49 protein-coding genes (2 of these 49 only partly in view) are annotated in these 57,269 nt (G+C 65.8%); 8 read left to right on the top strand and 41 right to left on the bottom strand.

The genetic code is table 11. The features are described from left to right. Positions 1–369, top strand: partial view of a murein biosynthesis integral membrane protein MurJ gene (gene murJ / locus D0T21_RS23785; RefSeq protein ID WP_116992987.1) — the 3' portion only. The gene continues 1,182 nt to the left of window position 1, outside the view; 369 of the gene's 1,551 nt are visible here — the last part of the coding sequence; its start codon lies off the left edge, out of view; it ends in the stop codon at positions 367–369. Positions 370–427: 58 nt separating this feature from the next. Here murJ and D0T21_RS23780 read toward each other — a convergent pair whose 3' ends face one another. From D0T21_RS23780 to gspG, 12 genes are all read right to left on the bottom strand, one after another. Beyond that, entirely contained in the window at positions 428–910 is a 483-nt protein-coding gene (locus D0T21_RS23780) for an FxDxF family PEP-CTERM protein (RefSeq protein WP_116992986.1), read from the bottom strand. A gap of 314 nt (positions 911–1,224) precedes the next feature. Beyond that, complete coding sequence (locus tag D0T21_RS23775) at positions 1,225–1,914, bottom strand: type II secretion system protein (protein ID WP_116992983.1); 690 nt, start codon at positions 1,912–1,914, stop codon at positions 1,225–1,227. Further along, positions 1,914–2,294, bottom strand: a complete 381-nt coding sequence (locus tag D0T21_RS23770; RefSeq protein WP_116992982.1) for a type II secretion system protein — start codon at positions 2,292–2,294, stop codon at positions 1,914–1,916. Before D0T21_RS23770 ends, D0T21_RS23775 begins: the two co-directional genes overlap by 1 nt. Beyond that, entirely contained in the window at positions 2,288–2,764 is a 477-nt protein-coding gene (locus D0T21_RS23765) for a type II secretion system protein (protein ID WP_116992981.1), read from the bottom strand. Before D0T21_RS23765 ends, D0T21_RS23770 begins: the two co-directional genes overlap by 7 nt. 4 nt (positions 2,765–2,768) lie before the next feature. Beyond that, positions 2,769–4,754, bottom strand: coding sequence for a secretin N-terminal domain-containing protein (locus D0T21_RS23760; protein ID WP_116992980.1), 1,986 nt, complete (start codon positions 4,752–4,754; stop codon positions 2,769–2,771). Next, positions 4,754–5,317 (bottom strand): hypothetical protein, encoded by a 564-nt coding sequence (locus D0T21_RS23755; protein ID WP_116992979.1) that lies wholly within the window; start codon positions 5,315–5,317, stop codon positions 4,754–4,756. Before D0T21_RS23755 ends, D0T21_RS23760 begins: the two co-directional genes overlap by 1 nt. Continuing rightward, on the bottom strand, positions 5,314–5,877 hold the full coding sequence (locus tag D0T21_RS23750; protein WP_229211617.1) for a hypothetical protein: 564 nt from the start codon (positions 5,875–5,877) through the stop codon (positions 5,314–5,316). Before D0T21_RS23750 ends, D0T21_RS23755 begins: the two co-directional genes overlap by 4 nt. Beyond that, positions 5,874–6,419: a PilN domain-containing protein gene (locus D0T21_RS23745; RefSeq protein WP_116992977.1), complete on the bottom strand. Its 546-nt coding sequence runs from the start codon at positions 6,417–6,419 to the stop codon at positions 5,874–5,876. The genes D0T21_RS23750 and D0T21_RS23745 overlap by 4 nt, the downstream gene beginning before the upstream one ends. Beyond that, positions 6,416–7,270, bottom strand: coding sequence for a hypothetical protein (locus D0T21_RS23740; protein ID WP_116992975.1), 855 nt, complete (start codon positions 7,268–7,270; stop codon positions 6,416–6,418). Before D0T21_RS23740 ends, D0T21_RS23745 begins: the two co-directional genes overlap by 4 nt. Next, the gene (locus tag D0T21_RS23735; protein WP_116992974.1) at positions 7,263–8,987 is read right to left on the bottom strand and encodes a GspE/PulE family protein; all 1,725 of its coding nucleotides are present in this window, start codon (positions 8,985–8,987) and stop codon (positions 7,263–7,265) included. Before D0T21_RS23735 ends, D0T21_RS23740 begins: the two co-directional genes overlap by 8 nt. Further along, entirely contained in the window at positions 8,984–10,180 is a 1,197-nt protein-coding gene (locus tag D0T21_RS23730; protein ID WP_116992973.1) for a type II secretion system F family protein, read from the bottom strand. Before D0T21_RS23730 ends, D0T21_RS23735 begins: the two co-directional genes overlap by 4 nt. 30 nt (positions 10,181–10,210) lie before the next feature. After that, complete coding sequence (gene gspG / locus D0T21_RS23725; RefSeq protein ID WP_116992972.1) at positions 10,211–10,654, bottom strand: type II secretion system major pseudopilin GspG; 444 nt, start codon at positions 10,652–10,654, stop codon at positions 10,211–10,213. A 372-nt stretch (positions 10,655–11,026) separates the two neighbouring features. Here gspG and D0T21_RS32300 point away from each other — a divergent pair, with 372 nt between their 5' ends. Continuing rightward, positions 11,027–11,797, top strand: a complete 771-nt coding sequence (locus tag D0T21_RS32300) for an NF038120 family PEP-CTERM protein (protein ID WP_199538592.1) — start codon at positions 11,027–11,029, stop codon at positions 11,795–11,797. 28 nt (positions 11,798–11,825) lie between these two features. Next, positions 11,826–15,011, top strand: a complete 3,186-nt coding sequence (locus D0T21_RS23715) for a S8 family serine peptidase (protein WP_116992971.1) — start codon at positions 11,826–11,828, stop codon at positions 15,009–15,011. 53 nt (positions 15,012–15,064) lie between these two features. Here the strand turns inward: D0T21_RS23715 and D0T21_RS23710 are convergent, their stop codons facing one another. From D0T21_RS23710 to D0T21_RS23695, 4 genes are all read right to left on the bottom strand, one after another. Beyond that, a complete protein-coding gene (locus D0T21_RS23710; RefSeq protein ID WP_116992970.1) occupies positions 15,065–15,871 on the bottom strand; it encodes a LuxR C-terminal-related transcriptional regulator in 807 nt (268 codons plus the stop codon). Positions 15,872–15,873: 2 nt separating this feature from the next. Continuing rightward, positions 15,874–16,611 carry a phosphate regulon transcriptional regulator PhoB gene (phoB, locus tag D0T21_RS23705; RefSeq protein WP_116992969.1) on the bottom strand — a complete coding sequence of 246 codons (738 nt, stop codon included), beginning with the start codon at positions 16,609–16,611 and terminating at the stop codon, positions 15,874–15,876. 227 nt (positions 16,612–16,838) lie between these two features. Continuing rightward, positions 16,839–17,465, bottom strand: coding sequence for an NF038129 family PEP-CTERM protein (locus D0T21_RS23700; protein ID WP_116992968.1), 627 nt, complete (start codon positions 17,463–17,465; stop codon positions 16,839–16,841). Between the two features lie 10 nt (positions 17,466–17,475). Next, positions 17,476–20,502: an ExeM/NucH family extracellular endonuclease gene (locus D0T21_RS23695; RefSeq protein WP_116994549.1), complete on the bottom strand. Its 3,027-nt coding sequence runs from the start codon at positions 20,500–20,502 to the stop codon at positions 17,476–17,478. Between the two features lie 228 nt (positions 20,503–20,730). On the opposite strand from D0T21_RS23695, the gene D0T21_RS32295 reads away from it, so the two are divergent. Further along, the gene (locus D0T21_RS32295; protein ID WP_199538591.1) at positions 20,731–21,234 is read left to right on the top strand and encodes a PEP-CTERM sorting domain-containing protein; all 504 of its coding nucleotides are present in this window, start codon (positions 20,731–20,733) and stop codon (positions 21,232–21,234) included. Here the strand turns inward: D0T21_RS32295 and D0T21_RS23685 are convergent. The 8 genes from D0T21_RS23685 to D0T21_RS23650 form a co-directional block, all read right to left on the bottom strand. Continuing rightward, positions 21,222–22,241, bottom strand: a complete 1,020-nt coding sequence (locus D0T21_RS23685; protein ID WP_307720729.1) for a TIGR03790 family protein — start codon at positions 22,239–22,241, stop codon at positions 21,222–21,224. The genes D0T21_RS32295 and D0T21_RS23685 overlap by 13 nt on opposite strands. A 73-nt stretch (positions 22,242–22,314) precedes the next feature. Next, positions 22,315–22,848 carry an FxDxF family PEP-CTERM protein gene (locus tag D0T21_RS23680; RefSeq protein WP_116994548.1) on the bottom strand — a complete coding sequence of 178 codons (534 nt, stop codon included), beginning with the start codon at positions 22,846–22,848 and terminating at the stop codon, positions 22,315–22,317. Positions 22,849–23,123: 275 nt separating this feature from the next. Next, on the bottom strand, positions 23,124–24,539 hold the full coding sequence (locus tag D0T21_RS23675) for a mannose-1-phosphate guanylyltransferase/mannose-6-phosphate isomerase (protein ID WP_116992964.1): 1,416 nt from the start codon (positions 24,537–24,539) through the stop codon (positions 23,124–23,126). Then, entirely contained in the window at positions 24,536–25,696 is a 1,161-nt protein-coding gene (locus D0T21_RS23670) for a sugar phosphate nucleotidyltransferase (protein ID WP_116992963.1), read from the bottom strand. The genes D0T21_RS23675 and D0T21_RS23670 overlap by 4 nt, the downstream gene beginning before the upstream one ends. Before the next feature lie 9 nt (positions 25,697–25,705). Continuing rightward, positions 25,706–26,707, bottom strand: a complete 1,002-nt coding sequence (gene galE / locus D0T21_RS23665; RefSeq protein WP_116992962.1) for a UDP-glucose 4-epimerase GalE — start codon at positions 26,705–26,707, stop codon at positions 25,706–25,708. After that, entirely contained in the window at positions 26,704–27,951 is a 1,248-nt protein-coding gene (locus tag D0T21_RS23660) for a glycosyltransferase family 4 protein (protein ID WP_116992961.1), read from the bottom strand. Before D0T21_RS23660 ends, galE begins: the two co-directional genes overlap by 4 nt. Continuing rightward, positions 27,935–29,245 (bottom strand): nucleotide sugar dehydrogenase, encoded by a 1,311-nt coding sequence (locus D0T21_RS23655; RefSeq protein ID WP_116992960.1) that lies wholly within the window; start codon positions 29,243–29,245, stop codon positions 27,935–27,937. The genes D0T21_RS23660 and D0T21_RS23655 overlap by 17 nt, the downstream gene beginning before the upstream one ends. 33 nt (positions 29,246–29,278) lie before the next feature. After that, the gene (locus D0T21_RS23650) at positions 29,279–31,288 is read right to left on the bottom strand and encodes an alginate lyase family protein (RefSeq protein ID WP_116992959.1); all 2,010 of its coding nucleotides are present in this window, start codon (positions 31,286–31,288) and stop codon (positions 29,279–29,281) included. Positions 31,289–31,569: 281 nt separating this feature from the next. On the opposite strand from D0T21_RS23650, the gene D0T21_RS32105 reads away from it, so the two are divergent. The 3 genes from D0T21_RS32105 to D0T21_RS23640 are packed head-to-tail and all read left to right on the top strand — an operon-like array spanning position 31,570 to position 35,086. Then, positions 31,570–32,931, top strand: a complete 1,362-nt coding sequence (locus tag D0T21_RS32105; RefSeq protein ID WP_158568048.1) for a phenylacetate--CoA ligase family protein — start codon at positions 31,570–31,572, stop codon at positions 32,929–32,931. Beyond that, positions 32,892–34,010 (top strand): glycosyltransferase family 4 protein, encoded by a 1,119-nt coding sequence (locus D0T21_RS32100; protein WP_158568047.1) that lies wholly within the window; start codon positions 32,892–32,894, stop codon positions 34,008–34,010. Before D0T21_RS32105 ends, D0T21_RS32100 begins: the two co-directional genes overlap by 40 nt. Then, positions 34,007–35,086, top strand: a complete 1,080-nt coding sequence (locus D0T21_RS23640; protein WP_116992958.1) for a CapA family protein — start codon at positions 34,007–34,009, stop codon at positions 35,084–35,086. The genes D0T21_RS32100 and D0T21_RS23640 overlap by 4 nt, the downstream gene beginning before the upstream one ends. An 8-nt stretch (positions 35,087–35,094) precedes the next feature. On the opposite strand, the gene D0T21_RS23635 is transcribed toward D0T21_RS23640, so the two are convergent. Then, entirely contained in the window at positions 35,095–36,282 is a 1,188-nt protein-coding gene (locus D0T21_RS23635; RefSeq protein WP_158568046.1) for a glycosyltransferase, read from the bottom strand. 188 nt (positions 36,283–36,470) lie between these two features. Between D0T21_RS23635 and D0T21_RS23630 the strand changes: the two genes are divergently transcribed. Beyond that, a complete protein-coding gene (locus tag D0T21_RS23630) occupies positions 36,471–37,442 on the top strand; it encodes a glycosyltransferase (protein ID WP_158568045.1) in 972 nt (323 codons plus the stop codon). Positions 37,443–37,502: 60 nt separating this feature from the next. On the opposite strand, the gene D0T21_RS23625 is transcribed toward D0T21_RS23630, so the two are convergent. The 16 genes from D0T21_RS23625 to D0T21_RS23555 all read right to left on the bottom strand — a co-directional run. Next, positions 37,503–39,782, bottom strand: coding sequence for a heparinase II/III family protein (locus tag D0T21_RS23625; RefSeq protein WP_116992955.1), 2,280 nt, complete (start codon positions 39,780–39,782; stop codon positions 37,503–37,505). Between the two features lie 355 nt (positions 39,783–40,137). Next, positions 40,138–41,310 carry an acyltransferase gene (locus tag D0T21_RS23620; RefSeq protein WP_116992954.1) on the bottom strand — a complete coding sequence of 391 codons (1,173 nt, stop codon included), beginning with the start codon at positions 41,308–41,310 and terminating at the stop codon, positions 40,138–40,140. 36 nt (positions 41,311–41,346) lie between these two features. After that, positions 41,347–42,540 carry an acyltransferase gene (locus D0T21_RS23615; protein WP_116992953.1) on the bottom strand — a complete coding sequence of 398 codons (1,194 nt, stop codon included), beginning with the start codon at positions 42,538–42,540 and terminating at the stop codon, positions 41,347–41,349. 37 nt (positions 42,541–42,577) lie between these two features. After that, complete coding sequence (locus tag D0T21_RS32095) at positions 42,578–43,312, bottom strand: glycosyltransferase family 32 protein (RefSeq protein ID WP_158568044.1); 735 nt, start codon at positions 43,310–43,312, stop codon at positions 42,578–42,580. Continuing rightward, positions 43,309–44,577, bottom strand: coding sequence for a lipopolysaccharide biosynthesis protein (locus tag D0T21_RS32090; protein WP_158568043.1), 1,269 nt, complete (start codon positions 44,575–44,577; stop codon positions 43,309–43,311). The genes D0T21_RS32095 and D0T21_RS32090 overlap by 4 nt, the downstream gene beginning before the upstream one ends. Next, on the bottom strand, positions 44,574–46,178 hold the full coding sequence (locus D0T21_RS23605; RefSeq protein WP_147328163.1) for a hypothetical protein: 1,605 nt from the start codon (positions 46,176–46,178) through the stop codon (positions 44,574–44,576). The genes D0T21_RS32090 and D0T21_RS23605 overlap by 4 nt, the downstream gene beginning before the upstream one ends. Before the next feature lie 95 nt (positions 46,179–46,273). Next, positions 46,274–46,957: an exosortase-associated protein EpsI, B-type gene (epsI, locus tag D0T21_RS23600; RefSeq protein ID WP_116992951.1), complete on the bottom strand. Its 684-nt coding sequence runs from the start codon at positions 46,955–46,957 to the stop codon at positions 46,274–46,276. Further along, positions 46,954–47,838 carry an exosortase B gene (gene xrtB, locus D0T21_RS23595; RefSeq protein WP_199538590.1) on the bottom strand — a complete coding sequence of 295 codons (885 nt, stop codon included), beginning with the start codon at positions 47,836–47,838 and terminating at the stop codon, positions 46,954–46,956. The genes epsI and xrtB overlap by 4 nt, the downstream gene beginning before the upstream one ends. Next, positions 47,838–48,710 carry a chain length determinant protein tyrosine kinase EpsG gene (gene epsG, locus D0T21_RS23590; RefSeq protein WP_116993072.1) on the bottom strand — a complete coding sequence of 291 codons (873 nt, stop codon included), beginning with the start codon at positions 48,708–48,710 and terminating at the stop codon, positions 47,838–47,840. Before epsG ends, xrtB begins: the two co-directional genes overlap by 1 nt. A 14-nt stretch (positions 48,711–48,724) precedes the next feature. Then, positions 48,725–50,134, bottom strand: coding sequence for a chain length determinant protein EpsF (gene epsF / locus D0T21_RS23585; RefSeq protein ID WP_116992950.1), 1,410 nt, complete (start codon positions 50,132–50,134; stop codon positions 48,725–48,727). Positions 50,135–50,196: 62 nt separating this feature from the next. Then, entirely contained in the window at positions 50,197–50,985 is a 789-nt protein-coding gene (gene epsE, locus D0T21_RS23580; protein ID WP_116992949.1) for a polysaccharide export protein EpsE, read from the bottom strand. Positions 50,986–51,030: 45 nt separating this feature from the next. After that, positions 51,031–51,999, bottom strand: a complete 969-nt coding sequence (locus D0T21_RS23575; protein WP_116992948.1) for an EpsD family peptidyl-prolyl cis-trans isomerase — start codon at positions 51,997–51,999, stop codon at positions 51,031–51,033. A 254-nt stretch (positions 52,000–52,253) separates the two neighbouring features. Beyond that, positions 52,254–53,636, bottom strand: coding sequence for an undecaprenyl-phosphate glucose phosphotransferase (locus D0T21_RS23570; protein WP_116992947.1), 1,383 nt, complete (start codon positions 53,634–53,636; stop codon positions 52,254–52,256). 8 nt (positions 53,637–53,644) lie between these two features. Further along, on the bottom strand, positions 53,645–54,901 hold the full coding sequence (gene epsL, locus D0T21_RS23565; protein ID WP_229211616.1) for an XrtB/PEP-CTERM-associated polysaccharide biosynthesis outer membrane protein EpsL: 1,257 nt from the start codon (positions 54,899–54,901) through the stop codon (positions 53,645–53,647). A 46-nt stretch (positions 54,902–54,947) separates the two neighbouring features. Further along, on the bottom strand, positions 54,948–55,610 hold the full coding sequence (locus D0T21_RS23560; RefSeq protein WP_116992945.1) for a CAAX prenyl protease-related protein: 663 nt from the start codon (positions 55,608–55,610) through the stop codon (positions 54,948–54,950). A gap of 152 nt (positions 55,611–55,762) precedes the next feature. Continuing rightward, positions 55,763–57,269, bottom strand: partial view of an ATP-binding cassette domain-containing protein gene (locus tag D0T21_RS23555; protein WP_116992944.1) — the 3' portion only. It continues 401 nt past the right edge of the window; only the last 1,507 of its 1,908 coding nucleotides appear in the window; its start codon lies beyond the right edge, outside the window — the gene reads right to left on this strand; the stop codon is at positions 55,763–55,765.

Here is a 57,269-nt window from a genome sequence, read left to right as displayed (position 1 = left end):
CTGATCGCGACGCAGTTGATGAACTGGATTTTCGTGCCATACCTGAAAGTATCCGGCCTGGCGCTGTCGATCGGCCTGGGTGCCTGCATCAACGCCAGCTTCCTGTATGCCGGCCTGCGCAAGCGCGGCATTTACAACCCCAAGCCGGGCTGGGTGATGTTCTGCGCCAAGCTGGCCGTGGCGTGCGTGCTGATGGGCGCTGCCGCGTGGTTCGGCGGACAGCAGGTGGACTGGCTGGGCATGCAGCACCACACGCTGCTGCGGATCGGCGCGCTGATGCTGTTGATCGGGCTGTGCGGCGCGGTGTACTTCGCGGCGTTGTTCGCGATGGGCTTCCGCCTGCGCGACATCAAGCGCACGGCACGCTAAACGAAAACGAAAACGAAAAAAAACCCGCCGAGGCGGGTTCTTAATTAGCAGCTAAAACTTAGGCTGCTTTTTTTGCTTTGCGACGAGCGACAACACCCATCAGTGCCAGGCCGCCCAGCAGCATGCCGTAGGTTTCTGGTTCTGGTACGGCGGCGGTGATGCGGTAGGTACCGGAGTAGTTAGCTTCGGTGCCGGCGGTGCCGTTCAGGGTCAGGTGGAAAGGCGACAGGCCGGTGTACTTGTCCGACAGGAAGGTGAACTCGGAATCGCCGCTCACGGTGCCCAGGGCGCCGTTCAGGTTCGAAGTACCCAGCAGCGTCAGGTCCTGAGCGCTGACGGTTACACTGATCTTGTAGTAGCCTGGGGTGAAACCGGTGAAGTCCACCAGATCGGTACCGCCCGACAGGATGCCGTCGCCGTACGAAGCGATCCACGAGTGGGTTTTGCCATCAGCAATAGCGGAGATGACTTTATCACCAGCGAATGCGCTAACCGAAGCGGCGGCCAGCAGCGCGCCAGCAACGAAAGATTTCAATTTCATGTGATTTTCCTTAATCAAACGAATTGTGGCTGCGCTTTCGCCAACCACCGTAGTGTTAATAGGAGTGTAGAAGTGCTACGGGACAAATAATAGCATAACAACACGGTTTATCATTGTAAATTTTCCATTTTAGTTTTCCTTATAACAACTTATTTCATAGCGCAAAAAGAATGTTGCGGCGCAGTATAATTTGCGCTTACTTTATGCAAGCTACGCAACTTTCCATCGCATCTCTTGCTCCTGCGGCACATATTGGTGTTGTTCGGGGCGGGCGCAACAATATTTTGTTGTGTGTTTGATACAGTTGCAAAACCCTATTCTTGCGGCACAGGAGGCGGCTCGGACGTATCCGGCTCTTTCGGAACTTGCGGCTCTTCCGGCGCCGGTGGTGGCGCAGGCGGCATTTCGACAGGCGGCTCTGGCGGCACGGCAGGGCTAGGCGCAGCCGGCGCCGGCGGACTGGCCGTTGGTGGTTCAGCCACCCTCGCGGCGACTTGCGGCGGTGGCCCGGTCATCAGGGTCGGTTCCGGCCCTGCCAGCGCCATCGCAAACTTCCAGTCGGAAATATGACTCTTGTTTTCAAATCCAGAATAGCGCGTGGGAAAGTTCCCTATCTTCACCGGCTTATCCGAGGACAGGCTGTACACCGCCAACACGCCGACCTTGTCGCCAAGATAGACGATGCCCCACTCCGCCTTGCCCGTCATGGGATCGACGAACAATTTACGCAAATGCCGGCGGGTGCCGGGAAAGCGTGGATCCTTCAGTAAATCCTTCAGCGAAGGCGGCTGCGGCGGTTGCCCGGCGGGTGTGGCGTCGGCGTAGCTTTTCAGGGCGTCGCTGAAGGCGGCGCCGATATCCAGCAACTCCTGCTCCGCCCGGCTGCGTTGTATCACCGAGCCCAGCTTCAGCGCCGACGCTGTCACCAGTCCGACGATCGCCAGCAGGATGATCAGGCTCAGGTAGGTAAAGCCGCCGCTGCGGCTCCGGCGTCGCGCACTCATCACCAGTCGGAGTAGGGTTTGCCGCTGCGGTCGTTGCCGGGGGCGCCGCTCTTGATGTTGTAGACGCCGCCCTTGCCGGTGTCTTCCGGCGGCACCACGATCCAGGTGGTATCGCTGTCGGTGATCGGATCGACCGGCATGGCGCGCAAGTACTTCTTTTCCACCAGCTGTTCCAGCGAGTCGGGATAGCGGCCGGTGTCGCCGTAGTATTGGTCCAGCACCTGCCGCACATTGCGCAGGTTATCGGCCAGCACCACCTCCTTCGACTTGTCGATGCTGGGGAAATAACGCGGCACGGCCAGCGTCAGCATCAGCGCCACGATGCCCAGCACCACCAGCAGCTCGATCAGCGTGAATCCTTTGGTTTTCATGGTCACCATTTTTTATAGGGTACGCCGTTCAGGCCCGTCTTGTCGCTCAAGCTGTAGACGTCGTAGACATCCTCGCCGTCCTTCGGCTGGTCGGCGTCGCTGGCGTAGCTGCGCTTGCCCCAGGTTTGCGACTCGCTCAGCGTGGCGTCCAGGTTGAACGGATCGCGCGGCACCCGGCGCAGGAAATACATCTTGATGTGCTTGGGGTTCTGCAAATCCGGCACGCCCTCCACCAGCAGGTCCAGCGTCTTCGGATAGCCGGTCGCGGCCAGCGTCTTGGCGACCCGCCCCTGGTCGTAGGCCAGCTTGTAGGCGTCCAGCGCGGCGCGGATCTGGTGCAGCGCCTCGCGCAGCTCCTGCTCCTGGCGACGCTGCACCACCACTTGCGCAGTCGGTATCACCAGAGCGCTGAGCAGGCCGAGGATGGCCAGCGTCACCAGCAACTCGATCAGCGTGAACCCAAGGCCGCGTTTCATCATGCGCTTACTGCTGCACCGGTTGCTGCTGCACCGGTTCCGGTTCAGGCGGCGGCAGCACCGGCTGCGGCTGTTGTCCCTGGCTAGGCGGCAGCGGCGCCGGCTGCCCCTGCGAGATCGGCATGGCCTGCACTGGCAGCGGCGGACGCACCGGCGCCGTAACCGTGCCCGCCGGCGGCGGCAAGGCGCCCGGCGACGGCGGCATCGCCACGTTGGGGCGCGCGCTCAGGTCCGGACGGCGGCGGAAGCTCGCCTCTGTGCCGGCCGAGAATTCCGAAGCGGCGGCTTCCGGCCGCTGCACGTTGCGGATCAGGTGCGGCGTGATCGACAGCACGATCTCGGTCTTCTGGCTGTCGTCACGCTTGCTGCCGAACAGGCGGCCGACGATGGGCAGGTCGCCCGCGCCCGGCACATGATTGGCGGTGCCGCGTTCTTCGTTATTGATCAGGCCCGCCAGCACCTGGTTCTCGCCGTCCTTCAACTGCAGCATGGTGGAGGCCTGGCGCGTGCCGATCTGGTAGGCGGTGCCGCCGTTCTTGGTGGTGATGGTGTTGGTCAGGTTGCTGACTTCCAGCTGCACGCGGATCGCCACTTCGTTGTTCAGGTAGACGGTCGGTTCGACGTTCAGCGTCAGGCCGACATCGACGTAGGTGATCGAATCGCTGGCGAAGCCGCCGACGCCGGACGACACCGTGGTGGTCACCACCGGCAGCTTGTCGCCGATGACGATCTTGGCCTTTTCCTTGTTGCGCACGCGGATGCGCGGATTGGCCAGCAGGTTGGAATCCTGGTCGTTCTTGTTGGCGTTGATGCCGGCGGAAATGCCGGTCACGCCGATGGTGCGCTGGTTCAGGTTATTCAGGTCGCGGATGGTGATGCCGGTGCCGCCCGAGGTCGACAAGGGCGTCAAGCCGATCCCGGTCGGCCACACCACGCCCAGGTCCATCACGCTGCTCTTCTTCACTTCCAGGATCTCCACCTCCAGCATCACTTCCGCTTCCGGCGCATCCTGCAGGGCCACCAGCTTTTCGGCCAGGCGGATCGCTTCCGGGCTGTCGCGCACGATCAGCAGGTTGAGCTTTTCATCGACCACCACGTCGCGCGATTTGAGGATGGTCTTGAGCGTGTTGGCCACCAGCTTGGCCTCGGCGTTGGCCAGGAAGAAGGTCTTGACCGTCATCTCCTGGTATTCCTTCAGCTTGGCCGCCACGTTCGGGTAGATCAGGATGGTGTTCGCATCCATCACCTGCTGCTCGAGCTGATTGGTCAGCAGCAGGAAGTAGATCGCCGATTCAACGGTGCTGTTCTTCAGCAGCACGGTGGTGCGCTGGTCGGTCTTGACGTCCTTGTCGAACACGAAGTTCAGGCCGGAGCGGCGCGAGATCACCTCGAACACCTGCTTCAGCGGCGCGTCGCGGAACTCGATCGAGATCGGCTGCTTGTAGGTTTTCGCCAGGCCGGCTTCCGCCACCGGCGGCGCGATCTTGTCGCTGACCTCGCGCAGCATCAGGCGCGCTTTCTCATTGGCCGGCGTTTCGGTCAGCAGCGCGTTGAGCTTCTGCCTGGCCAGTTCGTACTCGCCCTTGTTGACATGTTCGGCGGCGGCGGCCATCAGCCTGGTCTGGCGGTCGTCGCGCTCCAGCGCGCGCAGGCCGGCGCGGGCGCGTTCGTTGAGCGGGTCCAGCGCCTGCACGCGGCGGTAGCCCTGCTCCGCCAGATCCAGCTTGCCTTCCGACTGCTGGCGCTCGGCCTGGTCGAGGAAGCGCAGCGTGGCGCGGTCGCGCGCTTGCAGATAGGCGGCGCGGTATTCGGCGTTGCCCGGTTCGGCCTTCACGGCCTCCTGATACTTGAGCAGGCCCGCTTCCAGCTGGTCCTTGGCGATCAGGTCGCGGCCATCGCGATAGGCCATTTGTCCGGCGCAACCGCTCAAGACGATCGCCAGCATGGCAGGCAGCGCGGCGCGGCGGCCCAAATTCTTCAGATGACTAGCCATCAGTCGAGGACTCCAATATTGATCTGTTGTACCTGATTCAAAGGCAGATAGGTCACGGACATCAGCGGCGGCGCGATCTTGTCGACGCGGTAGGTGCCGTCGATGACGGTTTGATTTTTAACGACGTAAGTCTTGTCGCCGCGCGCCAGGTAGACTTCCCAGGCGCCGTCGGCGACGGCCTTGCCGATCACCGTGAACGGCATCGGCGGCGCCACCGGCGCTGGCGGCGGCGCATTCGATACTGGTGGCGGCGGTGGCGGCGGCGGATTCCAGTTCTGGCCCTGGAACACGCCCTCGCCCGACGCAAAGGTGGCCTCGCCGGATTCGCCGACCAGCATGGCGCGCGGCGTCAGGCGCAGGATCGCCACCTCGGCCTGCGGCTTGGCGTCCTTGTCGGCGCGCGGCGCGGGCGCGGCGGCAACGGCGGCCGGCGCAGTGGACGCCGCAGAACGGCTGCGCGCCACCGGCTCGGCGATGTCGCCCGCCGGCGAGTTATCGCCGAACACCACCAGGCCACCGGCGACGGCCAGTGCGATACCCATCGCGATTTGATAAGGCTTCATGGCTCGCCGTCCTTCAGGTACAGGGTGAAGCGCAAACGCGCCTCCACCGTGGATTCGGCGATGGCTTCGCGGCGGAAGCCCACTTCGTCCAGCGACGCAAACGGCATGTCGCGCAGGCCCTGCATGGCGAACTGCCAGATCGATTGATACGGCCCCTTCACCGGCAGCAGGATCTGGTAGGTGCTGACGCGACTGGCCTTGTCGTAGGCGGCCTTGTACTCGCCCTGGCTCAATGACAGGTTGTTCTTGGCCGCCAGGTCGAACAGCACCTTGACCTGCTGCTCGGCGTAGCGCTTCTCGCCCAGCACTTCATAGAAGCCGGCCAGGTTCTGGTTGGCCGACGGCGGCGGAGGCGCCGTCACCAGCGAGGCCGGCGTCGGCAAGGGACGCGCCATCAATTGCGCCTGCGCCGCGCGTTGCGGCAGCAGCCACGCCCACGCAGCGGCGCCGGCCACGCACAGCGCAATGGCGATGCAGGCCGGCGCGCCCAGGCGCGTCAACGCCAGCCGCACGCGCAGCACGATGGCGGCCACGTTCACCTTGTCTTTCACATTCGTCATCGGGCTATCCATGTCGCCTCCAGCTGGAAGCGCAAGGGCCGGTTGGGATCCTGCTCATTGATTTCATGACGGGTCAGCATCACGCCGCTGAACAGCTCCTGCTGCTTCAGCTCCGCCACGTAGGCCACCATGTCGTCGCTGTTCTTGGTTTCGGCGGTGATCTTCAGCACCTGCTTGCGCGGGTCCGGCTCCATCGCCACCAGCGCGACGCTGCGCGGCGTGGCTGCGGCCACGGCGTCTTGCAGTTCACGCCATGGCAGGTTCAGTTGCAGGATGGCGCCGTTGACGAAGGCGGCCTGCCCTTCCGGTATCGCCACCTGCGCCACTTCCACCGGCCGCGCCGAGATGGCCGCCGCGCGTTCCTGCACGTGGCGCAGCTCATGCTCGCGCAGGCGCTTCTGCTCCACCAGCTTCCAGCCACTAAATGCGGCGGCGGCGCACAACAGCAGCCCTGCGCCGGCCAGCGCCAGCGCCGCCGGATGCGTGTGGAACAAGGTGCGGCGCAGGCTGCGCGGCGCGAAATCGATATTCATATTCTTCATGCCACGCTCCCGCCGCGCGCCAGCAGCGCCATCGTCGACAGGCCGCCGCTGGAGGCCTGCTGCACCTGGTCCAACACGGCGCAGGCGATATGCGCTGGATTGTTCACCGGCTTGCTCCATGCGGCCGGCGCGGCGCCGCACACTTGCAGCAGTTCCGGCTCGGGCATGTCCAGCAGCAGCGCTTCGCGCTTCAGCGTCTGGCCCAGCCAGTATTGATCGGCGCCCTGCCCGGCCGGCATTGGCAAGGCGCGGATCGCGCGGATGCTCTGGCCGTCGGCTTCAATGGCGGCCAGCGTCAGCAGGTGGTCGTGCACCAGGCCGAACCACGCGCCCGGCTTCACGCCGCGCCGCCAGCGGTTGTAGGCGCTGATGAAATGCGGTTCGATGCCGACCACGTGCAGCTTGAATTCCTGCGCCACCAGCCGCAGCACGGCCAGCAAGGCGCGCGGCACGGCGGCGGCGAAAAACGGCTGCGTGGCGTTCCAGTCGCCGGAGATCTGCCAGGCCGCCGGCGCTTCGCCGTACAGCGCCTGGAAGCGGAAGCCCGCCGCCGCTTCGATGTCGGCCAGGCGCGCCGCTTCCGGCGGCGGCGCGACACGCCACAAGCGCGTCAGGTCGTCGGCCAGCACGATGCTGACCGGCCAGCCCGCCACGCTTTTATCGCCGAGCTGTTCGCCCAGCAGCGCGCGCAGGGCGTTGGCGATGGCGTCGAACGGATGCTCGCCCGACGGCGCGAACGCGTGTTCGGCCAGCACCGTCACCGGCTCGCCGCGCCAGCGGCTGGTGCGCAGCAGACTGACGGCAAAGCCGGAGACGCCGATGCGCAGGGATTGTCCAATTGCTCTACGCATGCAAGGTTACTCGTTTGATTTCGGACAGCGTGGTGCCGCCCCGTTTGACCAGTTCCAGCGCCGCCAGGCGCAGGCTGCGCGTGCCGTTCTCATAGGCCGCCTGCTTGATCTGGCGGATCGGCCGCTTGTCGACGATCAGCTCGCGGATTTCGTCGTTCAGTGTCAGGATCTCGGCGATCGAGCGGCGGCCCTTGTAGCCGGTGCCGCGGCAATCGCCGCAACCCTTGCCCTGCATGAAGCGGTAGTCGTAGACGTCGGCGCGGGCCAGGCCCACGCTGGCCAGTTCGTGATCGTCCGGCGTGTACTGCGCCGCGCAGTGCGGGCAGTTGATGCGCACCAGGCGCTGCGCCCAGATGCCGTTCAAGGCCGATACAAACGCATACGGATCGATGCCCATGTGGGTGAAGCGGCCGAACACGTCGAACACGTTGTTGGCGTGGACGGTGGTCAGCACCAGGTGGCCCGTCAGCGCGGACTGCACGGCGATTTCCGCCGTCTCGCGGTCGCGGATCTCGCCGACCATGATCTTGTCCGGGTCGTGCCGCAGGATGGAGCGCAGGCCCTTGGCGAAAGTCAGGCCCTTCTTCTCGTTGACCGGGATCTGCAGGATGCCCGGCAGCTGGTACTCGACCGGGTCCTCGATGGTGATGATCTTCTCGCGGCCGTTGTGGATCTCGGTCAGCGCGGCGTACAGCGTGGTGGTCTTGCCGGAGCCGGTGGGCCCGGTCACCAGCAGCATGCCGTAGGCTTCCTGCGCCAGCACGCGCAGCGTGGCCAGCGACGGCGCGTCGAAGCCCAGCGCTTCCAGCGTCAGCGAGCCGTAGGCTTCGATCATGGCGCGCTTGTCGAGAATACGGATCACCGCGTCCTCGCCGTGGATACTCGGCATGATGGAGACACGCAGGTCGATCTCGCGCGAGTTGGCCTCCACGCGGAAGCTGCCGTCCTGCGGCACGCGGCGTTCGGCGATGTCCAGCTCCGCCAGCACCTTCAGGCGCGAGATGATCTGCTCGGCGACGTCGATGCCGTTGACCGAGGTGGCGTGATCGAGCACGCCGTCCACGCGGTATTTGACGGACAGGCCGCCGGCGGTGCTTTCCAGGTGGATGTCGGAGGCGCCGGCTTTCAAGGCGTCGTACAGGGTCGAGTTGACCAGGCGGACGGCGGGACTGGCCGCTTCCGACACCGACGCGAACGACAGCACGGCGGCTGTCTTGCCGTCGCGCCGGCCTTCGCTGGCGCCGGGCAGCAGCGTGTCGGTGGCGCGCGCCGATTCCTCCTGCTTCGACAGGTAGGCCTGGATGTCGGCCTGCAGCGCAAGACGGGTGTGCAGCGGCGCGTGCGGCGTGGCGCGCGCCTGCGTGCCCAGCCAGGTTTGCAGATCGAGGTCGAAGGGATCGGCGATCACGCCGACCACCGTGCCGTCGTGGGCGCGCAGCAGCACGCAATGACGGGCCAGGGCCTGCGACAGCGGCAGCAGCTCGAAGGCCGGCGTGTAGCCCAGCATGTCGATGGTCTCCAGCACGGCCATGCCGAACGGCTGCGCCAGCGCCTGCACCACCAGGCGCGGCTCCATATCGGTCAGCGCGACCAGTTCCTCGACCAGCGTGCGCTTCGATTGCTGGCGCAGGTGGCGCGCGCGCGCGACCAGCGCCATATCCAGAACAGGCGCCAGCGCCGGCACGGGCGCGATGTGTGGGGTGGCCTGGGCCGTCATGACATGTCTCCGGCCAGATCGAAAATCGGCATATACAGCAGCACCACGATGGCGCCGACCACCAGGCCGATCGCGGCCATCAGCAGCGGTTCAAAGGTTCGTGTGAAGCGTTCTATCCAGCGGCTGATTTCGCCGTCGTAGAAGGCCGCGGATTGGGTCAGCATCGGGCCCATGTCGCCGGTGCGCTCGCCCACGCGCAGCATGCGCAGCGAGATCGGCGTGGTCAGCTGGCTGGCCTCGAAGGCGGTCGACAGCGGCAGGCCCGATTCGATGTCGGCGCGCGCCGTCTGCAGGTTCTGGCGGATGCCGGCCGAGACCATGCCCTGCACGGTCTCGATCGCGTGCACGATGGTGATGCCGCCTTCGCTGAGCATGCCCAAGGTCAGGTACAGCCGCGACAATTCGTAGATGCGCACCCGCTCGCCGATGCCGGGCAGGCGCCCCATCAGGCGGGCGAAGCCGCCGTTGCCCATCAGCTGGCGCACGCCCAGCACCAGCGCAGCCAGCACGGCGGCGATGCCGCCCAGCAGCAGCGTGGTATGCGCGCCGGCGAACTGGCCCCAGTTCAGCATCTGCTGCGACAGCCACGGCAGGTTGCGGCCGGCGCCCTGGTAAACCTCGGCAAAGCGCGGCACGACGTAGCCGATCAGGAACAGGCTGACGCCGCCGCCGACCAGCAGCAGGATGCACGGATAGATCGCGGCCGACACCAGCTTGCCGCGCACCAGGTCGATGCGCTGCTGGTAGTCGATGAAACGGGACAGGGAGCGCGGCAGGTCCGAGGTGCCCTCGGCGGCCTTGACGATGCCGATGTACAGCGGCGGGAACAGTTCGGGCTGCTCGGCCAGCACGGCGGAAAAGCGCTGGCCTTCGCGCAGGCCGGCCAGCAGGCGCTCCAGCACGCTGCGCGTGACGGGGCTGGTTTCCTTTTCCAGCAGCGCCTCCAGGCCTTCGACGATGCCGAGGCCGGCGGTCAGCAGCGCCAGCAGCTCCTGGCTGAACAGCACCAGCGAGAGGCCCTTGGCGCGCGCCTTGCCGCCGCGCAGGCCGAGCCCGCCCCGCACCGGGGCGATGGCGCTGACGTACAGGCCGCGCGCCTCCACCTGACGGCGCGCGTCGGCCTCATCACGGCCATCGATCACCAGATGGGAGATGGCCATATCGGCCGACAAGGTGCGGACATCGAACTGCATGGCGAAAACTACTTTCCGTGACGGCGAGGCTTATTGTGAAGTGATGTCGGCGTCTTCGCCGGTACCGCCGGGCTGACCGTCGCGGCCCAGCGAAGTGATTTCAAACTCGGACTTGCTGCCCGGCGCCTTGTACTGGTAAGGGTGGCCCCACGGATCGGGCGGCACGCCCTTCTTCAGGTAGGGGCCGTTCCACTTGGCGCCCGCCGTGGCCGGCGCGACCAGCAACGCGGCCAGGCCCTCGTCGGTGGTCGGGTAGCGGCCGACGTCCAGGCGGTAGGTGTCGAGCGATTTTTCAAACGCTTCGATCTGCGCCTTGGCGATGGTCACTTCCGACTTGCCCAGCTGGGCGAAATATTTTGGACCGACATAGGCCGCCAGCAAACCGATGATCACGATGACAACCAGCAATTCCAGCAGGGTAAAACCGCCAGCCTTGTGAGCTGCGGCTTGACGGTATTTCTTTGCAACTTCCATCCGAACGACTCCTTAATTCGCCACGCCTACCGGCACGAAGTCAGAGGCTACCATGCGGTTTGCATACCGGACAATCTTTTCTTGAAAGTCGACACGACGGCGCGAAAATAGCAAGTCTTTCATCTTTTACTTTCTGGCAATCTGTGGTTCTTTCATCACGTTTCCAAAATAAAACTATAAGAATCCCGTCATCAAACTGTCATTGTCAAAACAAAACTAAGCGCGGAAAAACGGCCTTTAAGAAATATAAAAATCGTTAACCAATTGCCTACTCAAATTGTAATTATGCCTATACTCGACAGCAACCTGATCAATGAGCAATCAGGGGTTGTAGGTGTTGTCAACAAATTAAAACATCAAAGGGGTTTTTCTATGCAAGATGATTTCGTCTCTACCGCCGTGCAGTCACCGCTGCATCGCGCACTGTCCCGCTGTATCAAAGCGGCACTGGCCGGCTCGCTGGCGCTGGCTATCCTGCCAGCCGCCCATGCCACCACCACCATCGACTTCAACAACCTCACCGGCGCGGCGATGTACAACGGTGAAACGTCGTACGTGAACAATGGCTTTTACATTGAAAACTTCTCCAACTCCGCCTCTGCCCAGGTCGGCGACTACGTCGGCATGATCGTCGACGACGGCGCCAACCAGTGCGCGCTGAGCCTGCAGTGCCCGATCACCAACAGCCCCTACCTGGCCGCCGTCAACGACAGCGTGATGTACGCCACCCGCGACCAGGACCATCAGAGCTTCCTGATCAAGTCGTTCCAGGCCGCCTTCCTGGGACCGGTCGACCCGACCAATCCCAGCGTGACCGGCTTGCTGAAGATTCAGGCCAGCGGCGCCTCCGGCACCCAGATCGCCACCTTCAACCTCGGCGCCCCCGGCCCCAACGGCTTCGAGTTCGCCAACTACACCACCAGCGGCGCCTTCAGCACCACGCTGTTCTCGAATTTCTATGTCTACGGCTACGCCTGCAACGCCGGCGGCTCCTGCACCGCGTTCAACAGCGACCGCGGCCAGTTCGCGATCGACAATATCGTCACCTCGGCCGTGAGCGCCGTGCCCGAGCCGTCGAGCTGGATGATGCTCGGCGCCGGCCTGCTGGGCCTGGCAGCCGCCGCCCGCCGCCGCAAAGCCTGAAGCCCCCTCACGTTCAAGGATAAAAACAATGATGAAACTCAATCCCGTCGCCGCAGCCGTCGCGCTGTTGCTGGCCGGCGCCGCGTCGCTGGCCCACGCCGACGACACCCGCCGCTCCTACATCGTGCAGCTGGCCGACAAGCCGGTCGCCGCCTACAACGGCGAAGTGGCCGGCCTGGCCGCCACCCAGCCGGCGCCCGGCTCGCGCCTGCAGATGGGCGCGCAAACGGTGCAGCTGTACATGGACTACCTGGACCAGAAGCAGGCCGACGTCAAGGCGCTGGTGCCGAACGCGCCGATCAACCACGACTACAAGGTGGTGCTGAACGGCTTCTCGGCCATGCTGACCGACACTGAAGTGCGCACCCTGCAAGCGAACAGCGCCGTGTCGACCATCACCGCCAACACGGAAAACCACCTGCTGACCAACTACACCCCGACCTTCCTCGGCCTGGACGGCCCGAACGGCCTGTGGGCGCAGCTCGGCGGCAAGGAACACGCGGGCGAGAACATCGTCATCGGCGTGGTCGACGGCGGCATCTGGCCGGAAAACCCCTCCTACGCGGACCGCGTCGACAGCAACGGCGTGCCGACCTTCGACCAGGGCGGCAGCATCGCCTACGGCGCGCCGGCCAACTGGAACGGCACCTGCCAGACCGGCGAGGGCTTCACCGTGGCCTCCTGCAACAACAAGCTGATCGGCGCGCGCTACTTCAAGAGCGGCTTCGACGCCTCCGGCAAATCGCTGCACTGGACCGAATTCGTCTCGCCGCGCGACTCGATCGGCGGCACCGTCGGCCACGGCGGCCACGGCACCCACACGTCGAGCACAGCAGGCGGCAACAACGGCGTGCCCTCGATCCTGAACGGCATCCCGATGGGCGCCGTGTCGGGCATGGCGCCGCGCGCCCGCATCGCCATGTACAAGGTGTGCTGGAGCTACAACGACGCCACCGACGCCACCGGCGGCAAGAACAGCTGCTGGACCGACGACAGCGTGGCAGCGATCGACCGCGCCGTGCAGGATGGCGTCCACGTCATCAACTATTCGATCAGCGGCGGCACCACGCCGAACGACGCGGTCGAGCAGGCCTTCCTGCGCGCCACCAACGCCGGCGTGTTCGTTTCGGCCTCGGCCGGCAACGACGGCCCGGCGCAAACGGTCAACCACATCGGACCGTGGCTGTCGACCATCGCCGCCGCCAGCCACAACCGCTTCCTCAAGGCTGACGTCAAGCTGGGCAGCGGCGCCACCTACAGTGGCGCCTCGCTCAACATCGACGCGCTGCCGGCCGGCACCCCGATCATCCGCTCGGAAGACGCCGCCGTGGCCGGCGCCGACGCCAACCTCGCCAAGCTGTGCTACAGCGCCGGCTCGAACGGCGGCGTGGCCGTGCTCGACCATGCGAAGGTGGCCGGCAAGATCGTCACCTGCGTGCGCGGCACCAACGCCCGCGTCGACAAGAGCCTGGCCGTCAAGGAAGCCGGCGGCGTCGGCATGGTGATGGTCGACAACGGCGCCGGCCTGGTGGCCGAAGTGCACTCGGTGCCGACGGTCCACCTGTCGGCCGCCGATGGCGCGCTGGTCCAGACCTACGCCCAGCTGGCCAACAGCACCGCCGCGCTGACCCACTTCGTCAACGCGGTCGGCTCGTCGCCGGCGCCGGTGATCGCCAACTTCTCCTCGCGTGGCCCCAACCTCAGCGACGGCAACGTGCTCAAGCCTGACATGGCGGCGCCCGGCGTCGACATCCTGGCCGGCGTGACGCCGGAACTGACGCCAGCGCAGCAAGCTTCGCTCAACACCGGCACCCTGCCACCGCAGGCCGCCTGGGCGCTGTACCAGGGCACCTCGATGGCCGCGCCGCACGTGGCCGGCGTGGCCGCGCTGTTGCGCCAGCAGCATCCGGGCTGGTCGCCAGCGGCGATCAAGTCGGCGCTGATGACCACCGCCACGCCGACCTTCAGCGACGGCCTGGCTGGCGCCCAGCAGGGCATCCTGCCATGGGCACAGGGCGCGGGCCACATCAATCCGTTCGGCACCATGCTGCACCCGGCCGACGGCAACGCCTATAACCCGAGCGGCGCCACCGATCCGGGCCTGGTGTACGACGCCGGCGCGATCGACTACAAGAAATACCTGTGCGGCGCCGGCGTCACCACCCAGTGCAGCAACGGCACCCTGGCCGGCTACAACCTGAACCTGCCGTCGATCACGCTGGGCAATGTGCTGGGCAGCGTCACCGTCAGCCGCAGCGTCACCAACGTCGGCACGGCGCAGGCGACCTACAACGCCAGCGCCAGCATCAGCGGCTACACGGCGGTGGTAGCGCCGTCGTCGCTGAGCCTGGCGCCGGGCGCGACCGGCAGCTTCACCGTCAAGCTGACCCGCACCAACGCCGCCGACAACGTCTGGCAGTACGGTTCGCTGACCTGGACCGATGGCAGCCACATCGTGCGCATCCCGGTCACGGCCCGCAGCGGCAAGCCGGTCACCGCGCCGGCGCTGCTGACCAGCACCAAGGTCACCGGCAACGCCTCGCTGACCGTCGGCACCGGCTTCGCGGGCCGCATGAACGCCGCCAGCGGCGGCATGAAGGCAGTCACCAAGAGCGCCACCATGACGGTGGCCGAGGCGGCCACCGGTTCAGTCGACACGCTCGATCAGGTGAAGGCCGCCTGCAACAGCGGCGCCGCCGGCACCAGCGTGGCGCCGGTCAGCATCGCCGCCAACACGGTGGTGGCGGCGTTCGAACTGTTCAATGCCGACACCAGCTCCGGCAACGGCAACGACGATCTCGACCTGGCAGTGCTGAGCGGCGGAAACATCATCGGCTACAGCGGACACGGCGGCTCCAACGAGTCGGTGATCCTGACCTCGCCGGACGCCGGCAGCTACAGCGTGTGCGTGATCGGCTACGCCGCCGCCAACGGCAGCGCGACCGACTTCAAGCTGTCGTCGGCCGTGGTGACCCGCAGCGACACCGGTGGCGCGCTGCGTGTCGCCGTGCCGAGCCAGGTGTACGCGGCCAGCACGGCGTCGGTCAGCGCCAGCTGGTCCGGCCTGGCGGCAGGCACCCGCTACTACGGCGGCATCCAGTACCTCGGTCTCGACGGTGGCGTCGCCGCCACCACGGTGCTGAAAGTGGAAACCAATAATCCGGTGCCATTGGCGCAGCCAGACCGGATCGCACGCGGCGTCGGCGCCCAGTAAGCTGTCGACGCGGTGAATGGCGCCGGGCCGCGAGGCCCGGCGCTTTTTTTTGCTCAGGCGGCGCGCGCCAGCGGCGCCGGCGGCTGTTCGAACAAGTGCAAGGCCATGCCGCGCGCGATCGCATGCGCCCGGTTGGACACGCCCAGCAGGCGATACGTCCGTTGCAGGTGGTTCTTCACCGTCAGGCCGCTGATGCCGAGGATCAGGCCGATTTCCTCGTTGCTTTTGCCCTCGCGCACCCAGTGCAGGATTTCCATCTCGCGCGCGCTGACCGGCCGCGCCAGCGCGCCGGCGCGGGCCTGGCGCTGCTGCTGGCCGGCCCGCTGCAACGCCAGGTGCAGGTGCGGCAGCAGCAGTTCGAAGAAGTAGGCGTGGCGCGGGCGCGGCCGGTGCGGCAGGCCAAACAGCACGAAGAAGGTCGAGCCGCCCGGCAGGCGCTCGGTGCCGTGCAGCAGCAGGTTGTCCAGGCCCAGCGCGCGCAGCTCGTCCAGGAACGGCGCCAGCGGCTGGCGCGGCGCGTCCGCCAGCCCAGTGGCGGCGCCGGTGGCGTCCAGCATGGCCGGCAGCCGCAGGCCGTCGCGACAGTGGCGCGCCAGCCGCAGCGCCAGGCCGTCGGTCTTGTCGCCCAGGCGGGCCAGCAGGCCGGTGTCCAGCACCGTGCTGTGCATGCACTCGACGTGCTGTAGTTCGTCCTGCGCGCCGAATTGCAGGCAGACCATGATGCGGTGCGGCAGCAGCGCCTGGAACTGGCCCTGGGTCCACAGGCACAGCTGGCGCGCCTGCCGCACCGGCAACACCGCCTCGATCGCGTGCAGCAGGTATTCCTGCTCCAGCTTGCTCAAGATGACCAGTTGTTCCATCGTCAGGCCCTGGCCGGCTCACGCACCGTCCTGGCGCCCTGCTCCCAGGCGACGAAGCGGTAGCCGCTGCCGCGCACGGTTTCGATGTGTTCCTGGTGGCCGCTGGGCTGCAGCGCGCTGCGCAGGCGGCCGACATGGGCGTCCACGGTGCGCTCGTCGAGGTAGACGGCGTTGCCCCACACCTGGTCGAGCAGCTGGGCGCGGGTATGCACCCGCTCCGGGTGGTTCATCAGGAAGCTCAGCAGCTTGAATTCGACCCGGCCCATGGCCAGCTCGCGGGCGCCGGCCGTCACGCGCAGCGTGTGCGGATCGAGCCGCAGGCCGGCCATCTGCACCGCGTCCGCCGGTTGCGGCTGGGCCGGCTGCTGCAGGCGGCGCAGCAGCGCGTGCACGCGGGCCACCATCTCGCGCGGGCTGAAGGGTTTGGTCATGTAGTCGTCGGCGCCGCTTTCCAGCGCCATGATCTTGTCCGACTCGCCGCAGCGGGCGGTCACCATGATGATGGGCAGGTCGCGCGTGCGCGGCTGCGCGCGCAGCCGGCGTATCAGCGACAGGCCGGACTGGCCGGGCAGGTTCCAGTCCAGCATGACCATCGCCGGCAGGCTGTCTTCCAGCATCAGCAGCGCGCTTTCGGCGTCGCGCGCGCGCTGGACGGCATAGCCGGCCATGCTCAGGTTGAGGGCGATGAGTTCCTGGATCGCAGGCTCGTTTTCAATGACAAGGATATGGGCGGGTCGCATGGCAAATCCGTGTAAAGGAAGCACTATGCAACAAGCAATCTGGCATTACTAATATGATTTCCAAGCGTGATTTAGAGCTTCGCCATATATATCCAACGGCGATCCAATGCCGGCCTGCGTGGCTTGCCATTTAGAAGACACTGCCTAAACGAAAAAACAACATGTGGCATTGCGACGATCTTGAGCGTCGCAAGCGCACATGTCGTTTTTTTGCAGTCCTGAAAAACTCAGGCGGCGAGCTTGCGGCGGCGTGCAAAACCGACCAGCGCCAGGCCGGCGCCCAGCATGGCCCAGGCCGACGGTTCCGGCACCGCGCTGATGCTGCCAACCGCGTGGTCGGTGATGTCCGACGACAGCGCGCCGGCGCCGGCGGTCGGCTGCCAGGTGATCGACATCAGGCTGCCGTCCGGATTGGCGTTGCCCAGTACCGTGGTGCGGTCGGCGCCGTAGAAGGACACCGCGAACTTGCTCTGGATCGCAGCCGGCGACGGATCGGACAGGCCGCCGAAGGTGACGTCGAAGCCGACCTTGCCGCCGAAGGACATCGCCTGGAACAGGTCGTTGTAGTCGGTGGTGTTGCCGAACGAGAAACCGCTGGCGTGCTGCTGCACGTCGCCCAGCAAGGCGACGCCGGACAGGTCACCGAAGCCGGTCAGATGGCTGATGGTGGCGCTGGCGAAGATGGCCGGAGTGTTCGCCGGATTGAACTGCAGGTCCAGGAAGCCGCTGCTGCCCAGCGAGGCGGTGTTCAGTTCCACATGCAGGGTCTGGGCCGAGGCCAGGCCAGCGCAGGCGCTCAGCGCCAGCGCCAGCGCGGCATGGCGCAGGGTGAGGGAGAAGTTTGGTTTGAACATGGTCGTATCCTTAGAAAGTGCCGCTGTAGACTTTGGTGGTGTAGCTGATATTGGCCGTGCCGGTCTTGCTGAAGCTCAGCGCGAACGAGACGGTGGCGCCCGGCGCCAGGGTGGCGGCGTTGACGGTGATGTAAGGCGCGCCGGCATGGCTGCCGCTGGCGTTGCTCAGCGTGATGCCGGCCGGCAGGCCGTCAAACTCGACCTGGAACGGGCCGCTCAGCGCGGCTGCGCCGGTGTTGGTGACCGAGAACGTCGAGCTGTACTTGCCGGTGGCGCGGTTCAGCACCAGGCCGGTGCCGGCCGCCTTGACGCTGGCGCTGACGTCGCTGTACGGCGCGGCCAGGTTCAGGCTGATGACGACCGGGTCGTGGTCGGAAGCGCGGTATGGTGCGGCGGTGTACTTGTCTTCCGGCTTGCCGTCGGTGTTGTAGTCGACCACGGTCGGCTCGTCGGCGTTGTTATGCCATTCGGCGGCGTCCACCACCGAGGCGCTCATCGCCGCGTTGGCCAGCGCGTGATCCAGGTAGCCCGCTTCGCCGTTGAAGACGAAGGAGTAAGGCATGCCGCCGCCACCGCGCACGTAGCGCTCCAGCTGGTTGACGAAGCCTTTGTCGGTGATGACCTTGATCGGATCTTCCATGCCGTAGGAATTGAAGTCGCCGATCATCAGCACCTTGGCGTCGCCGGCGGCGGCTGCCACCTGCGGCGCGAACACGTTGACCAGGCGGGTGGCCTGGTTGATGCGGCTGGCGTTCCAGCAGCTCTGGCCGTCGCCGTTGTCGGCGTCGGCGCCGGAACCGGTCGGGCAGCTGCCCTTCGATTTCAGGTGGTTGACGATCAGCGAGAACTTGGCGCCGTTGGCGGCGACGAAGGTCTGCGCCATCGGCGGACGGTTGTTGACGCCGTCGGCGTCGGACAGCGCGCCGCCCACCATGGTCAGCGAGGCCGGCTTGTAGATCATGGCGACGCGGATGGCGTCGGTGCCGGTGGCGGCCGGCTTGGGCACGACCGCGTAGGTCTGGAAGCCGGTGCCCGGCGAGATCGCCTCGTTGAGTGCGTTGACCAGGTAGCCGACCGTGTATTCGCCGCTGTTCTGGATTTCCATCAGGCCGAAGACGTCGGCGTTGATGGCCTTCAGTTCGCCGACGATCTTGGCGGTCTGGCGGTTGAACTCGTTCAGGTTGTCGGCGCCGCGGCAGTTGGACTTGCTGACGCTGGAGCCCAGCGAGCAACCCTGGCCGCTGCGGCCTTCCACGTCGGTGCCGTTGGTGAAGGTGGTGAAGTAGTTCAGCACGTTGGCGCTGGCGACCTTGATGTTGCCGGCCACCAGGACTGGCGGCGCGGTGCGCGGATTGTCCTGCGAGAACACTGGCGCCACGGTCGGCTGCAGCTTGAAGCCGGCGCCGCCACCGCCCTTGGCGCCGAAGTCGACCACGCCGGTCAGGCCGGAGACGGTGTCGCCGGCGCGCAGCGAGCCGTCCGCGCCCAGGTAAGGGATGGTGGTCGGGGTGACGAAGATGCCGTCGTCCAGCACGATCTGGTTGCCGGCGTTGGCGATCGCCAGGGCCTTGGCCTCGTCCGAGCCGGCGCGGTAGTGGTTGGTCGGCGCTTCCAGGCGGCCGGACGACAACGTCACTTCGCCGCGGTCGCCCAGGAACTCCAGCTGCGACACGGTCAGCGCGTTGGTGAAGCGCACCAGCATGCCTTCGACCTGGCCCAGGTTGGCGTATGGCAGCTGGATGTTGGTCGGGGTGATGGCGATGCCGCTGCCGGTCTTGACGATGGCGGTGATGGTTTGCAGCTCGGTGTAGGCGTGGCCGCCGGCCACCGGCGCGTAGTCGCTGACGGTGCCGGTGATGCGCACCTGGTCGCCGACCTGCACGGTGCCGGTGTTGGCGGCGGTGGTGTAGACGAAGATGCCGTCCGAGGTCTGCGGATTGCCGTCGCCGACCGCGTCCTGGATGAAGAAGCCGGAGCCGACCTTGGCCGTGACCACGCCTTCGGTGGTCTGCACGGTGCCGGCGTAAGGGCTGGTCTCGCCAGGGCCCTGGATTTGCGGAATGGTGTGGCTGACGGCGGTCGGCAAGGCGACGCTGACGTTGATGGTGCAGCTGGCCTGCTGCGCCTGGTCGTTATCGAAGCGCACCACCACCGGGTAGCTGCCCTGCGGCACGCTGGCGGCCACGTTCAGGCTGACCGTGGCGTTGGCGCCGGCGGCCGAGGCGGCCAGGAAGTTCACCAGGCTGATGCCCGGCACGGTGGTCGAGGTGATGACGGCGTTGTTGACGATGCCGTCGGCATCGGTCGCGCTCAGGTCGGCGACGCCGGCAAAGCCGACCGCCATCGCCAGATTGGCCGGGCAGCTGGCGACGATAGGCGGCGCCGGCGGCGCGCTGCACGAATGCAGCGGGCTGGCGGTGTTGCGCGGGGCCGGCGTGCCGGCGGCGAAGTCGCTGCCGTTGTTGTCGGTGTCGGTGCAGCCGCCGTTGGCGCGCAGCGCGGCGGTGGTGTTGCTCAGGCCGGGGCCGTTGCTGCCTTCGAAGTAGCCGGCGTTAAAGCCCAGCAAGTCCACCAGGGTGGCGCCGGACGGCGCGGCGCCCGACAAGGCGTTGCTGTCGTTCACCAGCGCGACCTTGCCGGCGGTGCCGCTCATCGGGATGGTGCCTGTGCTGTCCGGGGTCAGCAGGGAGCCGGCGCCAGTGCCGGCCGCTTCCTGCACCAGGTAGTACTGGCCCGGTTGCAGCACCGGCGTGCCGCTGATCTTGGTCACTTGCCACGAGGCGCCGGCGGCGCTGGCGTATTGCACGCTCCAGCCGGTCAGGTTGACCGGTTGCGTGCCGCGGTTGAACAGTTCGATGAAATCGTTCTTGATGGTGGCGCCGGAGTTGCCGCCGCCGCCGTACACCTGGCTGATCACGACCGGCGAATCGGCGTGGGCCGATGCCGACAAGCCCGCCATCAGGGCTGCGGCGATGATGGTGCGCCGGCCCGGCGTGGAGGCAGCCTGGGCGTTCGGCGTGTGGGAAGTTTTTTTCATGAGTAGATCCTGGTGGAGAGAAAAGGTCGGCGCGGCGGTCTTAACAAAATGTTTTCAAACATTGCATTTTGCATATTAGACGGCCGGATTGACGCCTTGATGACATGCCTTTAGTCCGTTTGGACTAAGCTTTTTCTCGCCAGTTGCGCCGGTGCGTGCTACGATTACTTAAACGCAATATAAGTTATATTTAAGAAACTTTTGGCGATCCACGTTACTGGGGCCATCATGAAGACCTTATTCCGCACCGCCGTCGTCCTGTGGGCGCTGCTGCCGCCGTGTGCGGCCGTGGCAGCCGACCTGCCGGCGCCGCCCCCGTCCCCGCCGCCGCAGTACGGCGGCTGCTTGCTGGCGCAAGCCGCCCAGGTCGAACCGGCCGAACCGGCCGACCAGCCGCCCGCCCGGCCGCCGCGAAAAATCAATATTGAAGAAGTGTCCGACCCGTGCCACATGGTCGATGCCGAGCACGCTGTCGACGAAGCGCCCAACAGCGGCCCGTCATCGGCGCAGCGGCTGGAGCTGTACGACGATGTGATGATGTTGAACCACCGCCCGGGCGAGGCCGCCCAGCTTGAAACGTGGTGGCGCTGGTCGCCGCCGTCACCGTCCCGCTCGCCGGCCGCGCAGGCATATGCCCTGCCCCCGGTGCCGGAACCGCAAGGCTATCTGCTGTGGCTGGCCGGGCTGGCGCTGCTGGCGCTGGCGGCCCGCCGCCGGGCTCAGCGCCGGTAAGGGGCGGCCAGCGGCTCGCCGACAAACACGCCCTGGGCCGGCCAGGCCACGCTTTTCCAGTACGCCTCGATCGCGCTATTGCCGCGCAGGTAATGCGACAGCAGCACCGTCGAATTGGGGAATTTTTGCCAGTGGTTGCAGGGTTCGCTGACCGTGCCGTAGCTGGCCGTGGCGCCGGCGTCCAGCCAGCGCAGGCTGCTCATCTGCCCGCCCTCGGCCAGCAGGTCGCCGCCGTACGAGGTCAGGTGATCGGCCAGCGCGCCCGGCACGAACTTCAAGGTATTCAGCTTGGGCACATGGGCAAGCCCGGTCTCGTAGACGACGATGTCGCTGACCTGCTCGATGCTGTCGGCCTGCAAGGTCTTGATGGTCAGCTTCCTCGACGGCACGCTCATCGAGCGCGGGAAGAAGCGCGCCCGGCTGCTGCGCGCGACGTCGCTGGTGTTGAGGAAATACGCGGTGGCGGTCGGCATGGCGAAGCCGGCCAGCACGCCGCGGTCGATCAGCGCCTTCGACGCTTCCACCGATTCGGTCGGCAGCAACATGGACAGGCGCATCTGGTGGTCGGTGTAGGGCCGGGCCGAGGGCGAATTGTAGTAGCTGCTGGGCTTGCTTGGGGCGCAGCTCTTGGCGCACAGGCCGCTGTCCAGGCCCAGCGTGTAGGCCGCCGTCAGCGCGTTGCATTCGACCGCATACGGCGCGCTCCACACCATCAGCACGGCCTGGATCTCGGGGCCCAGCCGGGCGTCGATCTGCGCCTTCAGCGCCTCGAACTGCTCGGCGTCGAGCTTGTGCGGCCGGTGCGGAATGCGCACATGCACCATGTTGGCGGCCGGGATGGCGCGCGCCTTGCGGTAGTACTCGCCGATTTCAACACTGTTGGGTTCGTCATCGTTGACGACCACCGCCAGCTGGGCGGCGCCGAGGCCGGCGAGCGGGACATTTTGCGCGCCGGCGGCGCCGCACAGGGCCAGCATGGCGGCAAAGATAAGTAAGGAAAGTCGCAAGTGAGTCGATCGCTGTTGGAAGTGGCAAAAAAAAACGGAAGCGGCGGCTTCCGTTGGAATTATAGCGCCATTGTCAGGCTTTGCGACGCCGTGCCAGCCAGCCGACGAGGCCGGCGCCGCCCAGCAGCATGCCGTAGGTGGCCGGCTCGGGCACCGGACTGATGGCCAACGAGCCCACATAATTGCCGGCGGCGCCGTTGCGCACCATGCCGCTGACCAGCAGGTAGTAGTTGCCGGCCGCCAGGTTGTGGGCGTTCAAGGTCCACACTTCGGCCGTCGCGCCCGGCGCCGACTGTTTGGTGCCGTCCAGCGAGAAACCGGTCGAGTTGACCAGCTTGAAGCTGTCGAAGCTGGCGCCGCCCAGGCCAGGCAGGTCCAGGCTGCTCACCAGCGCCCCCAGCAACTGGCCGCCGCTGGCGCTAAAGTTGTAGCGGTCGCTGAAGGTGTTGCCGGCGTTGCCGGCGCTAAATTCATGCTTGAGCACGGCGCTGCCGTTGCTCAGGTTCAGGGTTTGCACGCCCTGGCTGATATCGGCCGCCCGTGCCAGCGGCAGCCCGGCGGCGGTGGCCAGCACCAGCGCCGCCACCACTGTTTGTGTACGCTTCATAGATCACCTCCCTCAAGAAAGGCGGCCGCGGCCCGCGCGGCCGCCGATGGATAAATGAATACTGCGGATTTATCCTAGCATTGGCGCCTGCGGCGGCAAGGGGGCGGCGGCAATCGCGCGCAGCCGGGCCCGCCAGGCGGGCACGGCTGCCCGGCGCCGGCGCCGAGAGGGAAAAACGGGGATGGAGGACGGTGTTGCGGACGACGTAGGCCAGCACCTACGCCAAGACGGGAAAACGGCGGCCGCGCTTTGTCAGCCGCGGCCGCCGTCGGGCATCAGGCGCGCTGGTAGACGTCTTCCAGGCGCACGATGTCGTCCTCGCCCAGGTAGCTGCCGGACTGGACTTCAATCAGGTGCAGCGGCAGCTTGCCCGGATTTTCCAGCCGGTGCGTGGTGCCGATCGGGATGTAGGTCGATTCGTTCTCGGTCAGCAGGGTCACCTGGTCGCCGCAGGTCACGCGGGCGGTGCCGCTGACCACGATCCAGTGTTCGGCGCGGTGGTGGTGCATCTGCAGCGACAGCTTGCCGCCCGGGTTGACGGTGATGCGCTTGACCTGGAAGCGCTCGCCGATGTCGATGCCCTCGTAGCAGCCCCAAGGACGATAGACCTTGGTGTGGTGCAGGTGTTCGGTGCGCTGCTTGGTCTTCAGGTGCTCGACGATGTTCTTGACGCGCTGCACCTGGTCCTTGTGGCAGACCAGCACGGCGTCGTTGGTTTCCACCACGACCACGTCCTTGACGCCGACCACGGCCACGATGCGGCTCTCGGCGCGCACCAGCGAACCGCTGACGTCGTCCAGGTAGACGTCGCCGCGGCTGGCGTTGCCCTGGGCGTCGCGCTGCTGCACTTCCCACAGCGCCGACCACGAGCCGACGTCGTTCCAGCCGATGTCGGCCGGCACCACGATGGCGTGGCGGGTGTGCTCCATCACCGCGTAGTCGATCGAGTCGGACGGGCAATCGGTGAACGAGGCTTCGTCCAGGCGGCAGAAGTCGAGGTCGCGGTAGTCCTTGCCGACCGCGGCCGCGGTGGCGCTGGCGATGGCCGGCGCGTATTCCTGCAATTCCTTCAGGTAGCTGTCGGCGCGGAACAGGAACATGCCGCTGTTCCAGTAGTAGTTGCCGGCGGCGACGAAGCCTTCGGCGGTGGCGCGGTCCGGCTTCTCGACGAAGCGGTCGACGCTGTAGCACTGCGCGGCGGCGGCCGGCTTGCCGCTCTGGATGTAGCCGTAGCCGGTTTCCGGCGCGGTCGGCACGATGCCGAAGGTGGCCAGCGCGCCGCCGTCCACCATGGCACCGGCGTGTTCGATGGCGGCGTAGAAGGCGTCGACGTTGTCGATCACGTGGTCGGCCGGCAGCACCAGCATGACGGCGTCGGCGTCGATGGCGCGCAGGTAGTGGGCTGCGGCGGCCACGGCCGGCGCGGTGTTGCGGCCGACCGGCTCGAGCAGGATGCCCAGCGGCGCGATGCCGATCTCGCGCATCTGCTCGGCGACCAGGAAGCGGTGCTCGTTGCCGCACACCACCAGCGGCGCCATCATCTGCGGCCGGCCGTGCAGGCGCAACGCGGTGTCCTGCAACATGGTGCGGTCCGAGACCAGCGGCAGCAGCTGCTTGGGCAGCACGGCGCGCGACAACGGCCACAAACGGGTGCCGGAACCGCCCGACAGGATCACTGGGTAAATTTTCATGCTCGAATTCTCTTATCTGTTAGTTCATTGCTGTGTTCAGTCCGGCGCTTGCTGCGGCGGTCGCGGGCGTTGGCCCACGAGTCGGGGTCGGTCTCGGACACGTGCTTCATCTCGCCGGCGCGGTCGACACTATAGTCCTTAAACACGATCATTTCATTTAATGAAACATTCGGTAACACGCGAGTATACTCGAACAGCACGCTGCGCACGACCTTGGCGCCGGCGCAGACATGGCTGCCGTGGCCGATCCAGGTCGGGCCGACGATGTGCACGCCGGCCTCGATGCGGGTGCCGGAGCCGATGTAGACCGGGCCCTCGATGGTGGTGCCCTCCCAGTCGATGCTGGTGTTCAGGCCGACCCACAGGCCGTCGTTGATCTGGATGCCGGGCATGTGCAGGTGGGCCACTTCGCCCATCAGCACGCTCTGGCAGGTTTCCCAGTAGTCGGTCACGCTGCCGATGTCGATCCAGTTGTAGTTGCGGGTCTGGGCGTAGAACGGCATGCCCTTCTCGGCCAGCAGCGGGAACAGCTGGGAGCCGATGTCGAAGGTCTGGCCGGACGGGATCAGGTCGATCACCTCGGGTTCGAAGATGTAGATGCCGGTGCTGACGAAGTTGGACTTGGCTTGCTGCTGGCTGGGCTTTTCCTGGAACTCGGTGATGCGGCCGTCGGCGTCGGCCACCACCACGCCATAGCTGGAGACCTTATCCCACGGCACTTCCTTGGTGATGACCGAGGCCAGCGCGCCCTTGCGGCGGTGCTCGAACAAGGCCGACTTGATGTCGAGGTCGATCAGCGCGTCGCCGCACAGCACGATGGTGGTGTCGTCGAAGAAGCCGCCGAACTCCTGGATCTTCTTCATGCCGCCGGCCGAGCCCAGCGGCTGCGGCACGACTTCGCCATCGTCGGTGGTATAGCCTTCGAAGGAATAGCCGATCTGCACGTCGTACTGGTGGCCCTCGCCGAAATACTCTTCGATCTTCTCGTGCAGATAGCTGACGTTGACCATGATCTCGGTCACGCCATACTTGTGCAGATGCTCGATCAGGTACGCCATCACCGGCTTGCCGAGGATGGGGATCATGGGCTTGGGCAAATCGTAAGTCAGGGGACGCACGCGCGTGCCCTTGCCTGCTGCAAGTATCATTGCTTTCATGGGAGCTTCCTATTCAGTTGCCGTGGTCTGCCAGCGCCAGGAATCGACGCACATCTGTTCGACGTCGCGCTGCGCCTTCCAGCCCAGTTCGCGCTCGGCCAGGCCGGCGTCGGCATAGCAGGCGGCGATGTCGCCGGCGCGGCGCGCCACTACCTGGTAGGGCACGGCGCGGCCGCTGGCCGCCTCAAACGCGCGCACCATCTCCAGCACGCTGTTGCCGCGGCCGGTGCCCAGATTGTACGTGTAGATGCCGGCCTCGGTCGCCAGCTTGGACAGCGTGGCCAGATGGCCCAGCGCCAGGTCGACCACGTGGATGTAGTCGCGCAGGCCGGTGCCGTCCGGGGTCGGATAGTCGCCGCCGTACACCGACAGGCGCTCGCGGCGGCCGTCCGCCACCTGGGCGATGTAGGGCAGCAGGTTGTTGGGGATGCCGTTCGGCTCTTCGCCGATCAGGCCGCTCGCGTGCGCGCCCACCGGGTTGAAGTAGCGCAGCAGCGCGACGCGCCAGCTCGGATCGGCCTTGTGCAGGTCGCGCAGCATCTCTTCGATCATCAGCTTGCTGCGGCCATAGGGATTGGTGGCCGACAGCGGGAAGTGCTCCAGGATGGGCACCGAGGCCGGATCGCCGTACACCGTGGCCGACGAGCTGAACACCAGCGACTTGACGCCGGCCTTGGCCATGCTCTCGAACAGCACCAGGCTGCCGGCGACGTTGTTGTCGTAGTAGCGCAGCGGCTGCTCGACCGATTCGCCCACCGCCTTCAGGCCGGCGAAGTGGATCACCGAGTCGATCCGGTGGGCGGCGAACACCGCCTCCACCGCGGCGCGGTCGCGCACGTCGGCCTCGACCAGGGTGAACGGCTTGCCGGCGATGCGCTCGACGCGCTGCTGCACCGAGGCCCTGGCGTTGGACAGATTGTCCAGCGCCACCACCTCGTGGCCGGCCGCCAGCAATTCCACCACGGTATGCGAGCCGATGTAGCCCATACCGCCAGTCACTAGTATCTTCATTTGCCCTCTTTCCGTAACGACGAGACCGCTCCCGGCAAGGGCGCGTTGGCCGAGTACAGGCGCTCGTAGGCGGCCAGCAGTTTCGGCGCCTCGTATTCCCATTCCAGTTCGTTGACCACGCGGTTGCGGCCGTAGGCGCCCATGCGTTCGCGCTGGGCCGGATCGTCCAGCAGCTCGACGATCTTGCGCGCCATGTCGACCGGGTCGTTCTTCAGCGCGTACAGCGAGGCCTCCTGCGCCGAGACCTTGCCTTCGACCAGGTCGAACTGCACGATCGGCTTGCCCAGCGCCATGTACTCCATGATCTTGTTCATGGTCGACTTGTCGTTCATGTCGTTGGCCACGTCGGGGTTGACGCAGACGTCGGCGGTGTTGAGCATTTCCAGCAGCTGCTGGTCCGGCACGCGGCCGGTGAAGGTGACGTAGTCGGCGATGCCCATGTCGGCCGCCATCTGCTTCATCTGCTCGAGCGAGGTGCCGCCGCCGACCAGGCCGAACTGCACATCGCTGCGGCCCATGGTCTGGATCAGGTATTGCGCCGCCTGCAACAGCAGGTCGATGCCTTCCTGCGCGCCCATCACGCCGACGTAGCCGACCAGGAACCGGCGGCCGCGCTTGAGCTCGGGCACCGGCGGCAGCACGCGCAAGCGGTCCAGCTTGGGTCCGCTGCGCACCACGTAGCACTTGTCGGCCGGCATGCCGCCGCGCTCGATGGCGATTTTTTTATACGACTCGTTGGTGGCGATCGAGACGTCGGCGGTCTTGAACGACCAGCGCTCGAACAGCACCATCAGCTTGTAGAAGAAGTCGCGGCGGCCGAACTTGGCCTCGTACAGCTCCGGGTTGATGTCGTGGTGGTCGAACAGGAACTTCTTGCCCATCAACAGCTTGAAGAAACCGCCGATCAGGAACAGCAGGTCGGGCGGATTGCAGGCGTGGATGACGTCGAAGCCGCGCGCGAAATGCACCTTCCACGCCAAGCGGAAGGTGTGGAACAGCGCCAGCGAGTATTCCACCAGGTAGCCCTTGGCGCCCTCCGCCTCGAGCGGCAGGCTGTAGCGGTGGATATGGATGCCGTCGATTTCCTCGTAGCGGCTTTCATAGCCCTTGCCGGTCGGGCAGATGATGGACACCAGGTAGCCGTTGGCGTGCAGCGTGGTGGCCTCCTGCCAGACCCGGCGGTCGAACGGCGACGGCAGGTTCTCGACCAGGATCAGGACGCGGCGCTTACCAGCAGATGCCATCGTACTGCCCCCCGCTTTGTTCGGCGCTGATGCGCACCAGGTCGACCAGGTTCTGGCCCGGCTTCAGGCGGCCCGGCACAGTCTTGAACTCGGCCGCGCCGTTGCCGATGACGATGGTGTCGGCGAAGGCCAGCACGTCGTCCATCGACTCGACCATCAGCTTGGAGATGTGCGGGATGTGGTTCAGGATGTAGTCCTGGTTGGCGCCGGTCAGCGCGGCCAGGTTGACGTTCTTGTCATACAGCTTCAGTTCGTAGCCCTTGCCCAGCAGGTGCTCGATGACGTCGACCAGCGGCGATTCGCGCAGGTCGTCGGTGCCGGCCTTGAACGAGAAGCCGAGGATGCCGACCTTGCGCGCGCCCTTGTCCATGATCATCTTCAAGCCCTTCTCGACCTGCTTCTGGTTCGATGGCAGCACCGAGTTCAGCAGCGGCAAGTCCAGGTCCAGGCTGCGCGCCTTGTAGGTCAGCGCGCGCACGTCTTTCGGCAGGCAGGAGCCGCCGAAGGCGAAGCCCGGCTTCATGTAGTAGGACGACAGGTTGAGCTTGGTGTCCTGGCAGAAGATCTCCATCACCTTGTGGCCGTCGATGCCGACCGCCTTGCAGATGTTGCCGATCTCGTTGGCGAACGCCACCTTGACGGCGTGCCAGGTGTTGTCGGTGTACTTGACCATCTCGGCCGTCTCGACGTTGGTGCGCACCAGCGGCGCGTCCATTTTCTCGTACAGCTCGACCAGCATGGCGCCGGCCTTCTCGTCGCTCTCGCCGATCACGGTCTTCGGCGGATGGTAGTAATCGTAGACGGCCGTGCCTTCGCGCAGGAATTCCGGATTGTTGCAGACGCCGAAATCGACGCCGGCCTTCTTGCCGGAGGCCGCTTCCAGGGTCGGGATGACCACGCTGCTCATCGAGCCCGGCAGCATGGTGCTGCGCGCCACCACCACGTGGAAGCTGGCTTTTTCCTTGATCGCGGCGCCGATCTGCTCGCACACCTTGCGCACATGGCTCAGGTCGAGGTTGCCGTTCAGCTGGGACGGCGTGCCGACGCAGATCAGCGACATGTCGGAACCCATGACGGCGTCGCGCACGTCGACGGTGGCGCGCAGGTGGCCGGACTTGACGGTGGCGGCGATCATTTCGCCGATGTCTTTTTCAATGATAGGCGTGGTGCCCTGATTGATCAGGTCGACCTTGGTGCGGTTGGGATCGACGCCGATCACTTCGTGGCCGTCGCTGGCCAGACAACCGGCCGATACTGCGCCCACATAACCCAGGCCAAAGATACTGATTTTCAAAATACGCTCCTCAATGAATTGTCGATACCACCGTTAATTGCCTACCCGGGCCGCGTCCGGCGTGGTGTTCACCAGCAGCCGCAGCTCAGTCACTATTTCTGTCGTACCGTGCACGGTACCTTGCCATCTTAGCGTGTCGATGGCGGCCTTTTCGTCGAATTTACGGGAGATCCAGCCGCCGATCGGCGTCTCGCTGCCCCGCAACAATTCGGCGCCGGCGCCGAAAGCGCAACGCAGTTGCAGCTCGCTGCGCCGCCCCAGCACCCGCACCAGGCCATCGCTTATTTCAGTACGACAACCTTCCGCCAATTGCCAGTGCAGTGCAACATGGTGCGCATCCCGACATTGTAATATGTCTTTGACAACGACGGTATTTCTCTTCGAATCGAACTCCACCAGCCGGCGGTGCGTGACCGGATCGGCCAGGCATTGATAGCCGTCATGCTCGCCTTCAAAGCGCTGCACCGGGCCGCTCGGCTGGTGCGCCAGCAGGCGCGCGTTGGCCTTGCGCAGCCACATGAAATTGCCGCCGATTTCGGACTGGTCGCGGTGATCGACGCACACCGTGTTGTGCGCCGCGGTGCTGCGGAAATAATCGCGCCAGGACTTTTGCGTGTGGTAGGCGTAGGTGCCGGGATCGATCAGGAATTCCTCGCCGCCCAGCGACAGCGTGAACGCCAGCGCGTCGGCGTGGCCGTGGGCGGCGATCGACAGATAGCCGAGCGGCGCGCAGTCGGCCACCAGGCGCACCTCGTCGGCGCTGCCGAAATGCCGGCCCAGCAGGTAGTAGCCGCCCTCCGGGAAGGCCATCACCGGCTGCTCGGCGCCCGCCTCGCCCAGCCCATCCCAGCGCTGGCGGCCGGCGGCGCCGAACAGCCAGGCGTTCTTGTCATCCCAGGCGCCGGCCTTGGCCTTGAAGTCGGGCCGCTGGAACAGCAGCGCGCAGCTGGCCAGCAGCGAACGGTAAGGCGACCACTGCGGCTGGTGCGCCAGGCGCACCATCTGCGCGTCGTCGGCGTCGCCCGTCATCGGCACCTGGCCGCCGGCGTCCAGCAGGGCCGCGATGAATTCCGCCAGCTTTTCCAGGCGCCCCAGGTAGGCGGCCGAGAAGCCGGCGCCGTTGGCCTGGCCGACCAGCTGGCACAGCAGCATCATGTCCATCACTTCGTGCTGGTAATACACGGCTTGCTCGCGGTTGACGCCGTCGGCGGTGTTCTGCTTGACGGCCTCGAGCTCCAGCCCGCGTCGCGCCAGCGCCTGCCAGCGCGCGCTTTCCGGCCAGCATGGCCAGGTCAGGCTGGCCACAAACAGGCCCATGTACTCGCCAAACACATGGTTGTTGGCCGACGAGTGGCGCGAGAAATAGCCCTGGATGAAATGGCAATGCTGGTAGATGCTGTCGAGCCATTGGCGCTGGAAGCGCTGGCCGGCCGCGCCGGCGAACAAGGCCGACTCGGCGCCGCCCAGCAATTGCCAGGCAAAGGCCCAGTTCAGCAGGCGCACCGCCAGTTCCAGCGAACTGGTCCAGTGCACCCCGTTCGGATACGGGCATTGATCCAGCCACGATTGCAGCAGCGCGCGGGCGCCGTCGGCATAGCGCTGCTGGCCGCTCAGGCGCCAGGCCTGGGCCAGCGTCACCAATTCCAGGTGGCGGCTCGGCTCCCACAGGTATTTGATGTCACCCACCACCGCTTCGCTGCGGTAGTCGATCGTCTTGCCGAGCGCCATGGGGGCGACGGTGCCGGTCTTGGGGTCGCGATTCCATGCCGGCGGAAAGCCCAGCTCGACGCCGCGCAGCGCAAACACGTTCCAGCGGCCGGCCAGGATGGCGTCCGCCGCGGCCAGCAGGCTGGGCGCGTCGGCGCCGCCGCCATCGGGCGGCAGGAACGCCGCGCCGAAGCGCGCCGACGGCGCGGCCACGCGCCTGGCCAATCCGACGCCCAGGGTACTGGCTTTTTTCTGCAACAGCTGCTGAACCCGCCAAACCAGCTCCGGTGCGCCCATCAATTTGAGGCGATTGATCTTCCAGGTCAGCGACGTCATACCTTATCATTATCCTCTGCGCGGGTACGCCGACCGGCGGTGCGCGCACGCTTGCCGCCATCCGGGTACGGTTTATTTGGGGTAAAAATTGTAACATGGCACCGCAGCAAATTTGCCGAAATCACGAACCGTGCAGTGCGTTCCGCTGACGCGGCAGAATTGACGCAGTCGGCGAGATCCAGATATAGTTCCTGCGTTGAATAATTTATTATCCATCAACTTCCCTCCTGCACCTCCCGGCCTTGTGCATGTGCACAACCATTTTTTTCGAGAAGCCCCGTATGCCCTTCAACGCAGCGCAAAACCTGTCCTTCCTGATACGCCATCTGGTGCGCCGCAATCCGGCCGCCCTCGCGCGCGCGCGCGGCCTGGTCGAGCGCGAGCGCCGGCCGTGGGAAGCATTGCAGGCCGAACAGGCCGCCCGGCTGCGCCTGACGCTGCAAACGGCGCGCCAGCGCCTGCCCCGCTACGCCGACATCCCGCCGCTGCCGGAAGGGGCCGACGTGTTCGCATGGTTGCGCCAGCACTATCCCGTCGTCAGCAAGCCCGAGCTGGTCGCCCAGCGCGCCGCGTTCTACCCCAACCAGGGGCGGCGGCGTGCGTGGTGGCCGCTAGGGAAAACCAGCGGCTCCTCCGGCGCGCCGCTTGAAATCTTCCGCAGCGTCCAGTCGGTCATCTGGGAGGAAGCCTTCCAATTGCAGTTCTGGCACTGGGCCGGCCATCGCAACGGCCAGGCGCAGGCGATACTGCGCGGCGACCAGGTGATGGATATCCAGATCCAACGGCCGCCATACTGGGTATGGGACCGGTTCGGCCGGCAATTGCTGGTCTCGACCCGCCACCTGTCCGCCGGCACGGCCGGCAGCATGCTGGACGCCATCGGCGCCGCCGGCGCGCGCCAGCTGCGCGCCTACCCGTCGTCGGCCCACGAACTGGCCAAGGCGGCCGAGCGGCTGGCCCATCCACTGCGCCTGACCGCCGTGGTCACCGGGTCCGAGCCGGTGTATCCGGCGCAGCGGGAGCAGATCGAACGCAGCCTCGGCTGCAAGGTCTTCGATTTCTACGGCATGGCCGAGCGCGTGGCGTTCGCCGGACAATGCGAGCACGGCTCCTACCATTTGAATCCCGAATATTCCTACGTCGAAATCCTCGACGAGCAAGGCGCCGCGACCGACGACTTCGGCTACGTGGTCGGCACCACGCTGCACAACCACGTCATGCCGCTGATACGCTACCGGATCGCCGACCGCGCGCGCTGGGTGGCGGGCGATTGCGCCTGCGGCCGCCGCTATCCGCGCATCGAGCTCTCGTCCGGCAAGGTGGAAGACCAGCTGTACGACCGCGAAGGCACGCCGATCAGCGCGGGCATCATCACGTTTGCCGTCAAGTACCTGGCCAACATCAAGAAAACCCAGGTGGCGCAGACCGGCCCCGGGCAATGGGAGTTGCGGGTGGTGCCCGACGTGCATTACACGCAGGCCGACGAACAGGCGCTGCGCGAGCATTTCGACCACTACGTGAGCCTGAAGGTCGACGCCAAGATCCGCCTGATGGACGACATCCCGCTGCAAGCGAGCGGCAAGTTCAAATGGATCACCCAGGAATGGGCCGGCGCCAAGACGCTGGCCGCGAGCGCGCCATGAGCGCCGGCATCCTGTTCTGCGGCCCGATCCCGGCGCCGGAAGCGCCCGCGGTGGGCGGCTACGAAGCCTGCAACCGGCGCACCATCGCGGCGCTGCGCCAGGCCGGCGCGCTGGTGCACGAGCTGCACTACCCGCAGCCGCGCGGCGGCAAGCTGGCCAAGCTGCGCGGCTACGGCGCCGGCTTTCTGGCGCTGCGGCGCCAGATCGCCGCCACCCCCGGCGCGATTTTCCACCTGACCGGCTTGTACAAGCACTTTGCGCTGGCCGAAATCCTGTTGCTGCGCCAGGCGCGCCGGCACGGCCTGCGCACCGTGTACGATATCCGCGCCGGTGCCATGCACAAGCACTATGCCCGCCTCGGCCCGCTGTACCGCTGGCTGTTCCGGCGCCTGCTGCGCAGCGCCGACCAGGTCATGGTCGAAGGCACGGACTACGAAGCCTTCGTGCAGCAGGTGACCGGCAAGCCGGCCTTCTACCTGCCCAACCACATCAACGCCGCCGGCATTCCGCCGCGGGCGCCGGAGCAGCCGGCCGTGCTGCGCCTGATCTACGTGGGACGGGTCAACCTGGAAAAAGGCGTCGAGACGGCGCTGCAGACGGCCGCCGCGCTGCGCAGCCGCGGGCTGGCGTGCGAGCTCGCCATCGCCGGCCCCGCCGAGCCGGCGCTGCAGCAACGCCTGCAGGCCGACTACGGCGCCAGCGGCGCCCAATGGCTGGGCGCGCTGACGGCGGCCCAGGTGCTCGAGCAGCTGGGGCAGTCGCACATCTTCCTGTTCGCCACCCGCCACGCCGGCGAAGGCCACTCCAACGCCCTGACCGAGGCCATGGCCATGGGCTGCGTGCCGGTCGCCACCGACAACGGCTTCAACCGCTCGGTGATCGGCGATACCGGCCGCATCCTGCCGCTGAGCGCGCCGGCGGCCGACTACGCCGACGCCATCGAGGCGCTGTGGCGCGGCGGCGCCTGGCCGGCGCTCTCGGCCGCGGCCCAGGCCCGCACCAAACTGTTGTTCTCCACCGAACAGGCGGTGGCCCGCCTGCAGGACCGCTACCAACATCTGCTGAAAGCCCCGCTATGAAACTCTTGTTTGCCGGCGACCTCGCCTGGCCCGCCGCCGACATCATGGAATTCGGCGAACTCGCCGCGCTGTGCGCCGACGCCCACATGGTGGTCAACCTGGAGGGCGGCGTCATCACGGCGCCGGCCGAGCAAAGCCAGGTCAACAACGAACTCAAGTTCAACCTGTACTCCCATCCGTCGGTGATCGACGCCCTGGCGCGGCTGCGCGTGGCCGCCTGCGGCCTGGCCAACAACCATATTTCCGACTACGTGGGCGGGATGGAGGCGAGCCAGGCGCTGCTGCAGGCGCACGGCATCGCCATGTTCGGCAGCCGCGACCGGCCGTGGTGCGAGCTGAGCATCGACGGCCAGCAGGTGGTGCTGTTCGGCGCCTGCTCGCCGCTGCCGGAGCCGCGCACCGGCGCCGCCGGCGATCACGCGCTGCTGTTCGCGCCGGCGGCGGCGCTGGCGCAACTGCGGCAACTGCGCCAGCAATTCCCGGCCGCCAAGCTGGTCGCCTTCATGCACTGGGGCTATGAGCTGGCGACCTTCCCGCAGCCGGCCGACCGCGAGTGGGCGCGCGCGGCGATCGACGCCGGCGTCGACCTGGTGATCGGCCACCATCCGCATTTGGTGCAGGGACTGGAGCCGCACGGCAAGGGCTGGATCGCCTACTCGCTGGGCAACCTGCTGCTGCCGCAAGTGGACTTCCGCGGCCATAAGCTGCACTACAAGACGCCGGCCGTGTGCGAGCAGCTGGTGCTCGGCCTGGAGCACGGCAGCCTGCGCGCGCACTGGCTGCGCTACGACCCGCAGGCGCAGCGGGTCGCCTACCTGGGCGGCGGCGCGGCGGCCGAGGACGCCGAGCTGCGGCGGCGCACGCCCTTCCTCGGCATGAGCGACGCCGACTACCGCCGCTGGTTCGCCAGCGAGGGACGGTTCGGCACCGCCGGCAAGCTGGCCAGCACGGTGTTCTGGAGTTACCGCGGCTGGCGCCGGCTGGACAGCGCGCTCAAACTGAACCTGCTCGGCGCCAAGGCCGGCCTGCGCAAGCTGGCGATCCGCAGCGGCTTGCACAAGCCCTACAACTGGTAAGTCCGCGCTCAGCGGCGCAGCAGGCCGCGGTAGCGCTCCGCCACCATGGCGCCCAGCACCCGGTAGCTGCGCGCCGCCTCGATGTAGGCGCCGCCGGCCGCGGCGCGCTGGCGCGCCTGCGCCGGCGCGCGCAGGATGGCCGAGACCGCCTCTGCCATCGCCGCCGGCGTGCTGGCGGTCAGCCAGCCGGCCTGGCTTTGCGTCAGCACATGGGCCTGGTCGGGCGTGTCGTTGCCCACCGCCGGCATGCCCAGCGCCAGGTATTCCAGCAGCTTGGTGGGCGAGCTGACGTCGTACAGGGCGCCGCGCGGAATATAGGAGATCGCCACCTCGGCCGCGGTCAGCAGCCGCCAGGCCTCGGGCGACGGCAGCCAGCCGGTGATGCGGACCGCGTCCGCCAGGCCCTGCGCGGCGATATAGTCGCGCAGCCTGAGCTCGTCGCCTGGGGTCGGCGCATTGCCGATCAGCAGCAGGCAGGCGTCGGCCGTGTGCTGCCGCACCAGCGCCAGCACGTCCACCACGCGCTCCAGGTTGCGCGCGCCGTCCAGCGTGCCCAGATAGGCGATCAGCGGCACCGACTCCCAGCCCGGCGGCCGCGCGGGCGCGGCGGGCGCCTGCAAGCGCTCCATGTCCACCCCCATCGGCACCGCGGTCATGCGGGCCGGGTCGATGCCGTGGGCGCGCATCACTTCCAGCATCGCGTCGCTCTGCACGAACACATGGTCGGCCGCCGGCAGCACCCAGCGGTACAGCAGGCGCTGTTCGATCTTGCCCTTCCACAGCACCAGGCGTTCGCGCCAGCCGGCGCCGCGCCGCAGTTTTTCCTCGGCGCGCTCGATCCGGCCCTCGCTCATCAGGTAGGACACCCAGTAGTAAAACGGCAGGCCCTTGCAGCGCGCCACCAGCAGCGCGAGCAGGCCGATCGGCACCATGTCGCGCACCTGGATGGCGTCGCAGCTGCGCTTGCGCGCGCCCAGCAGCGCCCGCAGGCACAGCCACAGGTAGTCCAGCTCGCGCCGCAGGCGGCCGGCGCGGTACGGCGGGCGGCGGGCCGAGGCGAAGCCCTGCAGCGCGGCCGGCTCCGGCGACGCCATGCCGACCACGTCGCACTCGACGCCGTGGCGGGGCAGGTATTTGCCGAACAGGACGGAGACATCGGCCCGGAACGAGGGCAAGGATTCTGGGACAAACTGCAAGATTTTTACCGGCATGGGCGCATCACAAGTGGAAGTCAAACGGTGGAAGGCAAACGCCGCCCGGGGGCGGCAGGCCGCTGACTATAGCATATGTGATCGAAACGCCAACCTGCGTCGCGGAACCTGGCCGGCGCTGAAAACAATGCGATAATATTATCTTTATCCCGGGATACCGCATGATCCATGTAATGCTGTCACAGCCAGAGAGTTACCGCGACATCGTCGACTACCTGCGCGACCAGGGCGCGCAGGTCACGCTGGTCGGGCCGGACACCGCCACGCATAACATCCGCGGCAAGGCCGCCATCGTCAAGGCCATGTTGTCGCCGCGCCTGCTGCGCGCGCGCCGCAGCTGGGGCGCGGCCGACCGGGTGCTGGTGGTCGGCTGGCAAGCCCTGCCGCTGCTGGCGCTGATCAAGCTGCGGCTGTTGCCGCGGCCGGCCAAGCTGCTGGTGATGGCCTGCTTCATCCATGGCAAGCGGGCCAGAAGCGTGGTCAACCGCGCCTGGCGCCTGCTGCGCTTCCCCGGCATGGGCTTCATCACCTTCTCCGAGGGCGAGGCGCGCAACCTGGTCAACGAGGTCGGCATGCCGCCGGCGGCCGTGCATTTCCACCTCTGGCGGCAGGCGCTCGATGGCCAGGCGGCGCCCGACGCCATCGCCGACGACGGCTACATCTTCAGCGGCGGCTTCTCCAACCGCGACTACGATCTGCTGCTGGAGGCCGCCGGCACGCTGGCGGCGCCGCTGGTGGTGGTGGCCTCGGCCCACAACCAGATCAACCCGGCCGGCGCCGCCACCACGGTGTACCGCGACCTGCCGGAAGCCCAGTTCGAAGCCCTGCTGGCCAAAAGCCGCGTGGTCGCCATGCCGCTCAAGAGCCAGGGCGAAGCGTGCGGCCAGAGCGTCCTGCTGCGCGTGCTGCGCAACGGCAAGCCGCTGATCGCCACCCGCCACGAGGCGATCGAGGCCTACCTGGGCGCCGGCTATGCCGGCTTCGTGCCGCACGGCGACGCCCCGGCCATGGCGGCGGCGCTGCAGCGCGCGCTGGAAGAGCCGGCGTTTCGGGCCGAGCTGGCGGCGGCCATCACCCAGGCCAACCGCCAACTGGCGCAGGCCGACGGCCCCGGCCAGGAAATCGCGCGCTACCTGCAGGCCTGAGCGGACGAAAAAAAACCGGGCGGCGCCCGGTTTTTTTTTGTCCGCCACACAGCGACGGTGTTAATTGCCCAGCGTAATGGTCTGGGTGCCCAGCGCCGATGTCACATCCAGCGTGCGGCTGCCGCCCACGCTGTTGAACTTGCTGGTGACGCCCTTGCAGCCGACGTCCAGCACCACGACAAATTCCGCCGTCTTGGCCGCCGCGGTCTTGACGAAGGCGCCATGGTCCTCGGTCCGCCCCGGCGTCACCGGCCCGGTGCGCTTCTGATAGCTGCTCGGATCGGTGCTGATGGTGGAGGCGCACAGCGAGCGGTCGACGTTGGTAATCTTCACGCTGGTCGGCGTCACCGGGGTGATGGCAGCGAACGCATGCATATTCCATTCAAACGTCAACGCGGTCGGCGCCGCCAGCTTGTCGACCACCACCACCACATCCTGGGTGCGCAGATACCACACTTTGCGCACGGCGGAGGTGAGCGCGGTGCCATAGGCCTGGGTGGCGTCGCCTTCGGCATAGTCGACCGCCGGCGTGGTGGAGAAGGCGGTGATCTTGCCCTTCCGCATCAAGTTGTCGAAGTTCCCATCCGTCAGCTGGCCGACGCCGCTGGTGGCGCCGTTGTTGAAGGTGATGGCGTTGTGGGCCTTGGTCTGGCGGTACCAGGATTGCACCAGCGGCGAATAGTAGAAGTCTTCGTAGCCGGCCTCCGTCAGCAGCCGGCGGCCGCCGCTGTCGATCACCAGCGAGTTCTGGTCGCCGTGGCTGTGGTTGTACGAACCGTAGGGACTGGATTTGAAATAGACCGAGGTGCGCGCGCGGTTGGCCAGGTCGCTGTGCATCGCCACCCAGCCGATGCTGCGGTACACGGCGGCGTTGGCCGGCGGCACCGGCGTGGCGGTGACCGTCTCGACCGGCAACGGATATTGCGCTTCCAGCAAAGCCAGGTCACCCTCGTCGCCAATCAGGTTCTTCACATACCAGGCCGCATTCGGCGTGCCCAGGCGCGACACAAACCCTTTCAGCACCCAGCTGTAGATCGGGTACTCGCGCTCGTCGCCGAACACATGTCCCGGCGCGCCGGGCGGCAGGAAATGCATCAGGTACTGGGCGAAACCGGTGGACCAGGGTTTCTTGAACAGGTCGATATAGGTGGCGGCGATCAACGGCTGCCACAGCTTGAGCGCATAGTCGGTGCTGTACATGGCGTAGGCGGTGCCGTTGGAGTAGCCGCCCTCCGGTCCGCTCCACACATAGATCGAATTCACATAGGCGCGGAACGCGAACTCGAACCAGTCCTTGGCGGCCGGGATGTCGCCCAGCGTCAGCGTCGACACCACCGCCAGATAACCGAGCGCGACCACGCCGTGGGCGTCGTACGGCTGCTCGTCGAGGCGGCTGTTGGAGCCGGCCAGGTCGGCGTAGATGGCGGCGGTGCGGGCCGAAATGCTGTTCATCCAGCGCGTCTTGCGCGCCGCGTCCAGGTCCGGGCCCAGGTAGTCGGCCGCCTTGGCCAGGGCCAGGATGATGCTGCGCGTGGCATTGTCCTGGTTCACATAGCTGGTCATGCCGTTCGGGTCGAGGGCGGCGATTTCATCGCCGCGCGCCAGCGCCTCGTTCAGGAAGACCGTCTCTTTCGGCTTGTCGGGGTTGGAATTCAGGCGGTGCAGCAGGGCCGCCGCCTCCACCTGGACCACGGTGTTGCCGATGGCCTTGTTGATATCGGTGACGTAGGCGGCGCGCGAGGCGCTCGGCGTGGTCGCGGTCACCGGCCAGAGCGCGTCGGACACCGACTTCATGGTGCCGATCTGGCCGGTGACCTGGGCCACCAGGCGCGTGTAGGCGGGGCCGCGCGCGGTCTTCATCGCGGCCGGCCATTTATCGTAGATCAGGAACGAGGATGGCAACTGGCGCGGCCGGTTACGGCCCAGGATGGTCGCCTCCAGGTCTTTGTTTTCCGGCACCACGAAGGCGCCGGTGCCCGCCACCACCGAGAAGGCGCGCGGGGTCGACCAATCCTCCTTGGTGCTCGGCTTGACCCGCCAGGTGTACTGGCCGGCCGGGAAGGTCACCGACGGCAGGTAGAAGTTGCGATACGCGGTAAAGGTGGCATACACCTTGCCTCCGCTTGACACTTCCAGCGTGTACGAGGCCGGCTTGATCCCGGTCGGATAGCGCGCCCAGGCAAACGCCGGCGGATTCTGGACCTGGCTCTGGGCGTCGGTCGGCGCCGGTCGCACGATCGACATATCGGTCGACTCCGCCCAGTCGGCACGGCTGGCGCCGGCGACCAGGCTGAACGCCAGCGCCACGCCGGCGGACACTACATGTTTGTTGACCATCATGAGTCACTCCTTCAAAATTTCAGATGAGCAGGCGCGAGATGTTCCAGCACCGAGCCCCAAGCTGGCCTGCGACGCAAGCATTTTGCCAACTGGTGGACAGACTGGACACCATGCCGGCTACATGCATGCTAACGGGATGAATATACCTGCAAATCGCGACAAATAGGTTGTCTGATGGCAACCGCCCGGGGATCGGCGCTTGTTTTTTATCAAAATAAATTACTTTTCAGCATTATTTCCATGCATGCCGTCCCTTGCATAGGAGGATGCATACCTGCATTCATGCAATAGCTGCACTACATGATAGTCCTAAGATTTCAGACCAACAAGCGTTGATTGGGGCCCGCTGCAGCGCTCAGGAGTCCACCGCACTGCCGCGCGGCTTCATTTTCCCGAAAATCTGCAACACCCAGCGGCGCAACTGCGCGGTATGCCGTTCGCTACCCCACCACAGGGCCACGGCCGCCAGGTTGATGGCGACCAGATAAGCGACGAAGCGCGCCACCGTGGCCCACTGGATCGGCAGCGGGTCGCGCAGCGCCGGGTCCAGGCTGACCAGGCAGAAGGCCAGCGGCAAGTGCAGCGCGTACAGGCTGAAACTATACCCGGAAAAGAAATCGGCGTAGCGCCGCAGCCAGTTGGCGGGGATGTCGCGCGCCAGCAGGATCAGCCCCACCGCCAGCGCGGTGACCACCGGGTCGGAGTTGACGGTGCCGTCGAACAGGCGCCGGATCGCCACCGTCATGACGGCGCTGCCGACGATCAGCGCGATCGCCAGCGGCCGGCGCCAGCGGGCGTCGTAATACACGTAGCTGAGCGCCCCCAGCATCCACACCAGGAATAATAAAAAGTAGCTGGCGGCGCGGCCGGGGTCGTGCGGCTTGTCCGCCAGCAGCAACAGCAGCACCACGCCGGCGGCGGCGGCCGCGCTCCACAGCCGCGCGCCCTTCTTCAGGTAGATCACGCCCAGTCCGGCGGGCAGCAGCAGGTAATACCAGAATTCATTGGAAATACTCCACAGCGACAGATTGCTGCCGAATTGGAAACTGGTGATCATTTGCAAAAAGAACACATTGGACACCAGGGTGTGCCAGGCATACGGCGCCACCTCCAGCCACCAGTCCGGATAGAACGGCACCCGGCTCGCCAGCACATGGGCGCCCTGGCCATAGGCAAAGGCGACGCCGTCCAGGACGGCGGTCAGCAGCAGCGCCGGCAGGATCACGATCCACAGCCGCGTCAGGCGGTCGACGCCATAGCGCAGGGCGTCGAAACGGCCGGCGCGCAGGTCGAGGATGACGCGGCCGCCGATCAGAAAGCCGCTCATGACAAAAAACAGCATGACCGACTGGTGCGCCCAGGAGCCGCTGAAATTCACCAGCGTGGTCAGCAGCGGCGCACGCGCGCCGACCTCGCCCAGCGAGGTGGCGAAGAAGATGTGGTGCAGATGGCCGACCACCACCGCCTGCGCGGCGCCGGCGCGTAGCACGTTGAGCCAGATGGAGGTCTGCGCGGGAATTGTATTCATCGTCGATATCAGTCAGGGAGCGCCGCGCGGTGCGTCTCAGCGCGGCATGTTGGAGGGCGCCGGCGACCGGCTCAGCCAGGCGTGCAGCGCCGGCACGCGCAGCATCGCCGGTTGCTCGATGAAACGGAAGCTCAGGTAGCAGGCCGCGATCAAGGCCGGGGTCGCGGCCGCGACCACCGCCCAATGCTGCAGCGGGCTCAGGTCCTGGGCCTGGGCCGGGCCGAGGACAAAGTTGAAGATGACAAACAGGAAGATCCCGTGCAGCAGGTAGAGGCTGTACGCGAACTCGCCAAAGGTGCGCGACACGCTCCACGTCAGGCTGCCGAACAGCCGGCAGCCGCCGGCGATCAGCGCGAACGCCACGGCCAGCGCCAGCAAGGCCAGCGCGTCATGCGCCGACGGGAATAAAAAGATGGCGACGCCCAGCGCCGCGGCGGTCAACACCGCCGCCGCCGGGCCGTCGGCGAAACGGCGGAATCCCGGGTATTGCACCAGCACCGCCGCCACCATGCCGGCCACAAAGGCGAACAGGTGATGCGGCGGCGGCCGCTTGAGCACCACGGCGGCGACCAGCAGCAGCAGCAGTGCCGCGCTGACCAGCAGATAGGGACGCGGCACGGCGATGCGCAGCGGCAGCGCCAGCACCGGCAGGCTCAGGTAAAACAGCCATTCATACGGCAGCGACCAGGTGACGCCGGCGACGATCACCGCCGTGTCGCGCACGCCGTTGAGGTCCGGCGCGCCCAGCGCCGTAAACGACAGCCACTGCAGCAGGTGCTGCAGCAACTGCGGCCACGGCTCGCCGGGCCGGCCGCCCGACAGCACCGCCACGATGGTCAGCATCAGCGCCATGGCGAACAGGTAGAGCGGCGTCAGCCGCAGCAGCCGGGACAGGTACAGCCTGGTCCAGTCCACCCCGCGCTCGCGGCTGGCGAGCAGCTTGGCGTAGAACAGAAAGGCGGTGATCATGAAGAACAGCGCGACCCCGCCCTGGCCGAAGTTGGTGTAGAAGTAGGACGGCGGCTTGGCCCAGCTGCCGCTGCGCAGATAGAAATACCAGATGCAGGCGTGGTGCAAAAACACCAGGAACGCCAGATAGCCCCGCAAGCCGTCGATCGACGCGTAGCGCCCGGACAGCGGCGGCGCGCCGTAGCGGCGGGTAATGGCGTAGGTCGTCAGCAAGGCCAGGGCCAGGCAGGCGATTACGGGGAGGAAGCTGACAGGATTCATGTGGATAAGGGGCGGAGCTCGCTGCGGAGCGCGTCGGTTAGGATGCTTTCGCGGCGCCGGCCGCGCGCTGGAACGGCGTAAACGAGATATCCCAGCGCGGTTGCAAGGCCAGGCGCTGAAGCACCTTGAACAGCAGGCGTTTCCAGCGGCCGTCCACCCACGAAGCCTTCAGCGCATACTGGTGGATGCCGATCGTTTCCGGCGTGATATCGCTGAACATCAGCTGGCGCGCGTTGAGCGGGTTGCTCTGGTCGTGGGGATTGAACGGAAAAAAGGTCTTGGCGTTCAAGACGGTGCTGCCGGCGCCGCCGCCCAGCTCGACGGCCTGCTTGACGATGACCGGCGAGGTGGCGAACAAGTGCTGGGCGCACAAGTCGTCCAGGATCAGCGCGCGCGCGCGCGCCATGACCTCGCTGCCCGCCTCGCACGCCAGGAAGGCCGTGCCGATGACGTCGGCCGCCTCGCGCGCCAGCACCGTGCCGTCGTAGGCCAGGATGGGGTCGAGCGAGCGCACCAGTTCAAGATCGGTGTCCAGGTAGATGCCGCCCTCGCGGTGCAGCACGTCGAAGCGCACCCAGTCGGCGACAAACGCCCATTTGCGCTGGATGATGGCTTCGCGGCAGTAATCGTTATCGAGGTCGGCATTGTGCTCGGTCCACAACTTCAATTCGTAGTCGGGACAGTGCTTCTTCCAGGATTCGACGCAACGGCGGTGCAGCACGCTCATCTCGCCGCCGCCGAACCAACAGTAATGGATAGTTTTCGGGATCATAAATTTTTCGCCCGCAGACGACGCAACAGGATTATCTTGACCATGGCCACAAACAGCACATGGATTAAAAAGGCCGAGACCGCGCCCAGCAAACCAAAATACAGCGTCAACAGCCATAACTCGGCCAGGTAGAGCAAATTCGAGCCCACCGAAATGATGGTGGTCTGGCGCAGCTTGCCCATGCCCCAGTAAAACGCATGGGTGGTCACGAAGGTGCCGGCCACCACCGCCGTCACCAGCACCACCAGGAACTCCGGCACGTAGTCGCGCAGCACCGGAAACAGCAAGGGCATCCAGATAAACTTGGTCAGGTAGCACAGGCCGCCCGCCAGCGCCGTGACGGCGAACAGCATGCGCATGGTCTTGCCCCACAGCGCGTACGCCCCCGCCAGGTCGCCGCGGTTGACGTGGCGCGCAAACTCCGGGATCGAGGTCGAATAAAACGGCGCCGTGGCGAGATTGACCAGGCCATAGATCCGCTTCAGGATGCTGAACACGCCGAGCGTGTATCCCGGCAATGAAAAGCCGATGATCAAGCGATCCAATTGTGCCACGGGCAGTTCGCAAATGGCCTGCAGCGTGCTCCATTTCCCCACTTCCGCCAGGCGCTGCGGCGTCAGGGTCTCGGCCTCCAGCTCGCCCGGCAAGCCGCGCTCGCTGGCGAAGATGATGCTGAACAACAGTGTGCAGCGCGCCAGTTCCGGCAAGGTGTAGGCCAGCACCATATTGCCCAGGGTCGGCTGGTAGTGCGACACCACGAACAGCACCAGCAGCTTGAGCAGATTGGCCAGGAAGCCGGCCACCAGCAGCACATTGTATCGATTGACCAGCCGGAAATAGGCGGTGTGCGTGCCGATCACCGGGAACACGGCCGACAGCGCCAGCAGCATCAGGTTGAGCGCGCTGAATTCCTTGATCTGTTCCGGCCCCCACCAGGCCAGCACCGCCATCGCCGCCGCCACCGCCGCCACCGCCAGCGTCTCGAAGCGCAGGCTGCGCACCACCTCGGCGCGCAGGCGCGCCGGGCTGAGCCGATGTCCCGGCAACGCCACCAGCATGCCTTGCCAATACTGGAAGCCGCACACGGTAAACACGGTCAGGGCGATCGACTGCACCAGCACCAGATGCCCGTAGGCATCCACGCCGGCGATGGCCAGCATGACCGGGATGGTGATCACGCTGACCCCCGCTCCCGCCACATTGAGCAGGAACATGATCGAACTATTCTTGACCAGCTCGCGAAACGCCCTTGCCGGCTCACTCATGAAGCGATCTTCATCCGGCCACCCGCGCCGGCCCGCTTGGGCGCGCGGGGCACGGGCGCGGCGGGCGCCGGCACAGGCAGGTAACGGGCGCACTGGACGATGCAGCCCAGGCAGAAATACGCCAGCAGCTGGGCGGTCGGCTCGTCGATCAGCGTCTTGTTATAAATGAGCGTCGACAAGGCCAGCAACATCATGGCGGTCGCGGTGTCGACCATCGCCAGCGCGGCGCCGTCGGCCTCCGCGCCGCTGTTCTTCACGTAGCGCCAGCCCACCAGAAAGCCCGAGCCGAAGATCGAGGCGAACAGCAGCGCGCCCAGGATGCCCACGTCCCACAGCAGCGAGGCCATGCCGGTGGCGCCGATGTCGAGCCGGCGGTAGCGCGCGGCGACGACGCCGCGGCCGGTCGACTGGCTGGTCAGGCTGGCGCCCGGGCCATAGCCGATCAGCCGCTCCTGCACGCTGGGCACGGGATCGCGGTACCACAGCGCCAGCGAGGCGCCGCGGCTGATCTCGCCGGTCACATAGTTGATGCCGTTCGGGTCCACCACATAGCCGCCCATGCTGTTGAGCTTTTCCTCCATGGTGTCGGTCTTGGTATGCTGGCCCCAGTACAGGGCGTGATAGACCGCGAAGGTGCCGGCCAGGAAGGCCATCATCAGGGCGCTGAAGACGATGAAGGCGGCGAAATTCCTCAGCACCTTGCGGCGCAGCACCCAGAACACGCCGATCGGCAGCCAGATGAACACCGCCTTGACCTCGCCCAGCAAGACCACGGCGATGCCGACGACAAACACCGCCGCCACCTGCCACCAGGGCGTCAGTCCGCGCGACCAGCGCGCCAGCAGATACAGCATGGCGGCCACGCTGAACAGCACCAGCACCGGACTCATGTTGCCGCCGAAGGAGCCCACCACGCCATCCCAGCCCAGCGCGTTCATCTTGAAGAAATGCTGGTACAGCGTCACCGGCAACTGGGCCAGCGTGATCCAGACGATCAGTATCCACAGCAGGTGCAGGCGGCGCGGGCTCCATTTAAACCAGTACATCGCGAACAACACGCCGAACATCGGCAGGCAGAAACGCAGCACCGACACCGTCTGCGCCAGCGTCGAATGCCCCAGCGCCAGGCTGAAGAAATAGAACAGCAGGTACACGCTGGCGCACAGGGGAACGATCAAGGCGTGCTGCGGCTCGCCCCGCTCGGCCGCGGGACGCCGCGAGCTCAGCATCACCTCCAGCACCGCGCGCACAAAAAACAGTGCGCTCAGGCCGCTGGCCATCCAGGTGGCCAGGCGCAGGCTGAAGAAGTACTGCGCCATGCCGGAGACGAAGAACACCGCCACGAACATGACCGGCATGAGGTTGGCCGTGTTGACGAACAACAGCACCGGGATAAAGATCAGCACGCCTGCCAGCACGATGGTGAACTGCGGCACGCCCAGCGCCACCACCAGGCCGACAAACACCGCCGTCAGCAGCAGCGCGGCGGCGGCCACCACGGCCGTCAGGCTGGGCAGCCGGGAACGGCCGCGGCGCAGCGCCGCACGGACCTGGGGCAAGGGCCGCATGCTGAACGGAGATTTGTGTGAGAAAACGCTCATGTTGAATCCAAGCGGGGCGGACCCCGCTCTCAGTAAGTCGAAACAAAAGCCTGCCGCGCGCGGCAGGCTGCTTGGGCCGGCGCTGCGCGCCAGCTCTAGTGGAGCACCCCGGCGAAGTGCTGACGCAAATTAGGCGGCAAGGCCGCCAGCAAGGAATTGACGAATTGTTGCTGCAACAAATAGCCTTCGTCGCTGTCGGCGGTGATGCTCGACACCCGCATCAGCGTGGCGTCCGGGATCATGCCCTTCAAGGCGTACGCCAGCTTCACCTTCTTCAGCTCCCAGGAGTTGGGCACGGCCTGGTCGCCGACGACCACCCAGTAGGTGATCGGTTCGACGCGGTTGTTCAGGGTCGCCACCATGCGCGAGGAGGCGATGTCGCCGGCCAGGGTCTTCAAGGCGATCTTGCTGGTGGGGCCGACCGCGAAGCCCTGCCCGCCGTAGCAACCCTCGGGGAAGTGCACCGACAGATTGTCGCGCTGTTCGGTGCCGTAGGCGATCGACAGCATGACGCGCTGGCCCGCCTGGTTGACATAGGTGCGCGACAGGGTCTCGGCGTAGATCTTGGTCAGCTCGGCCTGGGTGGAGGGATTGACCACGGCGGCGATCTGATCGACATCCTCGCGCCAGTCGGCGAATTGCTTGGGAATGGCGGTGTCGAGCACGATGCGGGGCCGGGTATCGGCCACGCGGATGGTCGGCGTCACGGCCTGGGTGCACCAGGCGCCCAGCAACATCAGCGCCCCCATCACACAGCCGGCGATCTTGCTACGGTTCATGCCTTACCTCCTTGTGCCTGGCGCAGCCGCACCACCCATTGCAGCAGCGAATCGATGCTCAGGATCAGGGTCAGCGCGCTGATGAACAGCACCATGCCGGCAAAGCCGTGCAGGAAGCCCTGGCCGGCGGCGTCGCCGAAATAATAGGTGATCAAGGTCAGCGCGGCGACCCGGGTCACGTTGGCGGTAAACGAAATCGGGATGATCAGCGCGGCCAGCGCGAAGTTGCGGAAGGCCGAGGTATGCCGCACCACGTTCAGATAGAACAGTCCCAGCGCTTCCAGGGTCAGCAGGGTTTGCAGCCCGGCGCAGGCGTCGGCCACCAGCAGCTGATACTGGCCGATCTGCAGGATCACGCCGGTGCGCGCGATCGGATAGCCGGCCCAGAACAGCAGGTGCTCGCAGACATAGGACACCGCCATCTTCATCGGCAGGGTCAGCGTGGTCACGACCGCGCTCGGCAGCGGTATCATGAACAGCATGAAGAAAAACGGGAACCACACCAGGCGCATGGCGGCCGGCCCCAGCTTGATGAGCAGGATGGCGCCGGTGATCAGCACGAAGGAGCCGATCTCAAACGCCAGGATCTGCTGCGAACGGCCGGCGATATACATCAGCAGGCCGAACACGAAAACGCTCCAGCCGACATACGAGGTGTGCTGACGCACCGCCACCCGCATCACCTCGTCGCGCTGGCGCCACAACAGCCACAGCGACAAGCCCAGGATGATCGGCCCGTGCGCCTGCTCCTCCGACATCCACACGCCGGTAAACAAGGTGTAGAACGACGGCACATACAGGACCAGGAAGCCGACCACCAGCAGCAGCCATTCCTGCAGCAGGTCCGCCGTGATGGGGCGCGGGCGCGTCATCGACATCATTAGAAGTCCACCAGGACCGAGCCGATTACTTCGGCGCCGCTGTGCAGCATCTTCTCGGCCAGGGCGTTGATGTCCGCCACCGGCGTGTGGTTGCGGCGCGCCACCAGCAGCACGCCGCCCAGGCGCGCGGCGATGGCCAGCGCGTCGGAGCCGACCGCGCTGGCCGGAACGTCGTACAGCACCACGTCGTAATGCGATTCAAGCTCGGCGCTGAGGGTGCCGAACGCCGGACGGCTGAGCAGCTCCTGCGGATTGGGCGGCAGCGTGCCGGCGCCCAGCACCGACAAGTCCACGAACGACTCGATCTTGGTGATGGCGTCGCCGTTGGCGCGGCCGGCCAGCATGTCCGACAGGCCCTGCCGCTCGGTCAGGCCGAACACCGTGTGCTGGCTCGGCGTGCGCAGGTTGGCGTCGACCAGCAGGGTCTGTTCGCCCAGTTGCGAGAACACCACGGCCAGGTTGGCCGCGAACAGGCTGGCGCCCTCGCCGCTGTGGACGCCCGCGATCACCAGCGATTTGCGGCCGCGCGCCACCCAGCGCAGCATCAGCTGGCTGCGCACCGCGCGCAGCGTCTCGATCTGCGGGCTGAACGGTTGATAGGCGGCGATCAGCTTGTCCGAGTACTTGCCCTGCCCTTGCTGCAGGTAGGGATAGTCGAACTGGCGCGCCAGCACCTGCTGGATGTCGGCCTCGGTCACCAGGCCCAGGCGCTGGGCCGCCTCGCCGAAACGTATCCCCAGTTCCTTTTGCATGCGCAGCACGCGTTCGGCGTTCTCGGGGCTGATCTTGCCGGATTCCAGCAGCAGTCCGCCGATGCTGGAGTCGGCGCCGCGCTGCGGTGCGGCGGCGAGTTTTTGCAATCCTGAATTCATGTTATTTTCCATACTCAATTGATACGCAGGCTACGGGGCACGAGGGACGAGAAACGGCCCAGGCGCTTGCGGCTGGGAGCGTTCCACTCGATCGTCCCCAGCACCGGCAATTGCAGCAGTTCGCTCAAGTCCGCTTCGGAACGGACGCGGCGGTCCAGCATTTCGGCCAGCAGCGAGAAGCCGACGCCCAACAGCCCGCCCAGGAACAAGGCCAGCACGGTGTTCAGCACCACCTTCGGGCCCGACGGCTTGATCGGCGCCACCGCCGGATTGAGCAACGAGATATCCGACTGTTCCGACTGGCCTTCGATGCGGGTCTGGGCAAAGCGCTGGGCGCTCAGGTCGAAGGCGCGCTGGGCGTTTTCCACATCTTTCTGCAGCACGTTCATTTCGTCGCGGGTGCGGTTGAGCTCCAGCACCTTGATCTTCTGCGCCGACAGCGCCGCCTGGATGGCGCCTTCGCGCTGGTGCAGGATGCCGGCGTTGTTGCTGACCGAATTGCTGGTCAGGCGGGTGCTTTCATTGAGTTCGGCGCGCATGCGCTCGATCTCGGCGCGCAGGCTTTCATATTGCGGGTGATTCTTGCCCAGGCGCTGGCCCATCTCGGCCAGTTTCGACTCCGACGTCGCCAGCGTCAGCTTGAGGTTTTGCACCAGCGGATTGGAGGCCACGTCGGGCGATTCCGCACCGCCGCTGCCCTGCGCCATGGTGCGGCGCGACGCCGCTTCCATCGCCTGCCCCTGCGCCGCCACCAGCTGCGCCGACAAGTCGTTCAGGCGGTTCGATTCCACGTCCAGCCGGTTGTCCACGCTGACGATGCCGTGCTCCTGCTGGTACTTCGACAGCCGGCTTTGCGCCGTTTCCAGGCTGTCGCGCAGCAGCTTGGTCTGTTCGCTGAAATAGATCGTGGCCTTCTTCATCGGGTCGACCTTCAGCTGGATGCTGGCACGCTGGTATTCCTCGGCGAAGGCGTTGGCGACGGCGGCGACGAACTGCGGATCGCTGCCCTTGAAACTGAGGTCGACCACGCTGCTTTCACGGGCCGGCACGATTTCCAGCTTGGCCAGCAGCAGGTCGGCCAGCCAGTCGCGCACGCTGCCGACGCCTTCGGTGGCTTCGTTGAACTGTTGCACCACGGCCGGGCTCTGGGCCAGCTTGAGCTGGTCGACCACGCGCAGCGCCACGTTCTTGCTGGTGATGATGTCGATCTGGGTCGCCATGTAGCCGGGCAGCAACTGCCCCGGCATGGTCAGGCCGGTCACCGGGTCCACGCCCTTGTAGTTCATCAGCAGCGTGGCCGTACCCTTATATGTCTTGGGCAACAACAGACTCACGACCAGGGTCACGCCGACGGTCAGCAAGAGTGTAATGAGTAATATCCATTTCCGCGCACGCAGAACCAGAAAGAATTGGTGGAAATTCATGTTGAACCTTCAAGTCATCATAGGGGAACGAGCGCCGTGGCGATCGTACAATACCGGCCGGTTTAGAACCAGCTTTCCTTTACATACACAACATCATCGGTTTGCAGCAGGTCGTCCTGCTTGGCGTCGATCAGCTGCACCTTGCCCTGGGCGTCGCGACGCTTGATCAGCATGCCGCGTTCGGTGCCGCGCGGGGTCAGGCCGCCGCCGGCCGACAGCGCCTGCACCACCGTCATGGTGCGCTCCAGGCGGAACATGCCGGGACGCTGCACTTCGCCGTAGATGTAGAAGCGCGGTGCGCGCTCGACGTAGATGACGTCGTTGCCGGCCAGTTCGAAGTCCTGGCCCAGTTCGCCGCTGCGCACCATCTGGATGACATCGATGACATCCTTGGTGACCACGCCATTGCGTTTGCGGATCAGGCTGACGGTATCGCCGCCGTCCGCCGCCACGCCGCCGGCCATCGCCAGCATGTCCATCAGGCTACGCTTGCCTTCGACCGGATAGCGGCCGGGACGGTTGACCTGGCCCAGCACCGAAACCTGCTGGCTCTGGATGACCGTGACGATGATGTTGACCTGCGCCTTGCGCACATAGCCGCCGCTCTCGAGCAGGCCGGCCAGCTTCTTCTCGGCGCCGGCGACCGTCTGGCCACCCACCTCGACCTGGCCCAGCAGCGGGAAGGTGATGGCGCCGGTTTCGCTGACGCGGGTTTCCAGGCCCAGGTCAGGGTTGCCGTAGACCGAGATTTTGAGGACATCGCCCGGTCCCAGCAACACATCCGCCGCGGCGGCTCCCAGCATGGTGAACGCCAGCAGACTAGCGATAATCCAGCGCGCAAATTTTTTCATGGTTTCAGATCCTGTTTGATTTATGTTCTATACACGAATAATCGATTACTTCAGTCCGGCCGCGCCGCGTTCGTTGACCGCGTCGGCGGCCGCTGCCGGCGCAGGGGCGCTGGCTGCCGGCGCGCTGGCTGCCGGCGCCGCGGCGGCGGCAGGCTTGGCCTTGGCGGCGGCATCGGCATCGGCCTTGTTCAGGTACTCGATCTTGGCCGCAGCCCGCAGGCGGGCGATTTCCGCGTCCGCCGCTTCCTTGGTTTTCTTGTTGTACAAGAACTGCTGGATCTGCGGCGTCGCGACCTCGAGCGACACCGGGGCTTCCTTGACGTCGCCGATCGCGTTCAGCAGGCTGCGCTCGCCTTCGGTAATGATGAACAACTGGCCTTTGGGCATGGCCAGCAGCTTGGTCGCCAGCTCCGTCGGCAAGTCCGTGGTCGAGCGCTGCAGCTGGGTGCGGGCATAGCGCACCTGGTGCGCATCCATCCATGCGGCCGCGTCGTCCAGCGTCTTGACGTTGTCGATGGCGCTCTTCAGGGTGGCATCCATGTCCTTGCTGGCGATCACCAACTGCCGCATGTCCAGCTGCTTGCGCTGGCTGAACAGCAGCGGATGGTCTTTATAATAGGCTTCCGCTTCGGCGACGGTCGGCTTGGCGACGTTGCCGACGCGCTTCTGGATATAGGCCTGCGCCACGATCAGGGCCTTGGCGCGCTCGATCGACTGCACCACCTTGGGATCGCGGTCGGTCTTGTCCTTGGCTGCTTCGCTCTGCAACAATTGACGGTCGATCAGCGATTCCAGCAACTGCTTGCGGGCCGCTTCCTGCTGGGCCGGCTGCACGCCGGCGCGTTGCAATTCTTCGTTCAGCTGCAGTACCGTGATTTCTTCACCGTTGACGCTGACCAGCGACTGTCCCGGCTTTTTCTCCTTGTTGCCGCAGGCGCCCAGCGCCAAGGCTGTCACCACGATCAGGCCCGAGCAAAGCACGCCCTTGCCGCTAACTCGCTTCTTGTTTGCCATCAATGTCGCCATATCAGAAGTGTTCAAAATAATTCCTTGAGATCATAAGAAAGGACAGCTGTGTCCGCCGGTCGCCGGACGGCATTGCCCGAAGAGTATGCAACCGGCACCATGGATTGTCAATATTACAAAGCCAATTGTATCGTTAGAAACAGCTTAACACCAAGTTTGCCTAAATAATCACACTGTGGATTCTAGAGCAACATGCCGCAATGCAGCAACACTGTAGGAAGGCCGCGCGCGCGGCGCCGGCCTCAATGGGCGTTGTCGCGTTTTAGCACCACCTTGACCGTGCGCAGGATGATCCACAAGTCCAGCCACAGCGACCAGGTCCGCAGGTAGTCGAGGTCGTAGCGGATGCGCGCCTCCATCTTGTCCAGGGTCTCCGTCTCGCCGCGCAGGCCATTCACCTGCGCCCAGCCGGTAATGCCGGGCTTGGCCTTGTGGCGCAGCATATAGCCCTTGATCAGCTTGCGGTACTGCTCGTTGTGCGCCACGGCGTGCGGGCGCGGACCGACGATGCTCATGCGGCCCTGCAGCACGTTTATGAACTGCGGCAACTCATCGAGCGAGCTGCGGCGCAGGAAAGCGCCCACCCTGGTCACCCTCTGATCGCCCTTGGTGGCCTGCACCACGGTGGCGCCATCCTCGGCCACCGTCATCGAGCGGAATTTGTAGACCACGATTTCCTCGCCATACAGGCCATAGCGGCGCTGCCGGAAAATCACCGGTCCCGGCGAGGTCAGCTTGATCGTCAGGGCGATCACCAGCATCACCGGCAGCAGGCCGATCTGGATCACCAGCGCCAGCACGATATCGCTGATGCGCTTGATCATGCTGTTAATCCCGGTGAACGGCGTCTCGCAGATGGCGATCACCGGCATGCCGCCGACGTTGTCGAAGCGGGCCTGCATCAGGTCGAACACATAAATATCCGGCAGGAAATACACCGACGCGGTGGTGTCCTGCAGCTCGTCGAGCAGCTTGCGGATGCGCGGCTGGGCCGAGATCGGCTGGCTGATGAAGATCATCTTGACATGATGCTCGCGCACGTAGGCGGCGATGTCGCCCATGCGGCCCAGCATGGGCCAGCCCATCTCGGCCGGCCAGCGGTCTTCGGTGCGGTCGTCGAAAAAGCCCAGCATCTGCATGAACAGGTTCGGGTGGCGGTCGATGGCGCGCGAGAACTTCAAGCCGACATCGTTGGCGCCGACGATAATCACCGAGCGCACCTCGCTGGCGTTGCTCGGGTCGGACCCGAACTTGCGCGCCACCAGGTGGCTGGCCAGCAGGAAGAACGGGGCGGCGACGAACCACGACACGACCACCGCGACGTCATAGTGATGGGACAGGCCGCTGACCGAGCCCAGGAAGATCAGGATCAGCGCGGTGACCGCCCAGCCGACCACGATGTCGCGCGAATAGGCCAGCATGCGGCCGCCGCGCCAGGTGCGGTAGGGGTCGACATGCTGGTACACCGCCGAGGAGACGAAGAAGGCCAGCACCATCAGCACCAGCGAGTACCCGGTAAACGGCACCCCGTACAGCATCGAGAACAGATACAGGGCCCCCATGATAATCAGCGGGTCGAGCACGCGCTGAAAAAACGAGATCATCGGAATATCATTGACAGTCATGGCTGGCTTTAAAACTGTGCGGTTGCACTGATCGACGCACCATTGGCACGGTAGCTGCTGTTACCGAGATAGGCATTGCCGGTGCGCCGTTCGTTGAACACGCTGGCCGACAATTGCACCGACTTCAGGGGCGTATAGGTCATGCCGAGGCTGGCCTTGCTGCCGCTGTCGGAGGCATCGAACGGCAGCACCAGGCCGCCGACGGTGTTGAACATGCGCCGCTCGCGCTGCACCGAGCCGTCGACCTGCAGCTTGGCGGTCGCGACCCAGGTGGCGTTCAGGCTGGCGCCCTTGTTCTGGCTGCTGTTGAGCAGCGCGCTCTCGACCGCCGAGAATTCGCGCCAGCCGGCGGCGGTAAAGCGCAGCTTGCCGGTGGCATTCCAGAACGCCGTGACGCGGCCATCCAGGCCGCTGGTGTCGCGATCGGCAAAGTAGTTGTGCTCGCGCCGCGCCACGCCGGCCAGCACCTGGACCTGGGTCACGCCGCTGATATACCAGTAAATGCTGGCCTTGATTTCCTTCTGCGTATAGCCGACGTCGAGCGTCTGGGTGCCGCTGGTGCGCAGGTTGTCGTACTTGCCCTTCAGATTGCGCGCCACCAGGCCGATCCGGCTGCCGCTGGCGGCAAGGTAGTCGCCGCCCACTTCGGCCACGTCCTCGGTGCGATCGTTGTAGCGCTGCACCGCCAGGTCGTAGGAGAACTTGTCGCGATTAAAAGCGCCGTGCACCTGCCAGCGCGCCAGCGGACGCCAGTTGGCGTCGACGTATTCATGGCGCTGGATGCGCAGATTGCGGTCGCTGGAGTGGAAGTCGGTGAACGGCGTCAAGGTCTGGGAATAGCTGCCGCCCAGGTGTCCGTCCAGATTTTCCAGGAAATGCCATTGCCACGCGGCCGACAGGTCCTTGCCGTTGTAATTCAGCGTCTGATAGTGATCGAAGGTCACGCGCGAGGTCCGCGCCTGGCCGCTGAACACCTGGCGGCCCACCGGCCGCTCGAACGACAGGCCGGCCTGCAGCTGGCGGATGGTGTCGCTGCGGGGACCTTCAAAGCCGGGCGCGTCGTCCGGCAACCGCAACAGATTGTCGTCGTAGCTGTAACCCAGCGAGGCGAACGGATGCAGAGTGTCGCTCAGGTCGGCCCACGCCGAGCCACTCGCCAGCACGCCGACCAGCAATCCCACACTGCGGCAGCGCGGATGACGAACGTCCCACAGGGAGGCGGCGGGCCATGATTTGCTCAGGTATTTTCGCGGGAAACTCAACATTGTTATTCGTCTTTTGAAAGGATGTCAAAACAGCCAGCACTCGATATTACCAGTAACTCCAGCTGCCGGTCACAATAATCCAGGCGCCCAGCAGGGCGTTGGTCACGGCATGCGCCAGCACCGGCGCCCACAACCGGCCGCTGCGGACATACAAGCCGCCGTAGGCGAGACCGGCCACAATGCCGGCCAGCCACAGGCTATGTTCGACGCCAAACAGGCAGGCGCTGGCCACCAGCGGGAAAGCGCGCACGGCGGACGGCGGCACGGCCAGGAACGCCGGCGACGCCAGCCAGCGCATCAGGTAGGAGCGCCAGAACAACTCCTCCATCACCGGCACCACCAGGGCCGCGCCGGCGATGCGCACGGCCACCAGCCACCAGTTTAGCGCACCACCGGTGCGCGGATCGTATCCTGTTGAATTTCCCACCTGCATCCAGGCGGCATCGAGGTTCACCCACAACACCAGCACCACCACGCCCACGGCCAGCGTCAGCGCCAGCAGCGCGCCGCCCAGCGGACGCCAGGCCAGCTCGACGTAGCGCCGCCGATACCAGAGCAGCAATGCCAGCACCACCGCGATTTTGACCGGGTACAGCCAGCGCAGCGTGTCGGCCGTCACACCCAGCCGCTGCAGCACATCAGCAATCAGAACAAAGGAAATGTAGGCGGCAAACGGCAGGATGCGCGCCAGGGCGTCCTGATTAGGCATCGAGCCTCGCTACAGCGGTTGCAGTCATACAGCTCCTGTCGGCGTTTCGGGGGCAGAGAACGCAACGAGCGCCCGAAGGCGCTCGAAACAGTGCACATACTACAATAAATTACGTCACTTTTGTAGACGCTATTGCAATCGTTTCCGAAAATTTAGCCCACTTTTCCGGACTCGATCGCCTCCCAGCGCTCCAGCGCCACCAGCAATTCCTCCTCGATGGCGGCGATGCGGGCGTTGACGCGCTTGGCCTCGGCCGCGTTCTTCTTGTAGAAGTCAGGATCCGACAGTTGCAGGTTCAGCGCGCTTTGTTCATCCTCCAGCGCGGCTATCTGCTTGGGCAATTCTTCCAGCTCACGCTGCTCCTTGAAGCTGAGTTTTTTCTGCTTGGCCGCCGGGGCCGCCATGCTGCTGACGGCGGCCGGCGCCTCGGCCTTCGCGACCTTGGCCGGCGCGGCCGGCGGCGTCACCGAGCGCACGCGCTCCCAGTCGCTGTAGCCGCCGACAAACTCGCGCCACTGCCCCGCCCCCTCGGCCACGATGACCTGGGTCACCACGTTGTCGAGGAAGGTGCGGTCGTGGCTGACCAGGAATACCGTGCCTTCATAGTCCTCCAACAACTCTTCGAGCAGTTCCAGGGTGTCGATGTCGAGGTCGTTGGTTGGTTCGTCGAGCACCAGGCAGTTGGCCGGCTTGGCGAACAGGCGCGCCAGCAGCAGGCGGTTGCGTTCGCCGCCCGACAGCGACTTGACCGGCGACCGCGCGCGCTCCGGGGCGAACAGGAAATCGCCCAGATAGCTCATCACATGCTTGCGCTGGCCATTGACCTCGACCCAGTCGCTGCCCGGGGCGATGGTTTCCATCAGGTTGGCTTCCTCGTTCAGCTGGGCGCGCATCTGGTCGAAATACGCCACTTGCAGCTTGGTGCCCAGCTTGACGCTACCGCTGTCGGCCGCGTCCTCGCCCAGTATCATCTTCAGCAGCGTGGTCTTGCCGGCGCCGTTGGCGCCGATCAGGCCAACCTTGTCGCCGCGCAGGATGGTGGCACTGAAGTTGTTGACGATGACCTTGTCGCCGTAGGCCTTGCAGACATTTTCCATGTCGGCCACGATCTTGCCCGAGCGTTCGCCCGACGTCACGTCCAGCCTGACCTGCCCCTGCTGGTCGCGGCGCACGCTGCGCTGGGCGCGCAAGGCTTCCAGGCGGCGCACGCGGCCCTCGTCGCGCACCCGGCGCGCCTTGACGCCCTTGCGTATCCAGACTTCCTCCTGCGCCAGGAATTTGTCGAACTTGGCGTTTTCCACTTCCTCGATCTCCAGCTGCTCCGCCTTGCGGGTCTGGTAGGCCGAGAAGTTGCCCGGGTACGACAGCAGCTTGCCGCGATCGAGCTCGATGATGCGGGTGGCCACGTTGTCGAGGAAGGAGCGGTCGTGGGTAATGAACAGCACGCTGCCCTTGTAGTCGCGCAGCAAGCCTTCCAGCCACTGGATCGAAGTGAAGTCCAGGTGGTTGGTGGGCTCGTCGAGCAGCAAGACGTCCGGCGCCGACACCAGCGCGCGCGCCAGCGCGACCCGCTTTTGCATACCGCCCGACAACTGCTTCATCAGCATGCCGCCGCCCAGATTGAGGCGGTCCAGCGTGGCCTCCACCTTGTTCTGCAGG

The sequence above is a fragment of the Duganella sp. BJB476 genome (assembly GCF_003416895.1).
Classification (GTDB): Bacteria; Pseudomonadota; Gammaproteobacteria; order Burkholderiales; family Burkholderiaceae_D; genus Rugamonas.
This window is presented reverse-complemented; position numbering and strand designations above follow the sequence as displayed.

Excerpts from the sequence above, each read along its gene's own strand:
- D0T21_RS23780 (WP_116992986.1), bottom strand. The coding sequence starts at position 910 with ATGAAATTGAAATCTTTCGTTGCTGGCGCGCTGCTGGCCGCCGCTTCG.
- D0T21_RS23775 (WP_116992983.1), bottom strand. The coding sequence starts at position 1,914 with ATGAGTGCGCGACGCCGGAGCCGCAGCGGCGGCTTTACCTACCTGAGC.
- D0T21_RS23770 (WP_116992982.1), bottom strand. The coding sequence starts at position 2,294 with ATGGTGACCATGAAAACCAAAGGATTCACGCTGATCGAGCTGCTGGTG.
- D0T21_RS23765 (WP_116992981.1), bottom strand. The coding sequence starts at position 2,764 with ATGATGAAACGCGGCCTTGGGTTCACGCTGATCGAGTTGCTGGTGACG.
- D0T21_RS23760 (WP_116992980.1), bottom strand. The coding sequence starts at position 4,754 with ATGGCTAGTCATCTGAAGAATTTGGGCCGCCGCGCCGCGCTGCCTGCC.
- D0T21_RS23755 (WP_116992979.1), bottom strand. The coding sequence starts at position 5,317 with ATGAAGCCTTATCAAATCGCGATGGGTATCGCACTGGCCGTCGCCGGT.
- D0T21_RS23750 (WP_229211617.1), bottom strand. The coding sequence starts at position 5,877 with ATGACGAATGTGAAAGACAAGGTGAACGTGGCCGCCATCGTGCTGCGC.
- D0T21_RS23745 (WP_116992977.1), bottom strand. The coding sequence starts at position 6,419 with ATGAAGAATATGAATATCGATTTCGCGCCGCGCAGCCTGCGCCGCACC.
- D0T21_RS23740 (WP_116992975.1), bottom strand. The coding sequence starts at position 7,270 with ATGCGTAGAGCAATTGGACAATCCCTGCGCATCGGCGTCTCCGGCTTT.
- D0T21_RS23735 (WP_116992974.1), bottom strand. The coding sequence starts at position 8,987 with ATGACGGCCCAGGCCACCCCACACATCGCGCCCGTGCCGGCGCTGGCG.
- D0T21_RS23730 (WP_116992973.1), bottom strand. The coding sequence starts at position 10,180 with ATGCAGTTCGATGTCCGCACCTTGTCGGCCGATATGGCCATCTCCCAT.
- gspG (WP_116992972.1), bottom strand. The coding sequence starts at position 10,654 with ATGGAAGTTGCAAAGAAATACCGTCAAGCCGCAGCTCACAAGGCTGGC.
- D0T21_RS32300 (WP_199538592.1), top strand. The coding sequence starts at position 11,027 with ATGCAAGATGATTTCGTCTCTACCGCCGTGCAGTCACCGCTGCATCGC.
- D0T21_RS23715 (WP_116992971.1), top strand. The coding sequence starts at position 11,826 with ATGATGAAACTCAATCCCGTCGCCGCAGCCGTCGCGCTGTTGCTGGCC.
- D0T21_RS23710 (WP_116992970.1), bottom strand. The coding sequence starts at position 15,871 with ATGGAACAACTGGTCATCTTGAGCAAGCTGGAGCAGGAATACCTGCTG.
- phoB (WP_116992969.1), bottom strand. The coding sequence starts at position 16,611 with ATGCGACCCGCCCATATCCTTGTCATTGAAAACGAGCCTGCGATCCAG.
- D0T21_RS23700 (WP_116992968.1), bottom strand. The coding sequence starts at position 17,465 with ATGTTCAAACCAAACTTCTCCCTCACCCTGCGCCATGCCGCGCTGGCG.
- D0T21_RS23695 (WP_116994549.1), bottom strand. The coding sequence starts at position 20,502 with ATGAAAAAAACTTCCCACACGCCGAACGCCCAGGCTGCCTCCACGCCG.
- D0T21_RS32295 (WP_199538591.1), top strand. The coding sequence starts at position 20,731 with ATGAAGACCTTATTCCGCACCGCCGTCGTCCTGTGGGCGCTGCTGCCG.
- D0T21_RS23680 (WP_116994548.1), bottom strand. The coding sequence starts at position 22,848 with ATGAAGCGTACACAAACAGTGGTGGCGGCGCTGGTGCTGGCCACCGCC.
- D0T21_RS23675 (WP_116992964.1), bottom strand. The coding sequence starts at position 24,539 with ATGAAAATTTACCCAGTGATCCTGTCGGGCGGTTCCGGCACCCGTTTG.
- D0T21_RS23670 (WP_116992963.1), bottom strand. The coding sequence starts at position 25,696 with ATGAAAGCAATGATACTTGCAGCAGGCAAGGGCACGCGCGTGCGTCCC.
- galE (WP_116992962.1), bottom strand. The coding sequence starts at position 26,707 with ATGAAGATACTAGTGACTGGCGGTATGGGCTACATCGGCTCGCATACC.
- D0T21_RS23660 (WP_116992961.1), bottom strand. The coding sequence starts at position 27,951 with ATGGCATCTGCTGGTAAGCGCCGCGTCCTGATCCTGGTCGAGAACCTG.
- D0T21_RS23650 (WP_116992959.1), bottom strand. The coding sequence starts at position 31,288 with ATGACGTCGCTGACCTGGAAGATCAATCGCCTCAAATTGATGGGCGCA.
- D0T21_RS32105 (WP_158568048.1), top strand. The coding sequence starts at position 31,570 with ATGCCCTTCAACGCAGCGCAAAACCTGTCCTTCCTGATACGCCATCTG.
- D0T21_RS32100 (WP_158568047.1), top strand. The coding sequence starts at position 32,892 with ATGGGCCGGCGCCAAGACGCTGGCCGCGAGCGCGCCATGAGCGCCGGC.
- D0T21_RS23640 (WP_116992958.1), top strand. The coding sequence starts at position 34,007 with ATGAAACTCTTGTTTGCCGGCGACCTCGCCTGGCCCGCCGCCGACATC.
- D0T21_RS23630 (WP_158568045.1), top strand. The coding sequence starts at position 36,471 with ATGCTGTCACAGCCAGAGAGTTACCGCGACATCGTCGACTACCTGCGC.
- D0T21_RS23625 (WP_116992955.1), bottom strand. The coding sequence starts at position 39,782 with ATGATGGTCAACAAACATGTAGTGTCCGCCGGCGTGGCGCTGGCGTTC.
- D0T21_RS23620 (WP_116992954.1), bottom strand. The coding sequence starts at position 41,310 with ATGAATACAATTCCCGCGCAGACCTCCATCTGGCTCAACGTGCTACGC.
- D0T21_RS23615 (WP_116992953.1), bottom strand. The coding sequence starts at position 42,540 with ATGAATCCTGTCAGCTTCCTCCCCGTAATCGCCTGCCTGGCCCTGGCC.
- D0T21_RS32095 (WP_158568044.1), bottom strand. The coding sequence starts at position 43,312 with ATGATCCCGAAAACTATCCATTACTGTTGGTTCGGCGGCGGCGAGATG.
- D0T21_RS32090 (WP_158568043.1), bottom strand. The coding sequence starts at position 44,577 with ATGAGTGAGCCGGCAAGGGCGTTTCGCGAGCTGGTCAAGAATAGTTCG.
- D0T21_RS23605 (WP_147328163.1), bottom strand. The coding sequence starts at position 46,178 with ATGAGCGTTTTCTCACACAAATCTCCGTTCAGCATGCGGCCCTTGCCC.
- epsI (WP_116992951.1), bottom strand. The coding sequence starts at position 46,957 with ATGAACCGTAGCAAGATCGCCGGCTGTGTGATGGGGGCGCTGATGTTG.
- xrtB (WP_199538590.1), bottom strand. The coding sequence starts at position 47,838 with ATGATGTCGATGACGCGCCCGCGCCCCATCACGGCGGACCTGCTGCAG.
- epsG (WP_116993072.1), bottom strand. The coding sequence starts at position 48,710 with ATGAATTCAGGATTGCAAAAACTCGCCGCCGCACCGCAGCGCGGCGCC.
- epsF (WP_116992950.1), bottom strand. The coding sequence starts at position 50,134 with ATGAATTTCCACCAATTCTTTCTGGTTCTGCGTGCGCGGAAATGGATA.
- epsE (WP_116992949.1), bottom strand. The coding sequence starts at position 50,985 with ATGAAAAAATTTGCGCGCTGGATTATCGCTAGTCTGCTGGCGTTCACC.
- D0T21_RS23575 (WP_116992948.1), bottom strand. The coding sequence starts at position 51,999 with ATGGCAAACAAGAAGCGAGTTAGCGGCAAGGGCGTGCTTTGCTCGGGC.
- D0T21_RS23570 (WP_116992947.1), bottom strand. The coding sequence starts at position 53,636 with ATGACTGTCAATGATATTCCGATGATCTCGTTTTTTCAGCGCGTGCTC.
- epsL (WP_229211616.1), bottom strand. The coding sequence starts at position 54,901 with ATGTTGAGTTTCCCGCGAAAATACCTGAGCAAATCATGGCCCGCCGCC.
- D0T21_RS23560 (WP_116992945.1), bottom strand. The coding sequence starts at position 55,610 with ATGCCTAATCAGGACGCCCTGGCGCGCATCCTGCCGTTTGCCGCCTAC.